This is a genomic window from Bradyrhizobium sp. CCGUVB1N3 (assembly GCF_024199925.1).
In the GTDB taxonomy this organism is placed as follows: Bacteria; Pseudomonadota; Alphaproteobacteria; order Rhizobiales; family Xanthobacteraceae; genus Bradyrhizobium.
The window spans coordinates 8,938,193-8,995,623 of record NZ_JANADR010000001.1; the positions used below are offsets into that span (position 1 = coordinate 8,938,193).

Here is a 57,431-nt window from a genome sequence, read left to right on the forward strand (position 1 = left end):
CCTATTCCTTCCACACCGCACTCCCTGGCGATGACCACGTTGCCGACGTACGGCGTGCTGGCAGCGTTGGCCTGGTGGGCGGAGCGGTACAGGCCTGTGACTTCGCTTTCCTGACCATCTCGACCAAGCGGCGAATGTAAGAGCTCTCGTAGGCCGACCAGGGATCGGATGAGATAATCGCAAGTACTGTTGGCGTGCGGAAAGGTGGCGTTCCCCCGCTACTACGACACCTTGAGATGAAGGAGACGCGGTCCAGCGTCAGGTCAACCTAGCTGCTGCTGATTCGGATAACTCCATAGGACGGAAGTTCAAAGCTTCCCACCTTGCGGACGAAGGTGCCGCCGCTGTCGAGCCAGGCTGGATCGCGCACGGCCGCCTCAAAGCTTCTTTCGTCGAGAACATCCAATCTAGCAGGGCCATCGAAGCCCTTGACCTTCACGCGCTGAGTTTCGCTCGAAAGATTGGCTAGCCAAAGCACTTCGCCGGCCTTGTTGCGATGGGCGAGAGCGGCAAGCTTAGCAGACGAATCCGTACCGATGCGTCTTGCGCCGCTCGCAGCAGCGAGACCTGCAATCACATGGTAGACGGGAAAGAGCCTGGCGTCGCTGCCGTCGAACCACGGCTGGGTGTGGGCCATTTTACGATAGATCATCCCTTGCGAGCCAGTGACAGAGCCAAGGGTTATCGCATCGACACCAGCTCTAGCCACCGCGGCGAGATAGCCGAGATTCCATGCCGCGGCGAAAAGTGCGCGCTGGCGCGGATCCATATCGGAGAGACAGACCCGCCTGTTGTCGGAGTTCGGCGCAACCGCTGCGCCATAGGGGTTGTCACGACAGGGAATACTGGTCGGCCCGAGATGATATGGCACTTTGCCGATCATGGCCCGCGCTGAAGTGAAAATCCACGGAAGCGTCTCAAGTGTCTCCATGACCGAGATGTCGTCGGGCGCATGGACAATGGGGCAGCTGGTGTGCGTGATGAAGTCAAACACGCCGTGGGGGACGGGCTTGCGGTTCAATTCGGTGAAATAGGAGAGCATTCCACCGCCAAGCATGGCATCGGGGAAGGAGGCTCGCGCGGCCGTCGCCATGTCCTCGTAGGTGGGCCCCCAGGGCCTCGGTGTGTTGGGCTGAAACGATTTGAGATCGTGCATCTGGGTGACAACAACGGACGCAGGTGTGAGCCCCGCGGCATTCACCGCGCTCGCGATCTCGGCCACTTCCTTATCGGCCGGCTCCCTGGCCGGCAGAATGATCTCGAGTGTGACCGGAGCTCCCGTTTGCCTTGACAGATCGCGGTAACAGGCGGCGGCTTCTTCCTGTCCTCGCTCGCGTCCGTCGATCTGACAAACGAGCGATTGAGGCTTCGCCGCAGCGATCAGGTCCACGGCCTCGAGCGCGGCCGCAGCTTCCCCCATCGGCACACCGAGGCCGATTTGCGGAACACGGCCTTTCGTGCCCGCAAGAGTTACCGTCGTATCGGCGACGGAGGCCCTCGGCCTCGATTTCGGCGGCTTGCCTGAGACGGTGAGTGTGATTGACTGGCTGAAGGTCTTGCCCCTCTCCAGCGTATACGGCCAGGGATCGAGCAGAGAGCACACATAGGTCTTGTAGGAGGCATCCATCCAGTTCCGATGGTCCTCCATCTCGAACTTGTTTCCCTCCATGAGAACGGTCACCGCAACGCCGGACAACGGTTCGTGCTTGAGTGAGCGGATTTCGAAGATGGGCTGACCGGGGCTGATAAGTTTCGGGAATTTGCGCTTCGCTCTCTTCCCATCCGTGTGGACGACTTCAACCGGACGCCCCACCGTTCCCGCGAGTGGATGCAGCACCACAAACCCTGTGCGATTGGTGAGGAAATCAGAAAGGGGCGTTCCTTCGGCCGAGAACTTCAGTGTCCCATTGCTGCTTGCGTCGATTTTGGCGGTATACCGGATCGACTGATCTTGATCCTTGCAAATGGCTTGATAGGTGATCGCAAACCCATTCTTGTTTTGGCGGACTTTCAGGTCTTCGATTGCCGGAGCATAGGTGCCCCAGTCCTTGTCGCGCGCGATATAGGAAATTCCTCGCAAGATCTCTTCACCGTAGTAACGGATGTAGCGTAAGGCGCCGCTGTCGAAGACCGCCGAGATGGGGCCTGCAGTCAATTCGCGACGCTTGCCTTCCGGAGCTTCGGTTCCGAAGAGCTTGATTGCGCGGCTCGGCTTCCTCTGGGCCATGGTGGCTCCCTCAAATGACCTTGTCCGTTTGTGGATCGATCAGAACGGCGCGGTTCATATCAATGTCGATACTGACCTGTTCGCCCGGCGCGGTGACCTCGTGAGCGGCGAATTCCGCGGTGATGCTGATTCCCCCGAGTGGCATGCTAACCTGCACCCGCGATCCCGTCGGTTGGACGAGCTCTATGGTCGATGGCAACTGCACGTGACCTGGCGCGGCGCTCGCGCTGGCTTTGGCAATGTGCTGGGGCCTGAGTCCCAAAATTATGGCTTGGCCGTTTGGCGCCTTGCGCCCGATAGGCAGGGTCAGCCTGGTTCCATCGCGAAGAGTTACCTCTCCGGTTTCGATGGTGGCGGGAAGGAAGTTCATCTTCGGGCTGCCGAGGAAGCCGGCCACGAAACGCGTCGCTGGCCGCTCGTACAAATCGAGCGGCGTGCCGAGCTGTTCAATCCTGCCGTCGCGCAGCAGCGCGATGCGGTCAGCGAGTGTCATCGCCTCGATCTGGTCGTGGGTCACGTAGATGATGGTGCGGCCGAGTTCCTGATGGAGCCGCTTGATTTCAACCCGCATGTCGTCGCGAAGCTGGGCATCGAGATTGCTCAGCGGCTCATCGAATAAAAAGAGCAGCGCGTCGCGCACGATCGCGCGGCCGATCGCGACGCGCTGGCGTTGACCGCCGGAAAGCTCACGTGGAAATCGCTGGAGGAGTTGCGCAATGCCGAGCATGTCGGCGGCACGCTTCACACGTTTGTCGATCTGGGTGGACGCAACTTTCCTCGCCCGCAAGCCAAATGCAATGTTTTCATAGACGTTGAGATAGGGGTAGAGCGCGTAATTCTGGAACACCATCGCGATGTCGCGATCGCGTGGGCGCGCCCACGTCACGTCCTTTCCGCCGATTTCAACTGTTCCGGCGCTCGCCTCCTCGAGCCCTGCGACGGTGCGGAGCAAGGTTGACTTGCCGCACCCCGACGGGCCTACCAGGACGGTGAACTCGCCCGAGGGCACCTCAAGATCGATTCCCTTGACGGCATGGTATGTGCCGTAGTGCTTGTGGAGTCCGGTAATCTTCAGATCCGACACGAGCTAACCCTTGACTGCGCCCATGGATATGCCGCGGACGAGATAGCGCTGAAGCGTTGCGACGGTGATGAACACGGGGATGGTTCCGAGCACCGACATCGCGGCGATCTTGGACCAGAAGTTCGACTGGCCGCCGAAGTAATGCGTGACCTGGACGGTGTAGGTCGTGACCTCGGTGCGCGTGAGGACCAGTGCAAACAGAAAGTCGTTCCAGGAAAAGACGAAGGTGAAGACGGCGGTGGCGAACAGTCCGGAGCGCGCCATCGGAAATACCACCCTCCACAGGACTTCCCAGCGGTTGCAGCCGTCGATGAGGGCGCTCTCTTCGAGCTCTAGCGGAATCTCCTCGATGTAGCCGCGCATCATCCAGATCACATAGGGCAGGCTGAACGCCGTATAAAGGATGATAAGCCCGATGTAGGTATCGACCCAGCCGAGCCAGACGTAGAAGAGGAAGATCGGGAATGCGATGGCCACGGGAGGCATCATGCGCTGCGATATGATCCACACGCCGAGGTTTTCGCCACCTGTCTTGAAACGAGCCAGTGAGTAGGCGGCGACGGTGCCGAAGATCATGGCGAAGAAGGTTGATACCGAAGAAAGTACCAGGCTGTTGCCGACTGTTTTTGCATCGCCATCCTTGAACAGGACCGCATAATTGTTGAACTGGATGCTCTTCGGATACCACACTGGCGGAACAGCGAAGATCTCGCCTGGCGTCTTGAACGAAATGGCAAACAGCCAGTAGATTGGAAAGACGAAGATAACGACGAGGAACGTCGCGATGAGATAGCGTACGACGAGCTTCGTTTCCTTGCGGCGATGAAACGGTGCGCCTTTCATTTTGCCAGCCCCATGCGCCGAATGGCCCAGGTCACGATGACGGTGAGAAGCGCGATGACAAGGAAGGCGATCGCCGCCGTATAGCTCGACTCGAACTGCTTGAAGCCTTGGATGTAGGTATAGACGGAAATGGTCTCGGTCATCGTGCCGGGACCGCCCGCCGTGAGCGCCCAGATGATGTCGAAGATGCGGAAGAGGTCGAGGCCGCGGATCAGAATGGCGATCGACATGACCGGAAATATTGCGGGGAGGACAACATAGCGGAAGCTGCGCCAGAACCGCGCTCCGTCAATCTCAGCGGCCTCGGTCAATGAGCGATCGACGTTGGAAAGGGCGGCGAGCAAGATCAGGAACATGAACGGTGTCCATTGCCAGATCTCACAGAAGATGATGGCGGGATACACGAGCCCGGGATTGACCGTCCACAGGGCCGGCACGGGGTGACCAGCGAACCAGCCAATGATCTGGTTGATCGGACCATAACGGTTATCGAACAGGAGCCGCCATGTGGCGCCGGCGACGATCGGTGAGATGATTGTTGGCAGCACCAGCAACGAAACCAAAAGCTGGCGACCGGGCAAGCGGTCAAGGAACAGGTAGGCCATGGCGAGGCCGAGCAACAGCTCGATGGGCAGGGCTATGACCATGATGAGCACCGTGTGGAGGAGCGACTGCCATAGTCTCGCGTCATGAAAGAGCTGGACGTAGTTCACCAATCCGGCAAAGGATGTGTCGGTCTCCAGCATGGAGACGCGCATGAAGCTCACCACCAGCGAGAAGATCAGTGGGAACAGGCCGACCAGCAAGAGCAGGAAGACGGCCGGCGAGATCAGCCAGTATTTGAAGTTGCGGTCGGGATGGGCGATGGCGGCCATGGCTGAAGTCGGGATGCGTTCCGCTTTGGTCTCGTGCCGTCGCCGACGGCGGGCGGAGCCTCTCCCGCTGGAAGGCGGGAGAGGTGAGAGGCGCGGTTATATTTTCGGATAAGCGCCGGACTCAGCGGCCCAAGCCGCATAGACCATCTTCTGCTTGTCGACGCCGATCTTCTGCGTGATGTCGTTCCACTGGGCTGCTGCCGCATCGAGGATCGTCTTCGGATCGTCACCCGCCCAGAGCTTTGAAATCGCCTGGCGCAAGACCTCCTCATACTTGTCGGTTTGCAGGAGCGACAGATCGAGAAGGCCCGTCTGCGAGGCCTGCTTCAAGGCTGCCAGATAGTCCTTGGCGTTTGGCCACAGGGCGAGATAGCCAGGATCCGCATAGTGCGCGTCGCGGAACGGATCGCGTAGCGTGTAGGGAAGCTGAACGCGCTGGCGGCTCACATCTTCGCTATTGAGCCACTGGATGAACAGATAGGCCGCATCCTTGTTTTTCGAGGTCGACGAAATCGACAAGGCGAAGCCGGCAGCGAGCTCGGGATGTCCTCCTGGTGGTAAGGCATAGCCCACCTTGCCTGCGATGGTTGTCTTCGGGACCCAGTTCAGTGCCTCCTGGTCCGTACCGTAACCCTCGGCCCAGCGCCCATAGGGCGGCCAAGAGATGGTCATGGCCGATTGGCCTTGCAGGAAAGTCGCGAGGTTCTCCACAAAGCCGAACTGCTCCACGCCGGGTGGCATGAAGTTGTTCTCGTTGCGCATGGCGGTGAAGACCTTGACGCCGACATCGGAGTTGATCGCGGCCTTCATGGTGTCGGCGTCGAAGAACTTGCCGCCCTCATTGCGGAAGCGTTCCTCGAACATGTACATCGCGTAAGGAGGCTGCCGGAAGAAGGAGGCGCCGTAGATACCCTTGTCCTTGAGGATGTCCGTAAGACCGGCTCCGACGACATCGAAATCCGCCCAGGTCTTCGGCACCGCCAGGTCCTTGCCTGTCTTCTCCTTGAAGGCCTTCTGTACGGCTGGATCCTCGAAGAGGTCGCGCCGATAGTACATCAGGAAAACGTCACCATCGTCGGGGAAGCCATAGATCTTGCCGCCCACCTTCATCTGGTTGTCGCGGTAGGTCGGTGCGATCGTCTGTAGCTCGGGGGCGTAACCGTATTTCTCGACATAGGGGTCGAGCACTTCGAGCGCGCCGGCCTGGGCAAGATCTGGCATCCAGGCAGGAATCACGTTGAGCGCGTCATAGGCGCCGGCTCCCGACTTGTAGTCCTGCATGATCTTGGTGAACATCTCTGCAGTGGCGACCTCGACCACCTTCACGTCCATTCCGGTCAGCTCTTTCCACTTCGGACCGGAGAAGTGAGTGGGATCGAGCGACTGAAGCCCTGCCTCCCAGACGATCGTGATCGTGCGTCCCTTGTATTGCTGGGCGGCCTTGACGGCGGTATCGGCAGCCGACGCAGCCCATGCCGGCCTTCCCATTGTTGTGGCGAGGCTGGCAACCAGACTGATCTTTCCGAAATCACGTCTATTGATCATTGTGTCCTCCCGTTACGCGATTGGCAGAGCCTTTCAGATGTCCCTCGCTCGTTTGCGGCGAGGAATTCTCAATTGGCAAATTGGCGGCGGTACTCCTCCAGTTTGCGTCGGAAATTCGGTTTCTCGAGTACGGCGCGATTGACGATGCCGCTCGGAATCCGCCCGTGTTGAATGTCGAGCACAGCTCTGACATCGGCTGCACCATTTCCGGCGAAGCACTGATCGGTCCAGCAAAGTGCGTGGGGCGTCACGATGACGTTGTCGAGCGCGAACAGCGGATCGGACGGATCGGTCGGTTCCTGCTCGAACACATCGAGGGCCGCGCCAGCGATCTGTCCTCTCGCCAGAGCGTCTGTGAGCGCCTTTTGGTCAACGATTGGTCCACGCGCAGTATTGATGAAGAAGGCGGTCTGCTTCATCAGAGCGAGGCGGTCGGCGTTCACGAGCTGGCGAGTCTCGGCAGTCAGTGGACAGTTCACCGTAACGATGTCGGCTCGGGCGAACACGTCGTCGAGACCGACAAGTTCGACTCCCAGCGCGGCCGCCAGCTTGGTGTCCGCAAATGGATCATGGGCGACGAATCTCATGTCGAACGGCTTGGCGAGCCGGAACAGCTCAGCGCCGATATTGCCGATACCGATCGAACCCAGCACCTTGCCGACCAGGCCAAAGCCCATATGCTCGCCGCGGGCCGCAAAGCCTTCTGGACCTTGTCGGGTGAGCTTATCCTTCACCATCAGCTTTCCGGCGAGTGCCAGAATGAAGGTCATGATCGACACGGCGACAGGACGGCGCACGCCGTCCGGCGTGATCGCCAACGCGATGTCCGCGGCGGTACAGGTCGGCACATCCACCGTGTCATAACCGACGCCAAAGCGCGCGATAATACTGAGCCTGCTGCTTTTCGGTGCGCTTTCGGGCGCAAAACGATGAGCCAGCAGGATCAGTGCGTCGAAGTCTTCAAGATCGCTGCTGCACAGAGGGTTGGCGTTGTCCAAATAGGCCATTTCCACGCCGGGGGCATCCAGCAGAGGCTTCAGATCGAAATCGGGGTAGACGGCCGAGCCGTCGGCCTTCCTGAAATCGCCTGACAGGGCAACACGGAATGGCGCGCTCATGTCATGCATCCCTTCCGCAAGGTGGTGATTGCAGCCGTCAGCGCATCTCGAAGCACCCACACGTCACCCGAATAGCAGCAAAAATCGAAGCCCTGCTTGTAGAGCGCCATGCCGACCTCAGTGGTCGGTACAAGGCGGCCCAGCGCCTTCTTGTGCTTCTTGGCGGCGGCAATGGTCTGCTCGACCGCCTTCAGAAATTTCGGATGGTCGAACTGGCCGGGGATGCCGAGCGAAACTGACAAGTCAAAATGGCCGACCCACAGGCAGTCGACGCCATCGACGGCGGCAATCCCGTCGGCATTTTCGGCGCCTTCAGCAGTCTCGATCTGGCAGAACAGCGTTGTCCGCTCGTTGGCGGCCGCAAGCTTCTCGGGCACCGGGCCCTGCCGATAGGCATCATGCGCAATACTCAAGGCAACGCCACGTCGCCCGTCCGGATAATATTTCATGCAATTGACGACAGCCTCCGCTTCTGCGGCAGTGCTAACCATCGGGATCATGATCCCTTCCGCCCCCGCGTCGCAGGCGCGCGCGATGTGATGGTATTCCTTTGAAGGTACGCGGACGATGGCCGGTAATCCTGCGGCTTCAAAATAGCGTAGAGCACTTTTGACGGTTTCGAAGCCGAAGCCCGAATGCTCCAGGTCGAAAAGCGCGAAATCGCAATCCGCTTGTTTGAGGATATGGCCGATTCCCGGAGTGGCAAACTCGACGATGAAATGACCGAGCTTGGCCTCTGGCGTGCGGGTCATTTGCTTGAGTCCGGCACGAGCCATTGTTCATCCTCCCGTTTGGCGTCTGTTGCTCGATCTCTTGAAGTTGAGATCAAACCCAGTCAACGTTCTCGTTCATGTGCCTTCCGGACCTTCCAGTAGAGCTTGCCAACCTGATCGAGGTGCGAGCGCATGCGGGCATCGGCAAGTTCCGGATCGTGTGCCTTGATCGCTTCGAAGATCGCCACATGCGCGTCGAAGGCGACCCGGTTCTGCCCGGGATAGCTGAGCGTCACACGTCTCTGGTCGAGGAGCCAATCGATGATGGCTCGGTGCATGACCACATAGATGGGATTCTTGGGGATCGTAGCGATCGCGTAGTGAAATGTTATATCCGAGTCCTCAAAGCGTTGGACGTCGCCAATGGACTTGTAGTTGGCGTCAAGCGCATCGCTCAGGTAGCGGATATCCTTTGCTGTGGCATTGCGTGCGGCATCACGTGCCAGGCCGGTCTCAAAGAGGGCACGCGCATCTTGGAAATGACGGATGCCGTTGTCATCGGAGAGCAGATATTTGGCACTGCTCGACAGCGACGTCATAACGACTTCAGCATTCGGGGCTGTGACTCGCGCCCGCGAACCCGCCCGGAGATCAACAAGCCCCGCGCGCTGCAGATGAAACAGTGCCTCGCGGATCGCTGTCCGGCCAACGCCAAACTCCGCCATGAGCTGACGTTCTGATGGCAGCTCGGCACCAGCCACCAATTCCCGATCGCGTATCCTCTGCTCGAGGATATCGACAACCTGCTCAAAGAGACGCGATCGTTTGAGCTGAGGGACATTGGTAGACCTAGTATACCAGGTTAGGCTAGGTCCTGCTGATGCCCCTGTCAATAAGTGCCATGATTGACGAGACGCGAGGTGGTCTTGGCTGACGTCCATCTACGGCAGATTATAGTTGAGAGGGTCTCTTTTGCCCTGCTCTCCGGGACCGACACGACTATAGGCGGAATAAAAATCGAAGGAGGACACGCTCTTGCGGTGGCTCAAGGAAACCTTTCATGTCGACAAGCCCATCATCGCCATGTGCCACTTGCAGGCGCTGCCGGGCGATCCCGGCTACGATATGGTCGGCGGCATGAGTAAAGTCGTCGAAATGGCTCTTGCCGATCTCGACCATCTTCAGAACGGCGGGGTCGATGCAGTCATGTTTTCCAACGAATTCAGCTTGCCCTACCTGACCAAGGTGCACCCCGAAACCACCGTGGCCATGGCACGCATCATCGGTGAACTCATGCGCTTCATCAAGGTGCCGTTTGGCGTCAACGTCTTGTGGGATCCCATTGCTTCGATCGATCTTGCCGCCGCCACCGGAGCAAGCTTCATTCGCGAGATCATGAGCGGGGTCTACGCCAGCGATTTCGGGCTCTGGAATACCAATGTCGGTGAAACGGCGCGACACAAGGCAAGGCTCGTCCCGAAGCTCAGGCTTCTGTTCAACATCGTGCCCGAAGCGGCCGCCTATCTGGGCGATCGCTCGATTGCGGATATCGCCCGCTCGACGGCGTTCAACAACCGGCCTGACGCAATCTGCGTATCGGGCCTCACTGCTGGTGCCGAAACAGACACCCACGTGCTTTCAACGGTCAAGAAGGCCGTGCCGGGCACGGCCGTGCTTTGTAATACGGGTTGCCGGATCGACAACATCGAACGCCAGCTCGCTGTTTCGGACGGGGCAGTCGTGGGATCGACATTCAAGGTCGACGGCGTCTTCGAAAATCCGGTCGATCCGGCGCGTGTCAAGGCCTTCATGGAAAAGGTCAAGGCGATCCGCTCTGCCGCGCGCGCGGACGTTTAGGAAACGCTCAGCCCGATCTGGCAGTTCACGGCGCCGGCTCGATCCAGATTTGATGAATAGCAAAGGTCCTTTGCCGGACCGGATTGGACCAAAGTGACGATTGACCAACGCAGCCTCACACGTATCGAGAGATGGACCAAGGAGCTCTGCCTGATACCCGGCCTTTCAGGCTATGAAGATCCGGTGAGCGACTACATCCGGGCCGTCTTTTCCGACGCCCGCGTCGAACGTCACAGCGATGCGTTCGGGAATTTGACCCTCACGGTGAAGGGGATCGACCCCGCAGCTCCATCGGTGATGGTCTTCGCCCATACCGATCAGCTTGGCCTCTTGGTACGGCGCATTGATGCGAACGGCTTCATTCGGGTGGAGCGGCTCGGGGGCGTGCCCGAACGTGTGCTGCCGGGCCTGCGCATGGTGATCATCAACAAGCGGGGCGAGCAGATTCCGTGCGTCGTCGGCATCAAGGCACACCACGCTACGCCGCAAGACGAAAAGAGCCAGGTGCTCGGCTATGACAAGCTCTTCCTCGATCTTGGCGCCGGATCGGCGGAAGAGGTGCGCGCCCTCGGCATCGAAATCGGTGCGCCCGTCGCCTACTGTCCAGCTTTCGAACGGCTGGCGGGCACGCGTGTGTCCGGCACGGCGATCGACGACCGCGCCGGCTGCGCTGCGCTGATGGACCTTGTGCAGCGAGTTTTGGATGAACCCATTCCCGCTACGCTGCACGCGGTCTTTTCGGTGCAGGAGGAGTTCAACCTGCGCGGCGCCATGCTTGCGGCCGAGCATCTGAGGCCGGATGCCGCCATTTCGATCGACATCATGGTCGCCTCCGATACGCCTGATCTCACGGAGCGCGGCGAGCTGCAGCTTGGCGGCGGCCCGGCGCTTGGCCTCTACAGCTTCCACGGACGCGGCACGCTCAATGGCACGCTTGCCCATCCCGCACTCCTCAATCATCTTGTCGAGACCGCCGGCCGTGTCGGCATGCCCATCCAGCGCAGCGCTCATACTGGCTGCCTCACGGATTCCTCCTACGTTCAGCTCGTGGGCGGGGGAATTCCCTCCATCGATATCGGCTATCCGACACGCTACACGCATGCGCCGATCGAAACCTGCGATCTGGCCGATCTTGAGCAGATAGCGGCGCTCCTTGCCTTGGCCCTGTGCGATATGAAAGCGGGTTTCTCCTTCGAACGGAGGAGATATCCATGCGCTACCTCCTAGGCATCGACATAGGGAGGTATTCCAGCAAAGGCGTCCTGCTCGATGAGTCCGGCGCCATTCGGGCAACGGCGCAGCGCAAGCACGACATGCGCGTGCCGGGGCCAGGACTTGCCGAACATGATGCCCTGCAGGATTGGTGGGAGGGCTTTCGCACGCTGAGCCAGCGGCTGATCCTGGACAGTGGGATCAACCCGGCCGCGATAGCTGCGGTCGGGTGCAGCGGAATTGGCCCCTGTGCTCTGCCTGTGACGGAAGCGGGCAAGCCTCTACGCCCGGCCATCCTATATGGCGTGGATACACGCGCCGAAGTCGAAATCGAAGAGCTCAACGCCGAGCTCGGCGCACCGGCCGTGCTGGCCCGAACCGGCAATCCGCTGACGACACAATCCGTCGGCCCGAAGGTGCGATGGCTTGCCAAGCACGAGCCTGACACTTTCCGCAAAACTGCGCGGATCGTCGGCTGCCCTACCTTTATCGTTCACCGATTGACGGGACGATGGGTCGTCGATCACTACGGCGCGTCGTGTTACACGCCATTTTATGACCTTGCCGCCAAGGACTGGCATCGCGAGACGGTCGAACGGATTTGCCCAGTCGACTGGCTGCCTGAGATAGCCTGGACAACGGAGATTATAGGCTATGTGAGCACTGAGGCCGGGGGCGAAACCGGGCTTGCCGCGGGCACGCCCGTGATTGCAGGCACCATCGACGCGGCGAGCGAAGCGATCAGTGTCGGCGTGCAACGGCCGGGCGACTTGATGATCATGTATGGCACGACGGCCTTCTTCATCCAGGTCAATGCCGATCTCGTCGTCGATTCCCGTTTCTGGGCAGCGCCGTTTCTGTTCGAGAACACCTGGAGCGTGATGGGTGGGCTTGCGACCGGAGGCGGTCTCACCCACTGGTTTCGCAAGGAAATGACCGGACTTCCCGATGAGGATTCATCCTTCCAGACGCTGATGGAGGAGGCGCTCACAAGCCCGCCTGGCGCAAACGGCATTTTGATGCTGCCCTATTTCAGTGGTGAGCGAACGCCAATCAACGATCCGCAAGCCAAGGGACTGATCTTCGGGCTGACGCTCGCGCACCGGCGCGGCGATATCTATCGTGCGTTGATCGAAGGGATCGGACACGCGATCCGGCATAATCTCGATGGCTTTGCTGAAATTCAGCCGGCTCGAAGCATTTATGCGGCTGGAGGCGGCGTACAGAACCCTCTCTGGACACAATGCGTCAGCGACATCGCAGGCGTATGTCAGAATGTGCGCCAGCACACGGTGGGAGCTGCGCTCGGATCTGCCTTTCTTGCCGGAATAGGCTGCAACATCTTCGCGCCCGAGGATATCGACCGCATCAACCCGATCGTGTCTCGAATCGCGCCGAATGAGGCCGACCGAAATCGCTACGAGGCCGATCACGTTGCTTTCAAAGTGCTCTACGCCAACAACAAAGCCACGATGCGACGGTCCAGGGCAAGCTAGTTCGATGGGCGTTCATGGACGCGCAACCAGCAATTGATGCACGTTTGCCCCACCTGCCATCAGGGGATACGACGGCTCGAAATGCTCACGCAGTTCCCGCTTCCTGACGAGCGCGCGCGCACCGGCAAATGCATCCATCAGGCTTTCGGCCCGACGGAGCGCGACGTTGAAGAAGGCGTCACCGAAATAAGTCCACTTCGCCTTGTCCTCGCAGCCGAACGACGGATGATCGGCGTCGGCCGCTGTGATGACCAGGACATCGGGAGTCGCGAGACGAGGGATGAATACTCCCGAGTAACAGGCCGAGATGATCACCACCTTGTGGCGCACGCCGGTCTTTGCGAGCATCTCGGCAAGACGGGACGGTGTGAGCGTTTGCTCAAGTCGTCCTGCCTTGATTGCTAGGCCGTCTGGCGAGCCATGCGAGGTAAGAATCACGAACAAAACGTCATTCTCGGCGTCCAGGCGGCTCGCTACATCTTGCAACGATCTGGTCAGACCTTCTGTAGTAGCGCTGCCGCCCTTCTTCGAATTGTACTGCACTTCGATCGCGCCAGTTTCGAAACGACCGGCGACGACCCGTGCTGCACCGGTCGCCTCGCTTTTAAACACACCTTGATCGCCGAAAAGGCCAAAGGATACCACGCCGAGCTTGTGAGCACCCTCGACGGCGTGCACGCTGGAAACCGACAGCGGCGAGGCGGCCGCCGTGAAGGTGTTTGCCGACCAGTTCACCAAGGCCGGCGGCACTTGGGTCGACAGCGCGGTCGCCGGCGCTGCAAATGCACGAAACGCCGCGATCAGCCGCACCGTCGCCGGCAATCCGCCGGCCGCCATGCAGCTCAACACCGGCAAGCAGTTCGACGAGTTGGTGGAAGGCGGCCTGCTCGCCGACGTCGACGCGATCGCAACCGAAGGCAACTGGAAAGGCGTGATGCCCGCCGCGATCATTGCCGCGGCGACCCGCAACGGCAAGATGTATGCGGTGCCGATCAACATCCACGGTCAGAATTGGCTCTGGTACAACAAGGCTGTGCTCGCCTCCGTCGGAGCCGCCGAGCCGAAGACCTGGAATGACGCTCTCGCCATTCTCGACAAGCTCAAGGCCGAGGGCAAGGTGATCCCGCTGGCCTTCTCGGGCCAGAAGAACTGGGAGCAAAACCTGTTCAACTCGGTCATGATCGGCGTCGGCGGCGCACAGATGTGGACCGGCATTCTCGGCAAGCGCGACGCGTCGCTGGCGCGGAGCGCCGAGTTCAAAGCGGTCGCCGTCACCTACAAGAAGCTCAAGGACTATGTCGATGCCGGCGCGCCCGGCCGCAACTGGAATGACGCGACCAACCTCGTCATCCAGGGCAAGGCCGGAATGCAGATCATGGGCGACTGGGCCAAGGGCGAATTCGTCGCGGCGGGTAAGGTCGCCGACAAGGACTATGGCTGCACGGTGCTGTCCAATGGTAGCGGCGGTTACGTGATGGGCGGCGACGTGTTCGTATTCCCGAAGGCGAAGGACCCATCCACCACCAAGGCTCAGATGACCTTGGCGAGACTGATGCTGACGCCCGAGACCCAGATCCAGTTCGCGCTGAAGAAGGGCTCGATCCCGGTGCGTAGCGATGTCGATACGTCCGCGCTCGACGCTTGCGCCCAAAAGGGCATGCGCTATGTCGCAGACAAGGCCCAGCAAATGCCGTCCGGCGACATGCTGGCGCCGCCGGCGATGACCGGCGCGCTTCAGGATGCCATCTCGCAATATTGGAACACCAATATGAGCGCCGATGAATTCTCCGCCAAGGTCGCTGCGGTGCTGAAGTCCCAGGAGTGATGCATCACAAAAGGCGGCTGACGAACTGTCGGCCGCCTTTCCTTCCCGTGGACCTCTCTTCAATCCGGCGATGCGATGCGTCTTTCGCTGAACTCCCGACTTTCCGTGATCTCCGCGCTCTTACCGGCGCTGCTGGTGATGCTCGTCGTCTATGTCGGCGCCACCAGTTGGACGGTGTGGATGTCGCTGACCAATTCACGGATGCTGCCGAACAACAATTTCGTCGGGCTCCGGCAGTATGAGATGCTGCTCGGCAACGACCGCTGGATCACCTCGGTCCACAACATCATTATCTACGGTGTGCTGTTTGTCTCGCTTGCGCTTCTGATCGGCTTCCTGCTGGCGGTTGCGATCGATCAGCGGGTGCGCGCCGAGGACACGATCCGCTCGATCTATCTCTATCCCTATTCGATGTCCTTCGTCGTCACAGGCCTGGTCTGGCAATGGCTGCTCAACCCGACGCTCGGCATTCAGCATGTGCTGCGCAGCTGGGGCTTCGAAGGCGCGACGTTCGACTGGATTGTTCGGCCGGAGACCGCAATCTATTGCCTGGTCATTGCCGGCGTCTGGCAGGCTTCGGGGCTGGTGATGGCGATCATGCTCGCTGGCCTGCGCGGCGTCGACGACGAAATCTGGAAGGCGGCGCGGGTCGACGGCCTGCCGAAGTGGCGGGTCTATGTGTCGATCATCATTCCGATGATGGGTGCGAGCTTTGCGACCGCCGCGGTGCTGCTGTCGACGGGCGTGGTGCGCCTCTACGACCTCTCGGTAGCGATGACCAATGGCGGGCCAGGCATTGCCTCGGAGGTGCCTGCCAAATTCGTCATGGACCATCTGTTCGAACGCGCCAATATCGGGCTTGCGACTGCGGCGGCCACCACCATGCTGATTACGGTGATCGCGGTGGTCGCGCCCTATCTCTACTGGCGCGCGCGCAAGGGAGAGATGCGATGACCGCAGTGGCGCAGCCTTTGCCCGCCGCGCGGCGGGGCAAGCGCATGACCCCGGCGCGCTGGGGCCTCTATGCCTTCATCTTCATTACCGCGCTCTACTTCCTGCTGCCGCTCTATGTGATGGTCGTCACCTCGCTGAAGCCGATGGCAGAGATTCGGCAGGGTAATCTGCTGGCCTTGCCGGCAGCTCCCAGCATCGACGCATGGGTCAAGGCCTGGACCTCGGCCTGCACCGGTCTGACCTGCCAGGGTATCAAGATCGGCTTTCTCAACTCGCTGCGCATCCTGGTGCCGTCGGTCGTCATCTCCATCCTGGTCGGCTCGCTTACCGGTTATGCGCTGTCGCTATGGCGGGTGCGCGGCGCCAACATCCTGTTCGGCGCGATGATGGTGGTCGCGTTCATTCCCTATCAGGTGTTCATCTATCCGTTGGTTCGCCTGTTCTCCTTCGCCGGGCTCGGGCAGTCGCTCCTGACCATCGTGATCATCCACACGATCTTCGGCTTTCCCACGATGACGCTGCTGTTCCGCAATTATTTCGCATCGCTGCCGGTCGAGTTGTTCAAGGCCGCCCGCGTCGACGGCGCCGGCTTCTACCAGATCTATGCGCAGATCATGATGCCGATGGCCACCCCCATGATCGTGGTCGCGGTGATCTTGCAGACCACCGGCATCTGGAACGACTTCATCCTAGGGCTCGTCTTCGCCGGCCGCGACAATCTGCCGATGACCGTGCAGCTCAATAACATCGTCAATTCGACGCAAGGTGAGCGCGCCTACAATGTCGACATGGCGGCCACGCTGTTGACCGCGTTGTTGCCGCTTGCCGTCTATTTCGGCTCCGGCCGCTGGTTCGTCCGCGGCATCGCCGCCGGCGCAGTGAAAGGCTGACGCAGCATGCAGAAATCGAACGTCGACATCAGGAGCCTGCAGATCGGCTTTGGCGGCCTGAAGGTGCTGGAGAACCTCGATCTCCACGTCGATGCGTCCGAGTTCCTCGTGCTGCTTGGGCCGTCTGGCTGCGGCAAGTCGACATTGCTCAACGCGATTGCCGGGCTGATCGACGTCAAAGGCGGCGAAATCCATATCGGCGGCCGAGATGTCACATGGGCAGAACCGAAGGATCGCGGTATCGCGATGGTGTTCCAGAGCTACGCGCTCTATCCGCGCATGAGCGTGCGCCGAAACATGTCGTTCGGGCTGAAGGTCGCGGGCACGCCGCGGGACGAGATCGAGCGCCGCGTCGGCGAGGCCGCGCAGATGCTGCGGCTCACCAGTCTCCTCGACCGCCGTCCCAGCGAGCTCTCCGGCGGCCAGCGTCAGCGTGTCGCGATCGGACGGGCGCTGGTGCGCCATGCCGGGGTCTATCTGTTTGACGAACCGCTCTCCAATCTGGATGCTCAGCTGCGCGCCGAGCTCAGGGTCGAGATCAAGCGGCTGCATGCACGGCTCGGTGCCACGATGATCTACGTGACGCACGACCAGATCGAGGCGCTGACGCTCGCGGACCGCATCGCAGTCATGCAGGGCGGCGTGATCCAGCAGCTCGACACGCCAAAGAAAATCTATCGCGAACCGGTCAACCGCTTCGTCGCTTCCTTCGTCGGCTCGCCCGCGATGAACTTCATTTCTGGTCGGCTCGCGCGCGGCAGCGAGCTCGGCTTCATCGCCGGTGTAAACCGGCTTGCCCTGAACGGCTACGTCTTCCGCGGCCAGCCGACCGACGCGCCCGTTGTTCTCGGCATCCGGCCCGAGCATGTCGAGTTGACCGCGTCGGACGATCCATCCTCCGTGTCCGCGCGCGTCGAGATGGTCGAGCCGATGGGCGCCGACACGCTGATCTGGTGTCGTCTCGCCGACGGCACTGCCTTCTCCTTCCGCCATGATGCGGACGCGCAGGTGCGTGTGGGGGACACGCTCACCGTCCGCTTCCCCGCCGACGCCCTGTCGCTGTTCGATGAGGCGAGCGGACAGCGCCTGTAGTCTTCACCCAGCCGAAAGCGAGACATGACCAAACCAATCGGCCGATTTTCCATCCAGCTCTATTCCGCCCGCTCCATTACCCCGCTTGAGGCGCAATTCGCGCTGCTGTCCGAGCTCGGCTACACGATGGTCGAGCCTTGGGGCGCGCTGTTCAATGATCCCGAGACGCTGAAGCGGCTGCTCGACGTCCACGGCATGACCGCGCCGAGCGCTCATGTCGGCCTCGACCCGTTGCGCGAGGATGCGGTCGGTACGGCGGGGATGTGCAAGGGACTCGGCATCGAGACCATCTTCGCGCCGGCCCCGCCATTGGGTGAGCGCGAAGGCGGCGAAAAGGAATGGCGCGGCATCGGGCGCGAGCTCGCTGAGATCGGAAAGGCGGTGACTGGCGAAGGACTCAAATTCGGCTGGCACAACCATCATTGGGAATACGGCCGCACCGGGAGCGGCAAGACCTATCTCGAATGCCTGTTCGAGGAGGCCCCCGATCTCGTCTGGGAAGCCGATCTCGCCTGGATCGTGCGAGGTGGCGGCGATCCGGTCGCCGAGATCAAGAAGCATGCTCGGCGCCTGGTCGCCTGCCACATCAAGGATCTCGCGCCATCTGGACAATGCGCTGATGAGGATGGCTGGGCAGATCCTGGCCACGGCATCATGAATTGGCCGGCGCTGCGCGCGGCGATGAAGGAGGCAGGGGTCTCCCTGTTCGTCGCTGAACACGATAAGCCGAACGACGTCGCCCGCTTCGCGCGCCGGGCGCGCGAGACCGTGTCGTCATGGACGTGATGGGGAGCGATCATGAGTAAGCTCGGTGTCGGCATCGTCGGATGCGGCAACATCTCGACGATCTACATGCACAACATGCCGAAGTTCCGCGATCTCAAGCTGATCGCCTGCGCGGACCTGCGGCCTGAGGCCGCGCAAGCCCAGGCGGCGCAGTTCGGCATCGAGGCGTTGTCGATCGAAGCGCTGCTGGCGCGTCCCGATATCCAGATCGTCGTCAATCTCACTACGCCGAATGCGCATTACGGCGTGAGCCACGCGGCGTTTAACGCTGGCAAGCACGTGTTCGGCGAAAAGCCGATCACGGTGGAGGCCGATGACGCCGCGACCTTGGTCGCGGAGGCTGCTCGTCGCGGCCTGAAGCTCGGCTGCGCGCCGGATACTTTCCTTGGCGGCGGCGGACGGATGGCGCGCGAGTTCGTCGATACGGGGCGGATCGGCAAAGTGCTCTACGGCACCTGCTTTCTGATGTCGCATGGCATGGAGCACTGGCACCCCGATCCAACCTTCTTCTTCAAGCCAGGCGGCGGGCCGATCCTCGACATGGGGCCCTATTACCTTGCGGCCCTCATCAACCTGTTGGGTCCCGTTGCGCTAGTGCAGGGGCGTGCGAGCGCCGGCTTCGCCACGCGGCTCGTCACCTCGAAGGGACCGATGAACGGCAAGACCGTCGCGGTTGAAACCCCGACGACGGTGATGTCGCTGCTGCATTTCGAGTCGGGCGCCGACATCATTTTTGCGATGAGCTGGGACGTCTGGAAACACGGACATCCGCCGATCGAGCTTTACGGCACCGAGGGCTCGCTGCGCGTGCCGGACCCCAACTTTTTCGGCGGCGCGGTGCAATACACCGAAAAGGGGGGCGACTGGATCTCAGTCACAGCCGACGACCGGCCGTTCGGTAAGCCCAACTGGCGCTCGCCGAATTGGGCCGATCACATGCCGAACCAGGCCAACTATCGTTGCCTGGGCGTCGCCGAACTCGCAAGTGCGGTACTGCGCGGCACGCCACACCGCTCCTCCGGTGCGCTGGCGAGCCATTCGCTGGAGGTGAAGCACGCGATCCTCAAGGCCAGCGTCGAAGGTGGAGAGATCGCGGTGCGCTCGCGCGTCGCGCGACCGGCGCCGCTGTCCGATGTCGATGCGATGGCGTTGTGGGCCGGGGAGGCGTTCTGACGCGGGATAGTCCACCGTTGTGATCGGCCGGTCTCGGCATTGGGATGAAAAGCCCGCTCCGTCTCCTGGAACCAGCAAGGGGAGGCGAGTTTTGATGGGGTATCGAGCTCAGCGGGCGGATGCTGCTGGAGCGTCCAGGTAGAAGGAAGCATTCGATGAAGATGATCAAGGGACCGGCGATATTCCTCGCTCAGTTCGCTGCCGACGCGGCGCCGTTCAACTCCCTCGACTCGATCTGCGGATGGGCGGCCTCGCTCGGCTACGAGGGGGTTCAGATTCCGAGCTGGGATGGGCGGCTCTTCGACTTGAAGAAGGCCTCGGAGTCGCAGGACTACGCCGACGAAGTGAAGGGAATCGCGGCCCGCCACGGGCTGGCGATCACCGAGCTCTCGACCCATCTCCAGGGCCAGCTCGTTGCCGTTCACCCGGCCTATGACGCGGCATTCGACGGCTTCGCCGTGCCGGAGGTGCGCGGCAACGCCAAGGCGCGCACGGAGTGGGCCGTCGACCAGGTCAAGCGTGCGATCCTGGCGTCCAGGCGACTCGGGATCACTGCACAAGCGACCTTCTCCGGCGCACTTGCCTGGCCCTATGTCTATCCCTGGCCGCAGCGTCCGGCCGGCCTCATCGAGACCGCCTTCGACGAGCTCGCCAGGCGCTGGCGGCCGATCCTCGATTATGCCGACGAGCAGGGTGTTGATCTCGCCTATGAGATCCATCCTGGCGAGGACCTTCACGACGGCGTCTCCTACGAGATGTTTCTTGAGCGGGTGAACGGCCACAAGCGCGCGAACCTGCTCTACGACCCGTCGCACTTCGTGCTGCAGCAGCTCGACTATCTCGACTACATCGACATCTATCACGAGCGCATCAAGGCCTTCCACGTCAAGGACGCCGAGTTCAACCCGACGGGCCGCCAGGGCGTCTATGGTGGGTTCCAGAGCTGGGTCGACCGTGCCGGCCGCTTCCGATCGCTCGGCGATGGCCAAGTCGATTTCGGCGCCATCTTCTCGAAGCTCACGCAATACGATTACGACAGCTGGGCGGTGCTCGAGTGGGAATGTGCGCTGAAACATCCGGAGCAAGGCGCGCGCGAGGGGGCCGAGTTCATCAAAAGCCATATCATCCGGGTCACAGAGAAAGCCTTCGACGATTTCGCAGGCTCCGGCACCGACGACGCAGCGAACCGCAAGATGCTTGGCATCTCCTGAGCGAGGAGAAGAAATGACTATCGAAGCAAGCAACGAAGCCGGCGATCGCGGTCGTATCCGGCTCGGCATGGTCGGCGGCGGCCAGGGGGCCTTCATCGGCGCCGTCCACCGCATCGCCGCTCGCATCGACGACCAGTTCGAACTTGTGGCCGGCGCGCTCGCGTCGGATCCGGTCCGAGCCAAAGTATCAGCGAAGGAACTCGGCATCGCCGACGACCGTGCCTATGGCTCCTTCGAGGAGATGGCGAAGGCGGAAGCCGCGCGAGCGGACGGCATCGAGGCGGTCTCGATCGTGACGCCCAACCACATGCACAGTCCGGTCGCGAAAATCTTCCTGGAAGCCGGAATTCATGTGATCTGCGACAAGCCGCTGACGACAACCGTTGCCGAGGCCGAGGAACTGGTGGCGATGGTCAGGAAGACGGGCAGGGTCTTCGTGGTGACGCACAATTACACAGGCTATCCCATGGTTCGACAGGCTCGGGCCATGGTCGCAAACGGCGATCTCGGCGAAATCCGTCTCGTCCAGGCGGAGTATCTGCAGGATTGGTTGACGGAGCGACTAGAGGCCGGTGGCCAGAAGCAGGCGGCGTGGCGCACGGACCCCGCCCGGTCAGGCGCCGGCGGGTGCATCGGCGACATCGGGACCCACGCCTACAATCTCGCCTGCTTCGTCACCGGACTCGAGCTCGACGAATTGCTCGCACAACTGTCGACCTTCGTCGAGGGGCGGCGTCTCGATGACGATGTCCAGATCCTGCTCAAGTGGAAAGGCGGCGCCAAGGGCATGCTGTGGGCGAGTCAGGTCGCCGTCGGCAACGAGAACGGCCTCACGTTGCGCGTCTACGGCAGCAAAGGCGGCCTCGAATGGGCGCAGGAGAATCCGAACCATCTCTGGTTCACGCCATATGGTGGCCCCAAGCAACTCCTGACCCGCGGCGGCGCCGGCGCCTTGGGCGAGGCGGCCCGCGTCACCCGCGTCCCCTCCGGTCACCCCGAGGGCTATCTGGAAGGTTTCGCAACAATCTATGCTGAGGCAGCGCGCGCCATCCGCGCGGCAAGGGTCGGTGAAAAGCCGGATACTAATGTGATCTTCCCAACCGTTGAGGATGGCTTAGCAGGCGTGAAGTTCATCGACGCTGCCGTGAAGTCCTCGGCATGCAAAGGTACCTGGGTTCGAATGACGTAACTGCCGCCGTGACATGGCTTCTAGATGCATACGAGGCATGGCAAAGGCGCCCCGAACATAGGGACAACCTGATTCGAGCGGCCATTTGTTGGCGCCATATCTGCGCACCTGATCTGGTTGGGACGATGCTTCGCGCAGGCAAAGGATAAGCACATCCAACGCTGCCGCGCTCTCGCAGTCTGACTTGAGCGCGGCAAGCCGACGGGACGCAGGCGTTCCGTCGCCATAAGAATTCACTATGGCGGCAGACCGCAGTCGTGCTTCCCCCGCTGAGGCGCGTAAATCTATTTTTTGCCGTCAGGCGCCGCCCAAATTCTAAGAAGACCACAGAAGTGGCGGAATTGGCGGACGCGCATCTGCAGCAGCAATGGAGCGGGGAAATGACGATCGAGTTGAGCCGGCGGGGATTTTGTATTGGAACGGCGCTGATTGGACTTCAGACCGTCTCCTCCAGCGCCTTCGCCCGAAGCGAGGATGGGACCGTCAAGCTCGGCCTCGTCGCGCCGATGAGTGGACCGAATGCCCGCTACGGCTCCTTCTCGCTGCGCGGCGCGCAAATGGCGGCGAAGGAAATCAACGGTGCCGGCGGTGTCGGCGGGCGCAAGATCAACATCATGGCCGGTGACAGCCAGGGGACGCCGGTCGAGGGCGTCTCGGCGACGCGGCGGCTGATCGACCAGGACCAGGTCGATTTCATCATCGGCGATGTCTCGAGCTCTGTGACGCTCGCGATGCAGCCGGTAGCCGAAGATGCCGGCGTGCTCCTGCTCAATGCGGCCTCGTCCAACCCGAAGATCACCTACAAGGCGGGCGTAGGCGGCTTCAAATGGACCTATCGCAACTATCCGACCGACGAGAACCGGGCCTTGATCGTGCTGCAATACGCGGCGGAGAAGAAAGGCTTCACCAAATACGCAGTGCTCTCGGTCGATACCGATTATGGGCGCGCGGCCATTGAGTTTACCAAGAAGTACCTGCCTCGTTTCAAGAGCCAGATCCTGACGGAAGACTATTACAAAGAGGGCGAGGTCGATTTCCGCAGCGTGCTTTCCAAGATCCGCGATTCCGGCGCCCAGGCCATCATCATGTACGGCAACGCCGATAGCACACCCATCGTCGGACGCCAGATGATGGAAGTCGGGATCGCCGGCAAGATTCCGCTGATCGGGAACGCGGAGTTCAATACGGCAAGCACCATCAAGGCAGCGCCGAAAGCGCTCGAAGGGGCCATCGAGGCGGCGGCATGGCTGCCGGCCTATGACTCCGAGAAGAGCAAGGCCTTCGTCGAAAAATTCACCACCGAGTTCCGCGAGGCGCCCAACAACCACGCCTATGTGCACTGGGAGACCGTGCACCTGCTGGCCAAGGCGATCGAGCAGGCCCAGAGCATCGATCGCGAGAAGGTCCGCACCGCGCTCTCCAAGATCCACTATGCGAGCGCGGTCGGCGATGTGACCTTCGACGATCACAATCAGGCCCGCTTGCCGATGATCCTGCTTGAGATCGAGAATGGCAAGCCGGCCATCAAGGGAGCCTATTCGGCCGAGATCGACTATCCGAAATAGGGCAGCGGAACGGTATCAACCATGTTCTACACGATCATCGAGCAGGTCGTTAACGGCATCGTATCCGGATCGGTCTATGCGATCGTTGCCGTCGGCATGACGATGATCTTCGGCGTCCTGCGCGCCATCAATTTCGCCCATGGCGAATACTACATGCTCGGCACCTTCGGGGCCTGGTTCGCGATCGACTATTTCGATCTGCCCTATCCGGTGGCGATCGTGATCGGCGTGGTGGCAACGGCGGTGATCGCGGTGGTCGTCGGCAACTTCGTGATGCAGCGGATCGTCGGAGCGCCGGCCGAGGCCGGCGTGCTCGCAACCCTCGGCGTCGCGCTGATCCTGCAGAACACCGTCATCCTGGTGTTTGGTGGCAGCTACAAATTCTTCTCCGGCGGCTATATCGAGCCGGTGACGCTGTTCGGCTTCACGTTGGCCGAGCAACGCATCCTGATCATCATCGTCGGCCTGATCGTGTTCATAGGCCTCGAGCTGATGGTCACCTACAGCCGGATGGGAAAGGCGATGCGCGCGGTCTCGCAGAACATCGAATGCTGCGCGGTGGTCGGCATCGACGTCCGTCACGTTGCGCTCTGGACCTTTATCCTCGGCGCCGGTCTTGCGGCGCTCTCGGGCGTGCTGACCGCGCCCGTGAATGTCAGTGTCTACGGCGGGATGGGCGAGCTCATTACCTTCAAGACGCTGCCGATCATCATCATGGGTGGGCTCGGCAACGTTCGTGGCACCTTCGTTGCGGCGATGATCCTCGGCATAGCGGAGAGCCTGGTCGCCACCTATGTCGGGCTGCAGTTCCGCGACACCGTCGGCTTTGCGACCCTGATGCTGGTGCTGATGTGGCGTCCGCACGGGCTGTTCTCCGCGCAGGCGCGCTTCTGATCGCTGGGATGTGACATTTGACCGAGATCGTCCGAGACCAGACCATGACGTCAGCCGAAAGCCCGGCCGTGAGGAGGGGACCGGATCTTCGCGTTCCGTTCGGCCTTGCGCTTGCGGTGTTGGCCTGCGTCGCGCCGCTGTTTCTCGGCAACTACCCGCTGCACGCGATCATCGTCGCGCTGATCTTCCTTCTGCCGGCCCACGGTCTCAATCTGCTGCTCGGATACACCGGCCTGCTGTCGCTGGCGCAGGCGGCGTTCTTCGGCATCGGCGCCTATGCCTCGGCGCTGCTGGCGGTGCATTTCGGTACGCCGTTCTATCTGAATTTCCTCGCCGCCGGCCTCGTCACCGGCGCGGTCGCGCTGCCGCTCGGGATTCCCGCACTTCGGCTGCGGTCGACGTCGTTTGTGATGTGCACGCTCGGCTTCGTGATCATCGGGCAGGCGATTGTGAAAAACTGGATCAGCTTGACGCGCGGCGACATGGGGCTGGCGGCGATACCAAAACCTTACTTCGCGCTGGGGCCGGCCTCGTTTACGGTCTCCGGCACCGTCGGCTTCTACTATTTGGTGCTCGCCATCGCCGCACTGGCGACGCTGGCCGTCTATCTGATCGTTCGCTCGCCGGCCGGCCGCAACATGATCGCCATCCGCGAGAACGAGACGCTCGCTGAATCCGTGGGCATCCCGACCTGGCACTACAAGCTGGTCGTCTTCATGATCAGCGCCGTCTTTGCCGGGCTCGGCGGTAGTCTTTATGCACACTACCTGACCGTGGTCAGCCCGCTGACCTTCCAGATGTACTACTCGACGACGATGCTGATCATCGTGCTCGGCGGCGGGGCGGGGACCATCTCGGGCGTGATCTTCGGCAGCCTGCTGTTCGTGGGTCTCACCGAAGCCCTGCGCGTTGCGCCGGAGCTGCGCATGATCGCCTACGGCTTCTTCCTGCTCGCCCTCGTGTTCTACTTCCCGAACGGGTTCGCGCCGCTGATCGGCCGCTTCTGGTCATTCCTCGAGAGGCGCAAATGAGCGGGCTGCCGATCCTCGACATCTCTGGTCTGTGCAAGTCCTACGGCGCGGTGCGCGCGGTCGACGGTGTCGACCTGCATGTCGATCGCGGCGAGATCTGCGGGCTGATCGGACCGAACGGATCCGGAAAATCCACCTTCTTCGACTGCGTCACCGGGCTCGCAAAGCCCAACGCTGGGGCGGTGAAGCTCGACGGCCAGGACATCACGGGCTGGTCGCTGAACGATATCGCGCGCGAGGGCCGAATGCTGCGCTCGTTCCAGAAGACGGTGGTGTTCTCAGCGCTCGACATCGAGGAGAACCTCGTCATCGCCGGCCAGATGTTCACCTTTCCCGGGATCTGGTCGACCTTCGGTATCGGCACCGCCGCGCGCAACCGCGTCGCGGCCTTACGAGAACGCGCACGCGAGCTCATCAAGATCGCCGGCCTCTGGGACGTACGCTTCCAGCCCGCGGGCAAGCTCTCCGGCGGCCAGCAAAAACTGATCCAGTTTGCCTCGATGCTGATGCCGGAACCAAAGCTTATTTTGCTCGACGAGCCCATGGCCGGCATCAATCCAAAACTGATCGAGCGTGTGGTCGAGAGCATTCGTCTCGCCAACACCTCCTTCGGCGTTAGCTTCCTGATCATCGAGCACAACATCGACGTGGTGACCAGCCTGTGCAAGCGCGTGGTGGTGCTCGACCAGGGCCGCAAGCTCGCGGAAGGCGCGCCCGACGAGATCGTCCAGAACCAGGCGGTGCGGGAGGCCTATCTCGGTGGCTGAACCCTCTCTCTCGATCAAAGGCCTGCGCGCAGGCTACGGCTCTCTCGACATCCTCAACGGCGTCGATCTCGACGTGCCGCAGGGCCAGTTCGTCGCGTTGATGGGACCGAACGGCGCAGGCAAGTCGACGCTGCTCAAGACGCTCTACGGCATGACCACCGTCAAGGGCGGCAGCATCAACTGGCAGGGCAAGGACATCTCGGCTTTCAAGTCGCGCGCGATCCTGGCCGAGGGCATCTCCTGGGTGCCGCAGGGTCGCTGCAACTTTCCGGTCATGACGGTCGACGAGAATCTGCAGATGGCCGCCTATACGCTGCGCGACAGCAATGTGAAGGTGGAGCGCGACTATGTCTATGACCTCTTCCCGATCCTGAAGACGCGCCGCAATACGTTGGCGGGCAACATGTCGGGCGGCGAACAGCAGTTGCTCGAGGTCGCGATGGCCGTGCTGCAGCGGCCAAAAATCCTGCTGGTCGACGAACCGTCGGTCGGCCTGTCACCGACCGCAATCGGCATCGTGTTCGACGAGCTCCTGCGTATCAACGCGGCAGGCCAGACCATACTGCTCGTCGAGCAGAACACCAAGAAGGCGATGGCGGTGGCGCAGCGCGCCGTCATCCTGCGGCTCGGCAAGGTGATCTGGGATGGCCGGCCCGCCGACATCACCCATGACGAACTCGGCGAACTCTTCCTCACCGGCCGCATGCGCGGCGAGACCGACGTCGAACACTGACTCGATCTGCAACTCAAAGGACGACCACTGTGACGATCTTCGTGCCGGCCGCGCGCGTCTCGCGCATCAAGATATCTCCGACCACGGCGGCGTCCGCGCGGGTGCGCGAGCTCAAGGCCGCCGGCCGCGACATCGTCGACATGGCGATCGGCGAGCCTGATTTCGACACGCCGGATCAGATCAAGGCGGCGGCGCATGAGGCGATCGACCGCGGTGAGACGAAATATACTGCCGTCAACGGCACGGTCACCCTGCGCAAGGCCGTGATCGCTGACTACAAGCGTCGCCTCGGATTGGAATATAGCGACAACGAGATCTGCGTCGGCGGCGGCGCCAAGCAGATTCTGTTTCTGGCGCTGATGGCAAGTGTGGAGGAGGGCGCCGAAGTCATCATTCCCGCGCCCTATTGGGTCTCCTATCCCGACATGGTTATCGCCAACGACGGCAAGCCGGTCATTGTTCGCTGCTCCGAGAACCAGGGATTCAAGCTGACGGCGGAGGCGCTGGAGGCCGCGATCACACCGCGGACGCGCTGGCTGATCCTCAATGCGCCCTCGAACCCGACCGGTGCAGCCTATTCACGCAGTGATCTCGAGGCGCTTGGCGCCGTGCTGCTGCGCCATCCCAACGTCCTCATCCTCTCCGACGACATCTACGACCAGATCTGGTATCGCGACGAGCCCGCGACGACGCTTGCGGCCGCGGTACCCACACTCAAGGATCGCGTCCTTCTCGCCAACGGCGTGTCCAAGACCTACGCCATGACCGGGTGGCGGATCGGTTATGCCGCCGGCCCCGCGCCGCTGATCGCGGCCATCAACAAGCTGCAATCGCAGATATCGTCCTGTCCGTCGTCGATCAGTCAGGCGGCGGCCGCCCATGCGCTGGCCAGCGACCAGTCGTTCGTTCGCGACAGCGTCAGGCTCTACAAGGAGCGCCGCGACTACGCCTGCGCGCGGTTGAACGCGATACCGGGGCTGTCGTGCCTGGTGCCGGACGGCGCCTTCTACCTCTATCCCGGTTGTGCCGGCGTGATCGGCAAGACCACCCCGGACGGAAAGGTCATCGGGAACGATCTCGACTTCGTGCTCTATCTGCTCGACGGCGTCGGCGTGGCCGCCGTGCAGGGTGCAGCCTACGGACTTTCGCCCTATTTCCGCCTGTCGATTGCGACCTCGATGGATGCGATCAAACAAGCCTGCGACCGCATCGAGAAGGCCTGCAGGGCGCTTCGCTGAGAGCTGTGACGCCGCAGGTGAAAATCGGCGGTGCTCTGGTAGAATCTCATTGAAATCAATAGGCTAGATAAAGGATAGTGCTGCCAAGTCGAGTTTTCAGGACCAGCGTTCGACACAGATGAGCGTCGATTTCAGGAAGCTGAAGAGCTTCGTTAAGGTCGTCGATGCCGGCAGCGTTTCGCGCGCCGCCGGCCTGTTGCGCACGGCGCAGCCCGCGCTCTCACAGCAGATCGCGGCGCTCGAAAGTCACTTCAAGCACAAGCTGCTCCTGCGCAGCAATCACGGGATCGTCCCGACCGAAGCCGGTCTCATTCTTTATCGTCATGCCCAGTTGCTGCTGAAGCAGATCGAGCAGGCGCAGATCGACATCGATCAATCGACCAAGGCGCTGGCCGGGCGGGTGTCGATCGGGCTTGCGACCTATTCGGCGTCGAGCACGCTGTCGCTGCCGATCCTGAAAGAAATGTCGACGCTGCACCCGCAGATCATCGTCCATATCAATGACAGTTTCGGTCATGTGCTGAGCGAGCTGATCATGACCGGCAAGATGGATATGGCCATGATCTACGGCTCCGGTCCGATCAAGGGCGTCAAGCTGCAGCCGCTGTTCCGCGAAGAGCTCTATCTCGTCTCCCGCGCGGGGCCGGCGGCGAAGAAGCCGACGGACGAGCCGCTGCCGCTGTCAGCGCTGGCCGATGTCAAGCTGTTGCTGCCGAGCCAGGGCCATTTCCTGCGTCGGCTGATCGACGAGTCGCTGGCGCGGGCACGGGTGACGCCGAACGTCGCTTCCGAGATCGAATCCGTCTCTGCGCTCGGCGCCGCCGTGACCGAGGGATTGGGCTCGACCATCCTGCCGGCTTCTGTCGCCGCCAGCGCGTCGAGCTTTGCGGGCGTGGAGGTGCGGCGGCTGGTTCGCCCCGCGATCGAAGCTACCGTCTCGTTGTGCGTATCCGACCATCTGCCGCTGTCGGAGCCCGCGCTTGCCACGCGCTCGGTGTTGCTGACCGTTGTCGAGAAGCTGATGCGCAGCCATCCGCAGGGCATTCGGGCGGTCTAAGCCACACGCCAGCAATTCAAAGCTGAGCACCGTCTTGCTCGACGGCTGCATCGTACCGGTTTCGTCAGGCCATAAACAAAACCTATGGCGGCAGACCGGAGTTGTGGTGGTCGGCCGCAACCGCATTTCCTACCGTCGAAGACGTCGTGGATTTGATCGCGCGATCAGCAGGCGATTTCGACGCACCAGCGTCGTCGTGAAGGCGACGCTTCGAGGAAACAGATGGCCAAGCTCGCATTCGATACCGGGGGAACCTTCACCGATTTCGCGCTGCTCGACGACAACGGCGAACTGCATCTCCACAAAGTTCTGAGCACACCCGCTAACCCAGCCGAGGCCGTGGTTCGCGGCGTTTCCGAACTGCTCGCGGAATTCGGCGACGTCGTCGATCTCGACAAGCTTCAGGTGCTCGGCGCGACCACCGTCGTCACCAATGCTGTGCTGGAGCGCAAGGGGGTCAAGACTGGCTTCATCTCGACCGCCGGCTTCCAGGACATGCTGCGCATCCGTAACGAAGGACGTTACGATCTCTACGATCTGAATTTGAAATATCCCGACCCTCTGGTGACGCGCGCGAACAGCTTTGGCGCCGTCGAGCGCATGTCGGCCGACGGCGAAGTCGTCACGGCGCTGGAGGAGAACACCGTCCGAGAGATCGCCGGCCGGTTGCGCGAGGAAGGCATCAAGTCCGTCGCGGTTTGCCTGCTGCACGCCTACAAATATCCGACCCATGAGCAACGCATCGCGGCGCTGCTGCGCGAAGAGGACCCCGATATTTTCGTCTCGTTGTCGTCTGAGGTCTGTCCGGAGGTTCGCGAGTTCGACCGTGCCTCGACCACCGTCGTCAACGCCTATACACGACCGCAGATGTCGGGCCACGTCGCCCATCTCGAACGCGAATTTGCCGCCAGGGGCATCCATCGCCAGGTACTCTGGATGACCTCGTCGGGCGGCCTCGTGCCAAGCAGCCGTGCCGCGGAGTTGCCGGTGCGCCTGATTGAGTCGGGGCCGGCCGCAGGTGCTGTCGCCGCCGCCGAATTCGGTCGCATCGCCGGCGAGGGCAGCGTGCTGTCCTTCGACATGGGCGGCACCACCGCAAAGCTGTGCCTGATCCCGAACGGTGAGCCGACGGTCGGTACCGACCTCGAAGTCGCGCACTATCAACGTTTCCGCAAGGGTTCGGGCTTTCCCTTGAAAATCCAGTCGATCCGGATGATCGAGATCGGCGCTGGCGGCGGCTCGATCGCGGCGAAGAATCCGCTGGGCTTGCTTGACGTCGGCCCGCGTTCGGCGGGCGCGTTGCCGGGGCCGGCCGCCTATCAGCGCGGCGGCACCGAGCCGACCGTGACGGACGCCGACATCCTGCTCGGCTATATGGGGACCGAATCCTTCGTCGGCGGCTCGTTCAAGGTGTCGAAGGATGCGGCGCTGGCCGCGATGACTAAGCTTGCTGCCTCGCTGGACGTGAGCGTGCCGCGCTGCGCTTTCGGCATCCACGATCTCGTCAACGAGTCCATGAGCAAGGCGGCAGCCGTGCATGCGACCGACCTTGGCGTCGATCCGCGCAGCCTGCCGATGGTCGCCTTTGGCGGTGCCGGTCCCGTGCATGCCTATGGTATCGCCCGCAAGCTCGGCATCAAGCGCATCATTTGCCCGACAGGCGCCGGCGTCACCTCGGCGATCGGGCTCTTGATCGCGCCGGTCGCGGTCGATCTGTCCGCGAGTTTCCCGATGCAGGTCGACAATTGGGATTTCACCGCGATGGATCGCCTGCTGGGCGATCTCGCGAGCCAGGGGGCTGAGGTCGTCCGCGCAGCCGGCGTTGCGCCGGAGACCATCACCAACAGCTACACGGTCGACATGCGTCACGTCGGTCAGGGTCACGAGATCACGGTCGCCCTACCGGATCGCAGCCTGCCGCCAAAGCAGTTTCATGAGGAGTTGCTCGGGAATTTTTACAAGCTCTATCGTGAATTGTTCGGCCGCACGGTCGCGGGCTCGTCTGTTGAGGTGATCACCTGGCGCCTGCGTTCCAGCGGCGAGAAGGATCAGGTAACCCGCCCGCACACGCGCCATGCCGCCGCGGCGCGGAAGGGCACCCGCCCGGTCTATTTCAGCGAAGCGGGCGGCTTCGTCGAAACGCCGGTCTACGATCACTACAAACTGACGGTCGGCGAGGCGATCGAGGGACCGGCAATCGTCGAACAGCGGGAATCGACCGCAGTCGTCGGACCGAGCGGCACGGCTCACGTCGACATCAATGGCAATCTTGTGATCAACATCGCCTAAGGACCACGTTCCCATGTCCGTGAACGCTGCCGATTTCAACGATCCGATCAACCTGCAGGTGATGTGGAATCGATTGATCTTCATCGCCGATCAGGCCGACATCGTGCTCGGCCGCACCGCGTTCTCGCCGATCGTGCGCGAGAACCACGATTATGTGACCGTGCTGCTCGACAGCCGCGGTCGCGCGCTGGCGCAATGCACCTGGTCGATCCCGGTGTTCATCACCTCACTGCCGGTGGCCGCGCAGAAATACTTCCTGCCGAAGTTTCCGGCCGAAACGTTGCAAGAGGGCGACGTGCTCGCCACCAATGATCCGGAGATCGGGACCGGTCATCTGCCCGACGTGACCATGATCACGCCGATCTTCAAGAACGGCAAGGTCGTGGCCTATGCCGGCTCGATCGCGCATCTGCCCGATATCGGCGGCGCTCCTTTGCACTCCGAAGCCAGCGATATTTTCGAGGAGGGCATCCGCTTTCCGATCGTGAAGCTGCACAAGGCCGGCGTTCCCAACCAGGACGTCCTCGATATCATCGCCGCCTCCGTTCGTCTGCCGACCGAGGTGATGGGCGATCTCGAATCCATGATTGCGGCCAACAACGTCATGGGCCGCGAACTGGTTAAGTTCCTCGACGAGTATGATCTCGACAGCATCGACGAACTGGCCGACGCGATCCACACACGCTCCGAAGCACAGACACGTCGCGCAATCCAGCAATGGCCGAACGGGACCTACAGCGCTGAGGTCCTGCTCGACGGCTACGACACCGACGTGACGCTCAAGGCCGCCGTGATCGTCCGCGACGAGTCCATTCACGTCGACTACACCGGAACATCAGAGCAGATCCTTCACTCGATCAATTGCCGCACCAACTATCGCTACGCCCATTCGGTCTACGCGCTGAAATGTTTGCTCGACCCGGACACGCCCAACAACGAAGGCTGCATCACGCCGATCACGGACGAGGCGCCGCTGGGCTCGATCCTCAATCCGGAGCAATGGACGGCGGGTAATTCGCGTAACCTGATCGGGCATGTGATTCCGTCGTTGATCTTCAAGGCGCTGGAAGGCGTAGTGCCGGACAAGGTGATGGGCGACAGCGGCGGGGCGCCGATCTGGGCCGCCAATTGTGTGGGACGGCGTGACGATGGATCGCAATATGGCTCGGTGCAGAATTTTCACGGCGGGCAGGGCGCACGCGCCGAGTTCGACGGTCTGGACACGCTGAGCTTCCCCTCCAATTGCCGGGTTACGGCGATCGAGATGTTCGAGATCGCAGTTCCCGCGCTCACCGAATGCAAGGAGTTGATTGCCGACTCCGGCGGCGCCGGCAAGAGCCGGGGCGGCCTCGGCCAGCGCGTCGTGCTGCGCAATCTCGGGCGCAACCCGATGAACATCTATCTGGCATCCGAACGCGTGCGCCATCCCTGTTTCGGCGTCGTAGGCGGCAAGTCGGGCAGCGCCGGCAAGGTTTACCGCAACGGCGAACCGCAATTTCCCAAGGGCAAGGTGGTGTTGAAGACGGGCGACCGTCTCGAGGTGGAGACGCCGGGCGGCGGCGGCTGGGGACGTACATCCGAGCGCGCCGCGACTTCGATCGAGCTCGACCTTGCCGAAGGCTTGATCACGCCCGCGGCGGCGAGGCAGATTTACGGCTATCAGCGCTCCAGCGTGGCGGCGACCGCCGCCGAATAGGGGAAACATGGGTCTGCTCGATGGAAAGATCGCGCTCGTCACCGGGGCCGGAACGGGGATCGGGCGCGAGACTGCGATCCTGCTCGCCAGGGAAGGCGCAACGGTCGTCCTGACCGGGCGGCGGATCGACCCGCTGTGGGATGTCGTGGCCGTGATCGAGAAGGCCGGCGGCAAGGCCGTCGCCCACGTGCTTGATGTAGCGTCGCGCGAGTCGATCCTGGAGACGGTTGCCTGGGCCAAGCGCAATCTCGGGGCGATCGACATCCTCGTCAACAATGCCGGCAGCGCGAGCCGGGTGCTCAACGCCCGCTTCATCAGCGAAGCCGAGTGGAACGCCACGGTGAATGTCAATCTCACCGCGGTGTTCAACCTGACCCAGGCCGTGCTCGAGGACATGATCGCCAGGAAGGAGGGCACGGTGATCACCGTCTCGTCGCTCGCGGTCGTCAATCCGAGCCTGCTCGGCGGCGCCGCCTACGGTGCGGCCAAGGCCGGCGTGAAGAATTTCATGACCTTCCTGCACAATACTTACCGCAACCAGGGTATCCGCGCGACGACCATCCTGCCCGGCGAAACCGACACCCCGATCATGGACAATCGCGCGCGGCCGCCGCTGGACGATGAACGCGCGGTGATGCTCAACCCCCACGACGTCGCCCGCGCGGTGCTGCTCTGCGCCAGCCTGCAGAAGGGTGCCATGATTCCCGAGTTGCACATCTGCCCGACCTTCATGCGAGATACGTCCGCCGATATCGAAGCGGCTCGTTGGGTCGGCGCGCCGGAAGGCCTGAAGGACAAGAACAGCTAGAGAAGAGGATCTCCCATGAACGGAGCCAAATTGCGCGAGCGCCTTGCCAAGGGCGAGGCGATCGCGATGCTCACGCCGCACCACGCCTCGTCTGGACTGGCGGCCCGCCTGGTGGAACTCGGAGCCGATGCGATCTTCGTCGATTGCGAGCACGGCACCTGGAGTTTTGAAGATGTTCGCGTGACGGCTCAGGCCATCCGCGGCGCAGGCGGCGCGGCCATCGTTCGCCCGCATTCACATGAACGACCGATCCTGATCCGCTATCTTAATGCCGGCGCGGATGGGCTGATGGTGCCGATGGTCGATACCGCCGAGCAGGCCCGCGCGATCGTTGATGCCGTGCGCTATGCGTGCCCCGCCGACCATCAGAAACGGCTCGTCATTGCCATGATCGAGACGCCCAAGGCGATCGATGATATCGATGAACTTCTCGCAGTGGAGGGGATCGACGTATTCTTCATCGGCCCGGGCGACCTGTCTCAGAACATGGGTTATCCGCCGGCCCCGCCGTTCGGGCAATCGCGTCCGCAGGCGGTCATCGAGCGGGTGGCGTTCGCGGTGGGCCGGATTCGTGCAGCCGGCAAGGTCGCCGGAACGCTGGTGACCTCGGACGAGTTGCCGCTCTGGCTGGAGCACGGCGTCAAATATTTCTACGTCCATTCGGATCCGTTCCTGCGCGTCGGTCTGGCTGGCATCAAGAAAGTGCTTGGGCGGTAAAATCCAGCAGCGCACGCGGATGTAGCAAGATCATCAATATCGCCCGGGCGGGTAAGAACTCGCTTGGACGTTGCCAGAGATCCATACGCGCAACATAGACACGCGGCGCATACTCACATTGCAGAACGAGTATTAACCCAAGGAAATTTCCCGAGCCAGATATCGAGAATAGCTCTTATACTCGCTGTGCGGGTGGCCTGTGCACTCTCGCTCTCGTGTGCGTGACGTTTGCACCACGAACGACTGCGATTTCGCACGCCAGCTTATTCCGCGGTGTTCGGATCGGCGATGTCCCCGGCAATCGCCAGGACATCCGGATCAGACGGCTCTCTGATCGAGCGCGAATTCGCAACGACACGAAAATTGCGATCGCGATATGCCCTGACCAAGGCCTCGCCGATACCCTGCGACGCGCCGGTGATGATAGCGACTTTCTGCTCTGCATCCATGATGGCCTCCATGTTTCGGTTGGAGCGGCGCGCGCCGCTGCGGTGGTCGCTTGACTACTGCGCGGTCCAGCCGCCATCGACGGAGATTGCTGTGCCCGTGATCTGGTCTGCCGCAGGCGAACAGAGGAAAGCCACGGTGCCGCCAAGCTGCGAGGGGGAGACAAAATCCAGAGACGGTTGCTTCTCGGCCAAAAGCTCCTTGGCCGCTTCCCTCTGATCTATGCCCCTTTGCGCGGCGATGTCGCTGATCTGCTTTTCGACCAAAGGGGTTCTCACCCAGCCCGGGCAGACCGCGTTGCAAGTGACGCCGCTGCCGGCCGTCTCCAGACCAACCACTTTGGTCAGGCCCACCAGCCCGTGTTTGGCCGCAACGTAGGCGGCCTTATGTGACGACGCGACGAGGCCGTGCGTGGAAGCGATGTTGACGATCCGTCCCCAACGTTGCCTCCTCATCTGAGGCACTGCCGCGGCAATGCCGTGGAACGCAGCGGACAGATTGATGTCGAGGATTGCATTCCATTTGGCGGCAGGAAAGTCCTCCACCGGGGCGGTGAACTGGATGCCGGCATTGTTCACCAGGATGTCAATGCGTCCGAATCTCTCGACTATCGCGGCGATCAATCCGCGCACGGCATCGGCTTTTGACATGTCGGCGCCGTCGTAGACGACGCGCACGCCGTGCTCACGTTCGATACCAGTGCGGATCGCCTCAATCTCGCGAGCGTCGCCCAAGCCGTTCAACACCAGACCGGCGCCGAGCTTGGCTAGCTCTTTCGCGATGCCCAGTCCGATGCCGCTGGTCGATCCGGTGACGATTGCTACTTTTCCCTTCAGCATGGGGCTTCCCTTCGATGTTTGAGACAAAACAGAAAGACGGTCAGTGGGCGCCGCCGGCGTCGAGGCGGTCGGGTTTGGTCAGCATGAGCGCTGCGGCCAGGGCGACGATCTGCGACACGCCGAGCAGATAGAAGGTGTCGCTGAAGCCGAGGATCAAGGCCTGCTTCTGGATGACCCTGCCAATCGCAACATAGGCGTGATGGACGGCGTCGGAGCGGTCGATCACCCCGTGGCTCATGAAATACTGCATGAGCTGATCGAGCCGGGTGCGGGTGGCCTGCTCGAACAGCGTGACCTGCTGCGACAGAACGTTGGAGTGATACTGCTCGCGCTTGGTCAGCAGTGTTTGTAGCGCGGCGATGCCGATCGCGCCGCCGAGATTGCGCATCATGTTGAACAAAGCTGACGCCGACCCTGCATTCTCCGCTTCCATTCCCGCGGTCGCAACGCTTGATAGCGGCGCGAAGACGAGGGCTTGGCCAAACGCGCGGATGACGTTCGGCCAGAAAAGCTGATCGGCCGCATAGTCGTTGGTCATGTGGATGTTCAGAAAATTGGAACCGCCAAACAGCACAAAGCCGACCCCGATCACGAGGCGCGGATCGAATCGCTTCATCAGGCGAGGGACCAGCGGGATCAGCACGAGCTGCGGCAGGCCAGTCCAGGCCAGCACCATGCCGATCTGCTCGGAGTTGTAGCCCTGGATGCGCGACAGATAGACCGGCAAGACGTAGACCGAGCCATACAGCGATACGCCGAGCAAGAAGTTTGCAAGCACGCCGAAGCCGAAATTGCGGCGAAACAGGATCCGCAAGTTGAGCAGGGGCTTCTTGGTGGTTAGCTCGATTGCGAGGAACAGCGTCAGCGCGATTGCCGCGATCACGGCTAGGCGAACGATGAGGGGCGAGCCGAACCAGTCGTCCTTGTTGCCTTCCTCAAGAACTGTCTGAAGAGCGGCGAGCCCGACCGCCATGGTGATGATGCCGGCCCAGTCGCCTTCAGCGAGCAGCGACAGCTTCATGGGCGTCGCTTCCAGCGAGAAGAACAGCATGGCGATCATGATCGCGCCGGGCACGACGTTGACATAGAAGATGTATTCCCAGCCGAAGTTTTGGGTGAGATAGCCACCGATGGTCGGACCGATCGCCGGTGCGAATGTCGCGGAGATGGCGAACATCGCCAGCCCGATCGGCTGCTTCGCCTTCGGTAAGAGCGTGATGATGAGCGTGAACGCCATCGGGATCAGAACGCCGCCGGTAAAACCCTGTATTGCGCGGAGCACGATCATCTGGGGTAGGTCTTGCGCGAGCGCGCACGCCGCCGAGAACACCAGGAAGAGGAACGCATTGGTGAGAAGATAGATGCGGACCGAGAACACCTGGGCAAGCCAGCCGCTCAAGGGGATCACCACGATCTCGGCGATCAGGTAGGAGGTCGAGATCCAGCCGCCGTCATCGATGCCGGCACCGATACCGCCCTGAATGTCGGCAAGCGAGGCATTGACGATCTGGATGTTGAGCACCGCCATGAAGGCGCCCAGCGTGGCCCCGATCACCGCGAGCCAGGTTCTTGAGGAGACAGCGGCAGCAGCGGCCGACAGCGGAGCTTCGCTGGCAGGAGAGGCATTGATGGCTGTTTGCAGTGTGGTCATGGCTGTCTCCTGGCGTGCAAGAGAGGACGCGTTGTTCAACTTCGGGGCTTGCCTCTACGCGTCGCGAGCTGCTTTTCGGCGGCGCGCTCGGCGACGACAGTCGACTTGGTATTGATGGTCGGCACCGCCGACATGCCTGGGCGCAGGAGACCATTCAGGCTCTGGTCGTCGAGCACGACCTTCACCGGCACGCGCTGTACGATCTTGGTGAAGTTGCCCGTGGCGTTGTCGGGCGGCAGCAGCGCAAATTCCAGGCCGCTCGCCGGCGACAGGCTGTCGACATGGCCCTTCAGCCTGGTCGAATGGAAGCTGTCGACCCGCAGTTCGACCGGCTGGCCATTGCGCACATGCGTGAGCTGTGTCTCCTTGAAATTGGCGACCACATAGACTTGATCGAGCGGCACCACCGCCATCAGTTGCGTTCCGGCCTGCACATACTGGCCGACGCGGAGTGTCCGCGCCCCAACCGTGCCGTCGACCGGCGCCGTGATCTGGGTGTACGAGAGGTTCAGAGCGGCTTGCTGTTCGACCGCGCGTGCGTGATCGAGTTGCGCGATTGCTTGCGAGCGTTGCGATGAGAGCACCTCGACCTTCTTGTTGGCGGCGAGCAGTCCCGCCTTGCCCTGCTGAAGCTGTGCCGTCTGCGAACGCAGCGCTGCGTCGGTCTGCTGGGCCCGTTGGATCGTCCCCGAGCCCGATTTCATGAGGTCGTCGTAGCGGGCGCGCTCCTGCTGCGCGAACTTCAGAGTGGCTTCGGTTGCCTCGACCTCGGCCGCCTGCTGCTGAATGAGCGGCTGCTGCAATTCGATCTGCGTGTCCAGGTTCTTGACCGCGGCCTGGGAAGCCACAACGTCGGCGTTGGCCTGGTTCAACGCGGTCTTGAAGTCGCGGTCGTCGATCCGTGCCAAAATCTGACCAGCCTTCACCGGCTCGTTGTCGGCGACGAGCACTTCGGCGATGTAGCCGGAAACTTTCGGGGCGATGATCGTGGAATCGGCTTTGACATAGGCGTCATCGGTCATTTCCAGGTAGCGGCCGGTCGTGACATAGTAGTGGCCGAAGGCGGCAGCTCCGGCGACGCCGAGGGCCGCGGCGAATGCGAGCGCTGCCCGACGGATCGCCCGACGCGACGGAGAGAGAGAGGTTTTGGCGTTCTGTTCAGGGGCATAAGACAAAGTCGACATTGCATTCTCCGAACCTGCGGGGGCGTTAGGTCTCAATCGCGGCGGTGGACGTCATGCGTGACGATGCCGAGCTCGGGAGCTGGCGGGTCCAGGCGACGTGGGTCGGCTAGCGTGCGGCGGATATCGTCCAGTCCGCTCTGCCAGTGCGCGCGCATCGCGCTCAGCCCGAACTCGTAGTCCTTTGACTGGCCCTCGTAGATCTTGGACTGGTAGATGAGATGGATGATGTTGTAGGCGCGATGACGGGCCATATCTGCGATGGCGCGGATTTCCGGATCCTGCCTTGCCCTTTCCGGCAACTCCTGGATCGCCCGCTGCAACGCCTGACGCATCTTCTGCATGCGCAGCGCCTGGTCGGTGATGGCGCGCGTGCGGCTCGAATATTGGATGTCCTTCTGGCGGCTCGACACCTCCATCATGTCGTGGGGAACGCGACCCCGGGCAGACCAGAGATCGACCTGAAATGTCAGCGTGTCACGCGGCTCGCTTGACAGCACGCGTGAGAGGGGGGTGTTCCAGACGACGCCGCCATCCCAATAATGCTCGCCTTCGATCTCGACGGCGGCGAAGCCCGGTGGCAACGCGCCGGAAGCCATGAAATGCTTCGGTCCCAGCTTATGTTCGGTCGTGTCAAAGTAGGTCAGGTTACCGGTGCGGACGTTGACTGCGCCGACGCTGACGCGCACCTCGCCCGCGTTTAGCCGATCGAAATCGACGAGCTTCTCCAGCGTCCGCTGCAACGGCGCGGTGTCGTAGAAGCTGGTCGCTGCATCGCCCGAAAAGGGCGACCAAAACGGCGACGGGAATCGGGGCTTGAAGAAGCCGGGCTGACCCTGGAATAGGGCCCTCATTGCCGCCATCGCATTGTGCAACGAGCGCATGTCGAACGCGAATGGCAGGGCGTCGGCCAACCCTTCGCCGGCGGGCCATCCCGCCGGACACGCACAGATGGTCTCCCAGAACTCGCGCAGCCGCTCGACCCGCTGGTCTTCCGGCGATCCGGCAATGATCGCCGCATTGAGCGCGCCGATCGAAATGCCGGCCAACCAGTTCGGCCGGATACCGGCTTCGTGCAGGCCCTCATACACTCCGGCTTGATAGGCTCCCAGAGCTCCGCCGCCCTGCAGCACCAGGGCGACGATGTCATATGGCAGCGGCGTGGACGCCTGCGGCACGGAACTGATTTGCTCGCGCATCACCTTCAGCATTTCAAACTCCCGATATTGCGGCTGATCCGATCAGCCTGCGTCGCTTCGATAAGGATCTCGGACCTGGTTTCGCGTCGTTGTGGGGTCACGCCCGGCGACAGGTAGTCGTGGACCACGGTGCCGAGTCCGAGCGTCAGGTCGGCTACGACGTGTTTGGCCGACAGCACTTGAAGGACCGGAAGTTCGGCGACGGGGGCGAGGGCGTGCGAATACAAGTCCAGCGCTGCCGGCCCGGTCCACGCGCCTTTCACGGTGATGTCTTCGAGGTGGTAGCGGACCAGCTCGCAGATGCGTACCGAGCCGTCGACATGTGGGATGATCTTGAGAAGGAAATTGGGCGCGGTGAGCTTCCTGGCCTCGGCTTCGGTGTCGAGGGCGCGGTGCTTGTAACCCATGGTGCCGGTCGCGATGCGAACCGAGCCATAGTTCAAGGTGCCGACCAGTGTATCGATCTCGACCGCGAGCTTCGGTTGCGCCAGCTTCTTGGGAAAGCCCCACAGCTCACGCCCGCCGGCGATGGGCGGATGATCATTGAGGAACATCTGATGGGTGAAGCTGCCGGCCAGACCTTGATAGGATACCGGGATGACCTGGCCACTTTCGGTGTAGTCGCCAAACCCCGTTGAATCCGGCATGCGGATGAACTCGTAATTCACCACCGGTTCGGTCAGCTCGAGCGGTGCCGGTACGATCCGGCGCAGCGCCTCGGGATCTGTCCGGTACTGGATGATGAAGTACTCGCGGTTGACGAAGCGGTAGGGGCCGGGTGGAAAAGCCGGGTTCGTCAACGGCATGGCGAACGCTGTGGTGCGCACGGTCTCGGGTTTCATCATGGTGAGCTCCAGTTTGGTCGATGGCGCGGGAGCCGCGCTTCTGCGTGGGAAGCGCGGCCGTATCGCGTGAGGCCTTCAGACTTCGGTGACGTGCTCCGGATCGGCCGACGCCAGCGCGGCAGCACGCTCGGCCCGCGGCGGGTAGATCCACACCGTGTTGATCTCGTGCTTGGTCTTCTTTGCAACCTCGCCGACGATCTCGACTTTCCGTTCCCAGCCCCGCGTGAAGAGCGCGCCGGCTTCGCCGAGGTCGAGGCACGTGACGTAGGCTTTCTGGTGATACGGCCTGGTCGGGACGCCCAAGAGCTCTGCGGCGGCATTGTTGCCCGCGAAGGCGCCCATCCTGGTGGCGTGCTGGCAGGACATCAACGCAAAGTTGCCGACATCGTCGCACGCTGCCTTTGCGGCATCGCCGGTGGCAAAGACGCCAGGCACCGACGTCACACGCAGATCCTGATCAACCAGCAGCCGGCCGAAATTGTCGCGCTCGGCGGGGATCTGCTGGGTCAATGGCGCGGCGCGAATACCTGCCGCCCAGACGACGGTTTCCGTTTCGATGCGTTCGCCATTTGAAAGCGTGACACCGGTTTCATCAAGCGAGGTGACACCGGCGCCGACCCGGGTCTCTACGCCGAGCTTGCGCAGGGCATCCTCGATGACGGGACGAGGGCCAGCGCCCATATCGGGAGCGATCGCACCGTTGCGTTCGACAATGATCACACGCGGCTTGGCATCCTTGCCGAGGATCGTACGAAGCCGCGCAGGCATCTCCGTCGCCGTTTCGATGCCGGTGAAGCCGCCGCCAGCAACGACGACGGTGTCGCGTCCGTTTCTTGCCGGCCGATCCGCCAGGCCGTGCAGATGCCGGTCGAGGGCAATCGCGTCGTCGAGCTGGTCGACGCTGAAGGCGTGTTCAGCAAGGCCGGGAATGTTCGGGCGGAAAAGCCGGCTGCCGGTGGCTACGACCAGGCGGTCATAGGAGAGCGTCTTTCGCGTGCCCTTGGCGGTAGCGACCTGCAGCATGCGGGACTTGGTATCGACCGTTTCGGCGCTGCCTTGCATGTAGACAACGTCGATGGACTTGAGGACATCCAATAGGGGCGCCGTCAGGGTTTCCGGCTTCGGCTCATAAAGCCGTGGGCGAACCACCAGTGTCGGCTCCGGCGCAACCAGCGCGATCTCGAGTTCGTCGGGCGAAGCGCCCTGGATGTCGCGGAGGCGTGCGGCGGAAAGTGCGGCGTACATGCCGGCAAAGCCGGCGCCTATGATGACTATTCGCATGTGATCTTCTCCTGTGGTTGATCTTCGGGCATAGGCGCGTCGCCGCCGCCGCTCCTGTTGCGGTTTCGTGTGGTCGACGACGCGAAGACGTGAAGCGAAAACGTTAGGTCTTAGGGGGAGGGGCAGCTCGGCGTCGATGCCGCCCGGAGCGGCCAGCCGCGGCGAAAGAAAACCGGCTCGGCGGCATTCGGGCTGCCCCAGTCAGCGTAGGGAAGCCGGGCGCCATCGTTGGTCATGATGGACATCGTCGGGTTAGTCCTCTGCAGGGACTGCGGCGGAATTTCCACCTCCTCGCCGGTTGCAGAGGTGAAGCGAACTGCCAACGAAAGTCCGTACACGATTGTCGTTGCGACGAGTCTCCGTTGCGGCGGGATTGCAAAGAGCTTGACGAAGGTCTTCGGGGTCATCGTTTGTCTCCGTCTTTGGAGCGTGGGCACCCTGATCATCTACCGGACCGGAGCTGCGGCCGCGCCAGCGCGATTGCGGCATCTGCAGAGCGATTGCTGCTACCGTAGGCGCCGTCTCCAATCGCTCGGGGTTTCGCCGGTCAGTTTCTTGAACGCCGCGGTGAATGCAGTTTGGGAAGCGTAGCCAAGCTGTGCGGCCACCGACGCGATCGACGCATCGGTATCGCGCAGCATGTTCATGGCTTGATCGAGCCGCTGCTGGCGCAGCCAGGCATGGGGTGAAAGCCCGGTACTTTCCTTGAAGGCGCGGCAGAAGTGGAAGCGCGAGAGCCCGGCGTCCGATGCGAGCGCAGCGAGCGACACGTCGGTATCGCTGTCCGAGCGCAGGCGTTCGACCGCGCGTCGCAAGGCATGGGGAGACAGCCCGCCCATGATCGGCTCGAACGTCGTTGGCACGCCGGTGTGCTCAGCCAGGATACGCGTGGCCAGGAGATCCGTCAGTTGCTGCCTGAACAGGAGATCCAGGGTCGCATTTCCCTCCAGCACATCCGCCGCACTCATCAGCAGCCCGGATACGACGGGGTCGGGATGACCGGTTCGTTCCAGAAGATCGCCGGGAGCGGGCGCGTTGGCTTCGCGGGCGATGCGTTCGAGCGCCGTATGCGGAAGATAAAGTTGGATGACATCGACAAAACCGGGAATATCCCATCTGGCGCTTGAACCGGCCGGAATGATCGTCACAACTCCGGAACGCGCCGTTCCAATCGCAACCGATTTCCCGGTGCGCCGCTCCAGGCGCTGAACGCCTGTCGGGTAAGTCATGATGACGTGGTCGGTCATGGGCTCGACCACGTCATGCAGAGCCCCATGCTTCCAATGCGCGATGGCGCCGTTGGAAGGGTCCGAAGCCAATTGGAGCGGTGCGGTCTTGAGGACGCGCGCCATCTCCACGTCGGCACGGCGCCGGTCGGCGACCGGCGAGTCGCTGTGGCGCGCATTGGGTGCGACGAGCAGAGCCTCCAAAGGATCGTGCAGGATCGGCTTGTTCATCGAGCTGTCCTCGCGTTCTGAAGGAACTTCGTTGACCGCAGGGAGACTTTGCTAACGCACGCGTCGCCGCCAATCGCTCGGCGTTTCCCCGGTCAATCGCCTGAACGCCGCGGCGAAGGCCGTCTGAGAGGCGTAGCCAAGCTCCACCGCCACCGACACGATCGATGCGTCAGTGTTGCGCAGCATGTTCATGGCCTGCTCCAGCCGGTGTTGCCGCAACCAGGCAAGAGGTGAGAGCCCAGTGCTCTCTTTGAAAGCGCGGCAGAAGTGGAAGCGCGATAGGCCGGCATCCGAAGCCAGGGCATCGAGGGAGACGTCCGCATCGCTGTCCGAACGCAAGCGTTCGATGGCACGGAGCAGGACCTTCGGCGAAAGCCCACCCATGGTCGGTTGGAACGTCGTTGGCGAACTGGTGTGCGCAGCCAGGAGACGCGTGGCCAAGAGGTTAGTCAGCTGATGCCTGAACAGCGCATCCAGTGCCCGATTGCCCTCCAGCACACCGGCCGCACTCAAGAGCAATCGGGATGTAATGGGGTCGGGATGCGCCGTTCGCTCCAGCAGATCGGTCGGTGTGCCGGTCTCGGCTTCCTCGGCAACGCGCTTCAGCGTTGCATGGGGAAGATAAAGCTGCACGACGTCAACAGGTTTCGGAATGTCCCATCGCGAGCTTGATCCTTCCGGAATGATGATCACGACCCCGGGACGAAACGTTCCACTTGCAACCGATCTTCCTGACCGCCGCTCCATGTGCTGCGTCACGCCGTTGTAAGCCATGATGACGTGGTGGCTCATGGGTTCGACGACGTCGTGCAATGGTTCATGCTTCCAGTGGGCGATCCCGGCACCGGAGGCGTCCAATGCCATGCGAAATGGCGTGGTGTGGAGCACACGCGCCATCTCTGCGTCGGCGGCACGCCGGTCGGAGACCGGCAAGTCGTTCTGGTGCGCGCTGGGCCTAACCGGCGGAGCCGTGGATGGATCGTGCGAGATCGGCTTGCTCATGACGGTGTACTCGCGTGGGGGGCTGGCACTCGCGTTGCTAGGCGTGACTTGCTGGCTGGCGAAGCCGATGCTTCGCGTGGTCCGTATCGATTGCCCGAGCGCCGCGAGCTCTCGGTGCGCGTTCTAGGCGCGGAGAACTACGGGTTCTTTCCTAAATCGGCGGTGCTTTGCCTGATTCTGCTTAAAGCCTCTGCGAGCGCTGGACACGGCTGGCGGCGTGGCCAACGCGACGAGGGACGGAAGCGCCACTGGCGTTCACAAACGCACGATGGAACCGCGCTGTGATTTGGACAAACCACGCCGAAAACGCGCAATTGCATTGAAATCGCTGTGAGAATTTTTCTGTCGCGAATTGATCGAGCCGCTGCTAACACAGCTACCCGTTCCACGAGGAAGTCTGGACGGTAGCTGCCCACCTCCGATAATGTGCCGCGATCTTGCGGGCGCGACGATGGCCCGCCCCATCCAACTCCACTGATAAGACTGACCTCATATGACACAAGCGGGCGTCTACGGAGAGAGGCTCGGGCGGCCCTTGTACTTGAAGGATGCGCCCTCGCTGATCACGCGCTCCTTGCGCAGCGCCGAGCTCGCGGTCACCGAAACCCGGAATGATGACCCCGTGCGCGATCTTTCGGGCTCGTTTCCCTCCGTGGATGCCTATCTTGTCAGCCTCAAGTTTCGCGATTACCCGGACTGCGAATGCTGGGAAGACGGGCGGTGCATCATCAAGACGGATGTCCGCGCCGGCGCAACGTATCTTTATGACCTGAAGCGCGATCCACGCTACGTAATTGACAAGCCGTTCCACTCCGTCTTTTTCTATCTGCCGCGCTCGGCGCTCGACGACATGGCCAAACAGAGCGGCGCTCCACGCGTTGATGAACTTGACTATCAGCCCGGCATTGGACACGACGACGCGGTCGTCCGTCATGTCGGGGCGTCGCTGTTGGAGGGGCTGCGTCGGCCGGCCGAGGCCAACCAGCTTTTCATCGATCACATGATGCTTGCGTTCACCGCGCATGTTGCCCAGGCCTATGGTGGGCTGAGGCGAGTCGGCGAACTGGCTCGCGGCGGTCTTGCGCCGTGGCAGGTGAAGCGAGCCTGCGAAAGGCTCGAGTCTGACCTCGGCGGGACTTTTTCACTGCAACAAATCGCGGCCGAGTTTGACCTCTCGGTCAGCCATTTTTCACGCGCGTTTCGAATCTCCACCGGACTGCCGCCGCATCAATGGCTGCTCAATCAGCGAGTGAAAGCGGCCAAGCAGTTGATGACTGTCCGCGATCTGCCCCTGGCCGAAATCGCAATTTCGGTCGGGTTTGCCAATCAAAGCCACTTCACGCGGGTATTCTCGGCCGCGGTCGGTGTTAGCCCAGGCGTGTGGCGCCGCGAAGCGAATGGTGCAACGGGAAACGAAACCTAAGGGACCACGCCCATGGCACAGGCGAGCACCTTCGGACTGAGGGTCAGGCAGCAGTTGCGCCTGAGGGATGCGCCGCCCTCGCTGATCACGCGCTCAATGCGTGGCGTCGATCTCGCGGTCACCGAAACCCAGGACGATAACCCCGTGCCGGGCCTTTCCGGCTCGGTGGCCGATGAGGCCTATCTGGTCAGCCTGAAGCTTCACAATTACCCGGACTGCGAACTCTGGGATCACGGCAAGTGCGTCACGAAGGCGGACGTCCGAGCCGGTACAACGTATCTGTACGATCTCAGGAGCGATCCGGGTTTTGTCATCAACAAGCCGTTTCATTCCCTCCAGTTTTATCTTCCACGTTCAGCGCTCGACGTCATCGCCAAAGAATCCCGCACACCGCGTGTTGGCGACCTCGCCTGTCAGTTCGGCTTCGGCCATGACGACAAGGTCATGCGTCATATCGGGGCATCGCTGTTGGAAGGGCTGAGTCGGCCGGCCGAAGCCAACCAGCTTTTCATCGATCACATGATGCTGGCGTTCACCGCGCACATCGCCCAGGCCTATGGCGGACTGCAGCGCATCACCGTATCGAGCCGCGGCGGTCTCGCGGCGTGGCAAGTGAAGCGCGCCTGCGAAAAACTGGAATCCGATCTCGGCGGGCAGCTTTCGTTGCGGCAGATCGCGGCCGAGTTCGGCCTCTCAGTCAGCCATTTTTCGCGTGCATTTCGGGTTTCGACCGGTTTGCCGCCGCACCAGTGGCTGCTTCATCAGCGCGTGAAGGCGGCCAAGCAGTTGATGACGGTGCGCGAGCTGCCGCTGGCCGAGATTGCACTATCGGCCGGATTCGCCAATCAAAGCCACTTTACGCGGGTGTTCTCGACCGTCGTCGGCGTCAGCCCAGGCGTGTGGCGCCGCGAAACACTAGGCGCGTCGGAAGACGAGACGTAGTCCGGGGTAGTCAAGGGGACTCGCCTGATCAACGACGCCTCGCAAACGAGATCGCGTAGGCGGCGCTGCGCGCCGCGAAGATCTCGTCAGGCGGATGACCGATGCCTTCGGCGAGATTTGCGGGATCGAAGAAGAAGGCGTCGCACGCTTCGTTCGGCTCGATGGCGGTGATAACGATTGTTCCCAACCGCAGCGCCTCTCGTCTGTCTTCGTCTGGCCAACGGATGGTCACGTCCATGGTGGGATCCCCGGGACGATCGAGCAGCGCCATCACGCTGAAGCGGGCATCGCCTGCGGCGATCCGATGTTCGAGATCTTCGTGCAGGAAATCCACAGACTTCGCCTTAGCCTCGTCCTCCGTCAGCGTGATGTCTCCGCCGACGGGCGTGACCTTGAACTTGATGAACCGAGTCTCCCCCATCGAATTCGTCGCGGGAAAGGCGTGCACGCCCCAGTAGGTTGTTCCCGCAAAGCTCGCCGGCAGCGGACCCGCGGCGATGTAATTAGCCTGGTGCAGCGTTTCGGGATTGGCGGCGGAGAATGCGTTGATTTTCTCCAGATCCGGCTTGCCGTCCGCTCCCGGAATGCCCGCGTTGAGGAACGCCAGCATCTGGTCGAGCGTCCTTGCATGATACACCGGAGCGCTCTGCGTGAGAATGTCGGACTGATTATCTACGTTTCCGAGCCTGAAGCTGAAGCCGCGCAACGCGAGCTTGTCAGTATCCGCCACTCCGGGATTGGCGCCGCCGACTGAGAAGCGCGCCAGCACCCGTGATGGTCTTGTGAAGCTCTTGGATTTCGTTATCTCCTCCGCCCGATCCGACGGGATATAGGCGCCATGGACGCACTGGCCCTTGGCAAAGCTCGCGCGCACCTTTGGCGAATCGCCGGCTATCGCTTTTAGGGCGTCGACGATCGATGCGGGCGTGGCAGTGCCGCTCGGCACATAGCGGGATCTTGGGTTTGACACTGCAACGGTCTAGCGAACCTTGTGCTCCGCTGCCCCAGAGCGATTGCGGCACTTGCAGAGCAATTGCTGCGATTGGCGCGTCGCTTTGATGCAGTTGGGAAAATTCTCTCGTGAAATCAATGGCAGTAGCATGTCGCTTGAACCAGCGGGTTCCAGGTTCGAGCTCTGGTGCGCCCAGGCCGCTGCCGTCGCAAGTCAATCACGACGTTGCCCTCGGGCTGTGCGCAGCAGATCAGCACATTGCCCTCTGCCTTTGGATCGACGGGCGCCCAACGGCTGCCACTGACCCAAGCTCCGTAACGGGGAGGAGGAGCGCGCGGCAACGATCCTCATTCGCCGATCTGATCGATCGGCTTGAAATGGTCGCCCTCGACCGTATTGACGAAGATCACGGCGGACTTGTTGTCGCCCTTCTCGGTCCATTGCACCGGCCTCGCATAGGCGATGCCCTGGAAAGTCAGCTTGCGAAGCGCCGCCACGACGTCAGCACGCGTCGGCACACCTTCCTTCGCCTTGGCGGCATCAGCGATCGCAACCATCAGCACGCGCGCCGAATCGTAGGAGCTTGCCGCATAGTTGTTGATCGGCCCGTACTTCGCCGTGTAATTCGCGCCGAACTCGGCGCTGCCGGGAACGGTCCCGATCGCGGGCGCGGCGGAGAGAATGCGAACACCTTCCGCTTTCGTAGCGGCGCCTTCGGATGCCTGAATGAATGCCTTGGTGTCCCAGCAGCCGTCCCCGCAGGTGAACAGTTGCGTCAATCCTTCTGCACGCATCTCTTTCAGGATCAGCGCTCCTTCGCGTATGCCGGCAAAGAACACCACGTCAAAATCCTTTGGCCACGACTTGACGAAATCGGCAAAATCCTTCTCGCCCACCTTCACCGATTTGCGCGCCACAACAGTGCCGCCGCTGCCAAAACCGGCGACGAACTGATCGGCCAGTCCGACGCCATAGGGCGTGCCGTCGTCGACCACGAGCGCGCGCTTCTTGCCCATCTTCTCGATGAGATAGTGCGCCAGACCCGGCCCCTTCCTGTCGTCGCGGTTGGTCAGTCGGAAGATGGTGGCAAAGCCGCTCTCCGTCACTTTCGGGTTCGACGCCATCGGCGTGATCACCGCAAGCGAGCAGTCGGCGTAGATCTGCCCCGTCGCGACGGCAACGCCGCTGTTGACGTGGCCGACCACGCCGAGAATGGACGGATCATCGCAAAAGCCCTTGGCCACCGCCTTTCCGGCTTCGGGGTCGGCCTTGTCGTCGACCGCTATGGCCAAAACCTTGGCGCCGGTGATGCCGCCGGCCGCGTTGCGCTCATCGACGGCGAGGTCGACGGCCTGTTTCATCTCGATGCCGAAACCGGCCGAGGTCGTCGTGAGCGGCCCGCCAATGCCGATCTTGACTTCCTTGCCGCCCAACTGCGCGGCGGCGGGGGCCGCGACCGCCAGGGCAAGAACGGACACAAGCAAGGGGAGAGCGCCGCGACAACCGGTCATGGTAACCTCCAAATTACGTTTTGCAGGTCACAGGCTGTCACGCCCCCCGCTACCAGTCAACAATCGATAGAAGGTTACGGCTTCCCCTTGCGCCGCCGCGCGAAAACGCCTGAGATAGGCGGCTTTGTCGCGCCGCGGATCAGCACGCGGGCTCCTACATGCAGTTTGATGGTTACACATGAGCGCCCACAGCCGGACCAGAACCGTCCTCCCGCCCTCACGCGCCGGCAGCCTCGATCTGGTCGGCGGGGAACTGGCATGGGATTTCACCAACACGTCGTCGGCGCGTGGCTTGCCGGCCCACCAGGAGCATTTGAGGGATTTCGACACGCTGATGCAGTGGGTCGAACACGCCCGCGTCATGCCGCCCTCCGACTGCGCCTACATACGCTCCACGCTGTCGGGCCATCCGCGCCGGGCGCACCGCGCCTTCGAACGCGCGATCGAGATGCGCGAGCTGATCTGGACGATCGGCACCGCGCTTGCCGAGCAGCGGCCGGTCTCGGCCAGGCTGCTCGACCTGCTCTCAGCCGCGCACGCCGCGAATTTACGCCACGCCGAGATGCGGATGCGTCTCGGCAGCTACATCTGGGTGTTTGATCCGCGTCGCGACATCGAAGCGGCGATCCTGGGTCCGATCACGCTGTCGGCCCTGACATTGCTCATGGAAAAGGACCTCTTGCGCACCAGGCGCTGCGCAGGCCAGGAATGCGGCTGGCTATTCTTCGATACAACCAAGAACAACGGCCGCCGCTGGTGCGAAATGCGCGTCTGCGGCAATCGTGCCAAGGTGCGGGCCGCCCGCGACAGGCAGAGACGCGCGCGAAAGGGGTGATCGAGCGCAGCACTGTCCGCTTCGTCATGGCCGGTCCAGGCCATCCACGTCTTTGACAGACCACATTCATTCTTTGAACAGAACGTCATGGTCGCGCGCAAAAGTCGCCAGCAGTGGCAGAGCGGCGCCGCCGATTGCGCGCGCATCGCGACCAACCGAGCCTTCCACCACCACGGCGTCGGTGAGTCCCTGCCGGTCCATGTGTGCCCATTGCAAGTTGGTTCTCTCGACAAGGCGGCGCCGCACGTCGGCCGGAAAAGCACCGTCGATGACGATGGCTTCAAAGTCGATGACCGCCAGCAACGCAGCGATCGCCTGCGCCAGCGCCTCGGCGGCTTCGGCAATCCAGGCCTCGAGCGGCTCCTCGAAGCTCGACCAATCATCAGGCGAGAGCCAGATCTCGGTGCCGCGCAGACCGGCGGCGATCAGTCGACGCTCCAGGCGATAGATGGAGGCGGTGCGGATCAACTGTTGGAGGCTGGTCTCGCCGCTCTCTTCCCGTCGCATGATCGGCAACGAGCCGAGCGCTCCGGCGTTGCCGCTACGACCCGGAAACAGACTGCCGTTCAGAACGATGCCGCCGCCGACGAATGTGCCGACATAAAAATAGGCGAAGTCGCGGTAGGTTGCTCCCGCGCCGAAGGTGAGTTCGGCCGCACATGCCGACGTTGCGTCGTTGTGGACGCGGATCGGCCATGTGCCGAAGCGGCGCGAGAGTTCGGTGGCCACGTTGAAGTCGCGCCACCTGCCGAGCACGCCGGGCGGCGTTTGCAGATCCGCCTCCCAATTCCACAATTCAAACGGCATCGCGACGCCGATGCCGCTGATCCTGCCTTGCAGATTCTCCGGCACTGCGGCGAGAAGGTTTGGCATCTCGCGTTCCGCAAAGGCCATGATGTCCTCAGGCAAGGGGAAGGCGTAGATCGTGCGGCGCCTGGCGCGGATGCCGGCGATGAAGTCCATCAACACCAGATCGGAGCTGCGCCGGCCGATCATCAGACCGAGCCCGAAAGCGCCGTCTGGATTGAGCGAGTAGGGGACGGACGGCTGGCCAATGCGACCCCGCTGCGGCTCGCCGGCGAGCAGCAGTCCGTCTGCTTCCAGCCGGTTGATGATGACCGTCGTGGTCTGTGTCGACAGGCCGGTCAGGCGCGCGATCTCGACCTTGGCGAGGCTGCGATGGCGCCGGATGAGGGAGAGGATCAGGCGCTCGTTGTAAAGTCTCACCCCAGTCTGGGTGGTGCCGCGGCTTCCGCCCATCAGCGTCACCGGCGGGTTGGCCCCGGCGCCCGGCGCTGTTTCATCCATCCTTGGCTCCCAAACCCTTGAGCTGTCTAACTTTCACGGCAGCCTAACGGGCACAATGAACGGAGAGAAGTTAGGCGTCAATTAATAAATCGGAATGATTTATTTATTGACTCGGAGGTTTTGATGCTCCTAGGATCACCAAACACGCGGGTCGAACCGCTTACCAAACAAACGTCCCACGGGAGGGGATCAATGCGTCAGTCATTCGGGCTATTCACCGCACTCGTGCTTGCTCTTGGCGCTACCGGCGCTTCGGCGGCCGACAAGCCGATCGTTGGGCTCATCACCAAGACCAACACCAATCCGTTCTTTGTGAAGATGAAGGCGGGTGCCGACGAAGCCGCCAAGGCCAATGACGTCGAGCTGCGCTCCTTCGCCGGCAAGGTCGATGGCGACAATGAGAGCCAGGTGGCGGCCATCGAGAATCTGATCGCCGCCGGTGCCAAAGGCATCCTGATCACGCCGAACGACTCCCGCGCCATCGTGCCGGCCGTCGAGAAGGCGCGCGCGGCGGGCATTCTGGTCATTGCCCTCGATACGCCGCTCGATCCGCCGAATGCGGCCGATGCAACCTTTGCCACCGACAATTTCCTGGCGGGTCAGTTGATCGGCCAGTGGGCCGCGAAGACGCTCGGTGCCAAGGCGGCATCCGCGAAGATCGCGCTTCTGGACCTCAACGTGAACCAGATCTCGGTCGACGTCGCTCGGGATCAGGGCTTCCTGAAAGGCTTTGGCATCGATCTCGGCAACCCCGCCAAGATCGGCGACGAGAAGGATGCGCGCATTGTCGGGCATGATGTGACCCTTGGCAGCGAGGAAGGTGGCCGCAAGGCCATGGAAAACCTGCTGCAAAAGGACCCCGGCATCTCGCTCGTCTACACCATCAACGAGCCTGCCGCAGCGGGCGCCTACGAGGCCTTGCGTTCCGTCGGCCGCGACAAGGACGTGGTGATTGTTTCCGTCGACGGCGGTTGCCCGGGTGTGCGCAACGTAAAGGATGGCGTGATCGGTGCCACGTCGATGCAGTTCCCGCTGCTGATGGCGGCGAAAGGCGTCGAGGCGGTGAAAGCGTTCGCCACCGGTGGTGGAAAGCCAAAGGCTTCGCCCGGACTCGATTTCTTCAACACTGGTGTCGAGCTCGTCACCGACAAGCCGGTAGGGGATCTGCCGTCGATTGACGGCGCTGCCGCCTTGAAGAAATGCTGGGGCTGATCGCCTCCCCGACCTTTGACCTCTGGCAAGGAGAGGCGCCCGGAATCCGGGCGCCGGATAACAGCGGAGACTTTCGCCCTCAGCGTCGCGATGGGCGGGTCTTACGCATGCAACGAGGAAAACGGCCATGACCGATATCGGCGACAGCCGACCCGCTGCCCAGGCCTTCGAGCTTCTCGCCGACAAGAGCGACGCGCGCGTGGCTGAATTCGAGGTGCGTACAAGATCGCCGCTGCAGAAGCTTCAACACTTTCTGCATGCCAATCCGACCGCGGTGCCGGCGATCGTGCTCCTGCTCGGCGTTGCGGCGTTCGGGCTCATCGTCGGCCCGCGGTTTCTGTCGATGTTCAATCTGTCGCTGATCATCCAGCAGGTCACGATCATTGGCGTAATCGGCGTGGCCCAGACCTTGATCGTAATCACCGCCGGCATCGATCTGTCGGTTGGCGCCATCATGGTGCTGTGCTCCGTGATCATGGGCAAGCTTGCGGTCACCATGGGCCTCGCCGCTCCACTGGCGCTCGTGATCGGCATTGCCGTTGGCGCAGGCTGCGGGGCCCTCAATGGCACGCTTGTCACACGCGTGAAGCTGCCGCCCTTCATCGTGACGCTCGGGACCTGGTCGATCTTTTTCGCTCTCAATCTCTGGTACTCGGCCTCGGAAACCATCCGTTCGCAGGAAGTGGCGAAAGCAGCTCCGTTGCTGCAGATGCTCGGAAAACCGGTGGACGTTCTGGGGGCCCGCTTTACCTATGGTTCCTTCTTCATGCTGGGGCTCATTGCCCTGATCTGGTTCGTGCTCAATCGCACGGCCTTCGGCCGCCATCTCTATGCGGTTGGCGACGATCCCGATGCCGCGCGGCTCGCGGGCATCAGGACCGACCGCATCCTGTTCTCCGTCTATGTGATTGCCGGCATGATTTGCTCGCTCGGCGCCTGGGCTCTGATCGGGCGCATCGGCTCGATCAGCCCGCAGGCTGGCCAGACGGCCAATCTCGACAGCATCACGGCGGTGGTGGTCGGTGGCGCCAGCCTTTTCGGCGGGCGCGGATCGATCATCGGCACGCTGATCGGCGCCCTGATCGTGGGCGTGTTTCGAAACGGGCTCGCGCTGTCCGATGTGGACGTGCTCTGGCAGGAATTCGCCGTCGGCTGGTTGATCATCATCGCCGTGGCGCTTGATCAGTGGATCCGCAAGGTGTCGGCATGAGCATGGCTGCGAACGTTCAGAACTCCGAGCCGCTCGTGCAGGCGCGCGGCCTCATCAAGCGCTATGGCCGCGTGACGGCGCTCGATCATGCCGACTTCGATCTCTATCCGGGCGAAATCCTGGCCGTGATCGGAGACAACGGCGCAGGAAAATCCTCACTCATCCGCGCGCTTTCGGGCGCGCTCGTTCCTGATGCCGGCGAGATCAGGCTCGATGGCAGGCCGGTTGTACTCCGCTCGCCGCTCGACGCGCAGGCCGCCGGCATCGAGACCGTTTATCAAACGCTCGCGCTGTCGCCGAGCCTTTCGATCGCCGACAACATGTTTCTCGGCCGGGAATTGCGCCGGCCGGGTCCGCTCGGCTCGATCTGCCGCATGCTTGACCGCAAGGCCATGCAGCGCATCGCCCGCCAGAAGCTCACCGAGCTTGGTCTCATGACCGTGCAGAGCATCAACCAGCGTGTCGAGACGTTGTCGGGTGGTCAACGCCAGGGCGTGGCGGTCGCAAGAGCCGCGGCTTTCGGCTCGCGTGTGGTGATCATGGACGAACCAACCGCGGCGCTCGGCGTCAAGGAATCGCGTCGTGTGCTGGAATTGATCCTCGACGTGCGAAGGAGGGGCGTTTCAGTGGTCCTGATCAGCCACAACATGCCGCACGTGTTCGAGATTGCCGATCGCATCCACATCCATCGGCTTGGCCGGCGACTGACGGTGATAGATCCCAAGTCCTATACGATGTCGGACGCGGTGGCTTTCATGACAGGCGCACGAGTACCTGCCGAGGTCGCGGCCTAAAGGACGCGAGCGCTACGATCCACCATTTTGGGACGCTTATCGGTTGCGGCGCTTATTGTCCGATGCGAGAGGCGACTTCTGCTTTTGTCGGCAAATCCGCACCTTGTCGGGAGCAAGTGATCGCGGCCGCTGTCACGGCGAAATCAATTGCGCGAGCCAGCTCCGGCGCGGTCAAATCCGCGATACGTTCTTTGCTCAGTTTGCCTGAGTTATTGAGATAGCTCAAAATCGCGGCGTGGAAGGTGTCCCCAGCGCCGACGGTATCGATGACGCTGATCGGCTTTCCCGGCACCGAGAATTTTCCGCCACGTTTCAGATAGCCGGTCGCGCCATTGCCGCCGTGCGTGACGAGAACAATCGAAGGACCCGATGCAAACCAGCCGGCGACGACCTCGTCGATGTCAGCGTCCTCGCCGTAAGCGACGGCGATATCTTCCTCGCTTGCCTTGACGATATCTGCGATCGACAGGAAGGCGCCGAAGCGCCTCTTCCAATCCTCGAGGTTGGGTGTGACGGTCGGGCGCAAATTAGGGTCGACCGATATCACGCGATGGGCAGCTTCGCGCCGAGCGAGTGCGAGATAGGCATCGGCAACGGGCGCCACGGCGAGCGTGTAGGATCCAAACGTGAGCGCGCAAACGTCGGCCGGTAGTGACCCCGGTAGCGTGTCGATGCCGACGTCCCGGTCCGCCTTGCCTTCGCCGTGGAACGAATAGTTCGGCTGTCCCGAGGAATCGGTCGTAACGATTGAAATCGTCGTCAGGCGATCCGAGTTGATGACGTAATCGAGAACGACCCGCTCCGATTCCAGCCTTCGTCGCAGGGCCACGCCAAAACGGTCGGAGGAAATCCCGCCGCAAAACGCTGCTCTTTCCTCAAGCCGCGCGAGGCCAATGGCCACATTCAGCGGGGAACCACCCAAGGTGACCCGCGCAGTGAGGCCGGAATCCGGCCCTTCATCGACGAACAAGTCCGCCAGGGCTTCACCGCACACGAGGATCATCGGCGACAATTTCCATTGGCTGACCTGAGCAAGAGACCGATTCCCCTCCGCACTAGGTATCTCCTTTGAAGAGTACATTCTGGTCGAGGAGAAAACGGGCGAAGAAGGGTAGGCTCGCGGCGCCCATCGTACGGGCGCTGGCTCCAATCGCCCCTTCGCCAATCTCGAACGGTGCAAGCCCTTGCAGGTCGGAGGCGCCTTTTTTCTCGCGCACAAGAGTGACGAGCCGCTGCCGGATGTGGGCTGGAAAGCCACCGTCGATAACGACCTGGCTGAAGTCGAGCACCGATGCCGATGCGACAATCGCTTGTGCGAGGCTATCCGATGCTTCTTCGAGCCACTCATCGAGAATCGGGCCGAGGCTTTCCCAGTCCTGCGATCTGAAGAAGGCGATGGGGTCCAGATTGGCGGCGATGAGACGTTTTTCCAGGCTGTGCAGCGACGCCGAATGAATCAGCTGCCGCCTTTCGGCAATTCCCGTGCTTGTGTTCTTGACGAGCACCGGCATTGAGCCGAGCGCGCCGGCGTTTCCCTGACGTCCCGCATAGAGCTCGCCATTGATAACGACGCCGCCGCCGGCAAAATAACCAACGAAGATATAGAGGAAATCCTCATATTCGCGGCCACTGCCGAAAGTCAGCTCGGCGCCGCAGGCGGCTGTTGCGTCATTCGAGATCGAGACGGGCAGGCCGCTGAGAGACTCGAGCTCGGCCTGCAGATTGCAGTTGCGCCAGGCTTCGAGCGAAGCATGGGGTGCGCCGACTTCGCTGCGCCAATTCCACAATTCGAAAGGGACCGCAACGCCAAGACCGACGATCCTTTGCTTCTGCTCGCCGCTTAATTTTCCGGTGAGCTCGATCAGACTGGCGGCGGTGAACGCCAGGAGATCGCCGACATCCGGGTAGGCGAAGGAACAATGGATCTGATCGCGAACCGATCCGGCGAAGTCCATCAGCATGAGGCTCGCGGTGCGCCGGCCGATATGCAGGCCGAGCGCATAGGCGCCGTCGGGGTTGAGCTTCAAGGGAACGGAGGGCTGCCCGACGCGACCGCGATTGGGCTCCATGCGAAGCAGCAATCCGTCGGATTCCAGCGCCCTGACGATGACGGAGGCGGTCTGGGCCGAAAGGCCGGTCAACCTTGCGATCTCGGCCTTCGGTAAACTGGAAAACCGGCGGACGAGGGAAAGAACAAGCCGCTCGTTGTAAGCGCGAACGCCAACCAGATTTGTGCCGCGAGATCTCTCCCCGGCCAGCGGGGCCACGGCTCCTTCAGGGGTCATCGGGTCAGTCGAAGACATGCGCAAATTCTCGAATTCGGCTCTGAGGGAGACGCAAATGTCTCTTCTGGGGCCTGCCCCGGCGCTTAACACGGGGCAAGGGGTGCGTCAATTAATAAACCAAAATGATTTATTTATTGACAAAGCGGCGGGAGGATGGGAAGGTCGGCCCACG

Annotated in this window: 52 protein-coding genes and 1 pseudogene (1 of these 53 cut by a window edge); 29 read left to right on the forward strand and 24 right to left on the reverse strand. The window is 62.1% G+C overall.

All coding sequences use genetic code 11. From position 1 onward, the window contains the following. Positions 1-114, forward strand: the 3' end of a protein-coding gene (locus NLM33_RS42230; protein WP_254104308.1) for a hypothetical protein. The gene continues 552 nt to the left of window position 1, outside the view; only the last 114 of its 666 coding nucleotides appear in the window; the start codon falls outside the window, past its left edge; its stop codon occupies positions 112-114. A 154-nt stretch (positions 115-268) separates the two neighbouring features. Here the strand turns inward: NLM33_RS42230 and NLM33_RS42235 are convergent, their stop codons facing one another. From NLM33_RS42235 to NLM33_RS42270, 8 genes are all read right to left on the reverse strand, one after another. After that, on the reverse strand, positions 269-2,227 hold the full coding sequence (locus NLM33_RS42235; RefSeq protein ID WP_254104309.1) for a hypothetical protein: 1,959 nt from the start codon (positions 2,225-2,227) through the stop codon (positions 269-271). A 10-nt stretch (positions 2,228-2,237) separates the two neighbouring features. Continuing rightward, positions 2,238-3,311, reverse strand: coding sequence for an ABC transporter ATP-binding protein (locus NLM33_RS42240; protein ID WP_254104310.1), 1,074 nt, complete (start codon positions 3,309-3,311; stop codon positions 2,238-2,240). A gap of 3 nt (positions 3,312-3,314) precedes the next feature. Further along, positions 3,315-4,154 carry a carbohydrate ABC transporter permease gene (locus tag NLM33_RS42245; RefSeq protein ID WP_254104311.1) on the reverse strand — a complete coding sequence of 280 codons (840 nt, stop codon included), beginning with the start codon at positions 4,152-4,154 and terminating at the stop codon, positions 3,315-3,317. Continuing rightward, the gene (locus NLM33_RS42250) at positions 4,151-5,029 is read right to left on the reverse strand and encodes a carbohydrate ABC transporter permease (RefSeq protein WP_254104312.1); all 879 of its coding nucleotides are present in this window, start codon (positions 5,027-5,029) and stop codon (positions 4,151-4,153) included. The genes NLM33_RS42245 and NLM33_RS42250 overlap by 4 nt, the downstream gene beginning before the upstream one ends. A 96-nt stretch (positions 5,030-5,125) precedes the next feature. After that, on the reverse strand, positions 5,126-6,574 hold the full coding sequence (locus NLM33_RS42255; RefSeq protein ID WP_254104313.1) for an extracellular solute-binding protein: 1,449 nt from the start codon (positions 6,572-6,574) through the stop codon (positions 5,126-5,128). Between the two features lie 68 nt (positions 6,575-6,642). Beyond that, entirely contained in the window at positions 6,643-7,692 is a 1,050-nt protein-coding gene (locus tag NLM33_RS42260) for an NAD(P)-dependent oxidoreductase (protein ID WP_254104314.1), read from the reverse strand. After that, positions 7,689-8,468, reverse strand: coding sequence for an HpcH/HpaI aldolase/citrate lyase family protein (locus NLM33_RS42265; protein WP_254104315.1), 780 nt, complete (start codon positions 8,466-8,468; stop codon positions 7,689-7,691). The genes NLM33_RS42260 and NLM33_RS42265 overlap by 4 nt, the downstream gene beginning before the upstream one ends. Before the next feature lie 59 nt (positions 8,469-8,527). Next, positions 8,528-9,346 (reverse strand): FCD domain-containing protein, encoded by an 819-nt coding sequence (locus NLM33_RS42270; RefSeq protein ID WP_256570592.1) that lies wholly within the window; start codon positions 9,344-9,346, stop codon positions 8,528-8,530. Positions 9,347-9,440: 94 nt separating this feature from the next. On the opposite strand from NLM33_RS42270, the gene NLM33_RS42275 reads away from it, so the two are divergent. From NLM33_RS42275 to NLM33_RS42285, 3 genes are all read left to right on the forward strand, one after another. Next, entirely contained in the window at positions 9,441-10,262 is an 822-nt protein-coding gene (locus NLM33_RS42275; RefSeq protein WP_254104316.1) for a BtpA/SgcQ family protein, read from the forward strand. A gap of 93 nt (positions 10,263-10,355) precedes the next feature. Further along, a complete protein-coding gene (locus NLM33_RS42280) occupies positions 10,356-11,489 on the forward strand; it encodes a M42 family metallopeptidase (RefSeq protein WP_254104317.1) in 1,134 nt (377 codons plus the stop codon). Further along, a complete protein-coding gene (locus NLM33_RS42285; protein ID WP_254104318.1) occupies positions 11,474-12,970 on the forward strand; it encodes an FGGY-family carbohydrate kinase in 1,497 nt (498 codons plus the stop codon). The genes NLM33_RS42280 and NLM33_RS42285 overlap by 16 nt, the downstream gene beginning before the upstream one ends. 12 nt (positions 12,971-12,982) lie before the next feature. On the opposite strand, the gene NLM33_RS42290 is transcribed toward NLM33_RS42285, so the two are convergent. Next, entirely contained in the window at positions 12,983-13,705 is a 723-nt protein-coding gene (locus NLM33_RS42290) for a C13 family peptidase (RefSeq protein ID WP_254106143.1), read from the reverse strand. Here NLM33_RS42290 and NLM33_RS42295 point away from each other — a divergent pair. The 19 genes from NLM33_RS42295 (at position 13,680) to NLM33_RS42385 (ending at position 34,885) form a co-directional block, all read left to right on the forward strand. Continuing rightward, positions 13,680-14,795: an ABC transporter substrate-binding protein gene (locus NLM33_RS42295; protein WP_254104319.1), complete on the forward strand. Its 1,116-nt coding sequence runs from the start codon at positions 13,680-13,682 to the stop codon at positions 14,793-14,795. The genes NLM33_RS42290 and NLM33_RS42295 overlap by 26 nt on opposite strands. 75 nt (positions 14,796-14,870) lie before the next feature. Then, positions 14,871-15,749, forward strand: a complete 879-nt coding sequence (locus NLM33_RS42300; protein ID WP_254104320.1) for a carbohydrate ABC transporter permease — start codon at positions 14,871-14,873, stop codon at positions 15,747-15,749. Positions 15,750-15,754: 5 nt separating this feature from the next. Further along, the gene (locus NLM33_RS42305; protein ID WP_254106144.1) at positions 15,755-16,639 is read left to right on the forward strand and encodes a carbohydrate ABC transporter permease; all 885 of its coding nucleotides are present in this window, start codon (positions 15,755-15,757) and stop codon (positions 16,637-16,639) included. Between the two features lie 6 nt (positions 16,640-16,645). Next, the gene (locus NLM33_RS42310) at positions 16,646-17,731 is read left to right on the forward strand and encodes an ABC transporter ATP-binding protein (protein WP_254104321.1); all 1,086 of its coding nucleotides are present in this window, start codon (positions 16,646-16,648) and stop codon (positions 17,729-17,731) included. 24 nt (positions 17,732-17,755) lie between these two features. Continuing rightward, positions 17,756-18,517, forward strand: coding sequence for a sugar phosphate isomerase/epimerase (locus NLM33_RS42315; protein WP_254104322.1), 762 nt, complete (start codon positions 17,756-17,758; stop codon positions 18,515-18,517). Between the two features lie 12 nt (positions 18,518-18,529). Continuing rightward, the gene (locus NLM33_RS42320; protein ID WP_254104323.1) at positions 18,530-19,690 is read left to right on the forward strand and encodes a Gfo/Idh/MocA family protein; all 1,161 of its coding nucleotides are present in this window, start codon (positions 18,530-18,532) and stop codon (positions 19,688-19,690) included. 155 nt (positions 19,691-19,845) lie between these two features. Then, positions 19,846-20,901, forward strand: a complete 1,056-nt coding sequence (locus NLM33_RS42325; RefSeq protein WP_254104324.1) for a sugar phosphate isomerase/epimerase — start codon at positions 19,846-19,848, stop codon at positions 20,899-20,901. Positions 20,902-20,914: 13 nt separating this feature from the next. After that, on the forward strand, positions 20,915-22,090 hold the full coding sequence (locus tag NLM33_RS42330; RefSeq protein WP_254104325.1) for a Gfo/Idh/MocA family protein: 1,176 nt from the start codon (positions 20,915-20,917) through the stop codon (positions 22,088-22,090). A gap of 380 nt (positions 22,091-22,470) precedes the next feature. Next, entirely contained in the window at positions 22,471-23,655 is a 1,185-nt protein-coding gene (locus NLM33_RS42335) for an ABC transporter substrate-binding protein (protein WP_254104326.1), read from the forward strand. A 21-nt stretch (positions 23,656-23,676) separates the two neighbouring features. Then, positions 23,677-24,549, forward strand: a complete 873-nt coding sequence (locus NLM33_RS42340; protein ID WP_254104327.1) for a branched-chain amino acid ABC transporter permease — start codon at positions 23,677-23,679, stop codon at positions 24,547-24,549. 44 nt (positions 24,550-24,593) lie between these two features. Next, positions 24,594-25,580 carry a branched-chain amino acid ABC transporter permease gene (locus NLM33_RS42345; protein WP_254106145.1) on the forward strand — a complete coding sequence of 329 codons (987 nt, stop codon included), beginning with the start codon at positions 24,594-24,596 and terminating at the stop codon, positions 25,578-25,580. Continuing rightward, positions 25,577-26,347: an ABC transporter ATP-binding protein gene (locus NLM33_RS42350; RefSeq protein WP_254104328.1), complete on the forward strand. Its 771-nt coding sequence runs from the start codon at positions 25,577-25,579 to the stop codon at positions 26,345-26,347. The genes NLM33_RS42345 and NLM33_RS42350 overlap by 4 nt, the downstream gene beginning before the upstream one ends. Continuing rightward, positions 26,340-27,080 carry an ABC transporter ATP-binding protein gene (locus NLM33_RS42355; RefSeq protein ID WP_254104329.1) on the forward strand — a complete coding sequence of 247 codons (741 nt, stop codon included), beginning with the start codon at positions 26,340-26,342 and terminating at the stop codon, positions 27,078-27,080. The genes NLM33_RS42350 and NLM33_RS42355 overlap by 8 nt, the downstream gene beginning before the upstream one ends. A gap of 29 nt (positions 27,081-27,109) precedes the next feature. After that, a complete protein-coding gene (locus tag NLM33_RS42360) occupies positions 27,110-28,318 on the forward strand; it encodes an aspartate transaminase (protein ID WP_254104330.1) in 1,209 nt (402 codons plus the stop codon). Between the two features lie 118 nt (positions 28,319-28,436). Continuing rightward, positions 28,437-29,375, forward strand: coding sequence for a nitrogen assimilation transcriptional regulator NAC (gene nac / locus NLM33_RS42365; protein WP_254104331.1), 939 nt, complete (start codon positions 28,437-28,439; stop codon positions 29,373-29,375). 222 nt (positions 29,376-29,597) lie between these two features. Beyond that, positions 29,598-31,664: a hydantoinase/oxoprolinase family protein gene (locus NLM33_RS42370; protein ID WP_254104332.1), complete on the forward strand. Its 2,067-nt coding sequence runs from the start codon at positions 29,598-29,600 to the stop codon at positions 31,662-31,664. A 13-nt stretch (positions 31,665-31,677) separates the two neighbouring features. Next, positions 31,678-33,360 (forward strand): hydantoinase B/oxoprolinase family protein, encoded by a 1,683-nt coding sequence (locus tag NLM33_RS42375; protein WP_254104333.1) that lies wholly within the window; start codon positions 31,678-31,680, stop codon positions 33,358-33,360. A 7-nt stretch (positions 33,361-33,367) separates the two neighbouring features. Beyond that, the gene (locus NLM33_RS42380) at positions 33,368-34,168 is read left to right on the forward strand and encodes an SDR family NAD(P)-dependent oxidoreductase (protein WP_254104334.1); all 801 of its coding nucleotides are present in this window, start codon (positions 33,368-33,370) and stop codon (positions 34,166-34,168) included. Between the two features lie 15 nt (positions 34,169-34,183). Next, positions 34,184-34,885: an HpcH/HpaI aldolase/citrate lyase family protein gene (locus tag NLM33_RS42385; RefSeq protein ID WP_254104335.1), complete on the forward strand. Its 702-nt coding sequence runs from the start codon at positions 34,184-34,186 to the stop codon at positions 34,883-34,885. A 266-nt stretch (positions 34,886-35,151) separates the two neighbouring features. On the opposite strand, the pseudogene NLM33_RS42390 reads toward NLM33_RS42385, so the two are convergent. From NLM33_RS42390 to NLM33_RS42435, 10 genes and pseudogenes are all read right to left on the reverse strand, one after another. Then, a pseudogene (locus tag NLM33_RS42390) lies at positions 35,152-35,334 on the reverse strand (SDR family NAD(P)-dependent oxidoreductase); the annotation flags it as partial. 54 nt (positions 35,335-35,388) lie between these two features. Continuing rightward, positions 35,389-36,171: a 3-hydroxybutyrate dehydrogenase gene (locus tag NLM33_RS42395; protein WP_254104336.1), complete on the reverse strand. Its 783-nt coding sequence runs from the start codon at positions 36,169-36,171 to the stop codon at positions 35,389-35,391. Between the two features lie 40 nt (positions 36,172-36,211). Beyond that, positions 36,212-37,822, reverse strand: a complete 1,611-nt coding sequence (locus NLM33_RS42400; protein WP_254104337.1) for an MDR family MFS transporter — start codon at positions 37,820-37,822, stop codon at positions 36,212-36,214. A gap of 35 nt (positions 37,823-37,857) precedes the next feature. Continuing rightward, complete coding sequence (locus NLM33_RS42405; RefSeq protein WP_254104338.1) at positions 37,858-39,006, reverse strand: HlyD family secretion protein; 1,149 nt, start codon at positions 39,004-39,006, stop codon at positions 37,858-37,860. A 32-nt stretch (positions 39,007-39,038) separates the two neighbouring features. Beyond that, on the reverse strand, positions 39,039-40,214 hold the full coding sequence (locus NLM33_RS42410; RefSeq protein WP_254104339.1) for a patatin-like phospholipase family protein: 1,176 nt from the start codon (positions 40,212-40,214) through the stop codon (positions 39,039-39,041). After that, positions 40,208-41,044 carry an acetoacetate decarboxylase gene (locus tag NLM33_RS42415; protein ID WP_254106146.1) on the reverse strand — a complete coding sequence of 279 codons (837 nt, stop codon included), beginning with the start codon at positions 41,042-41,044 and terminating at the stop codon, positions 40,208-40,210. Before NLM33_RS42415 ends, NLM33_RS42410 begins: the two co-directional genes overlap by 7 nt. A gap of 78 nt (positions 41,045-41,122) precedes the next feature. Beyond that, positions 41,123-42,328, reverse strand: coding sequence for an NAD(P)/FAD-dependent oxidoreductase (locus NLM33_RS42420; protein ID WP_254104340.1), 1,206 nt, complete (start codon positions 42,326-42,328; stop codon positions 41,123-41,125). A gap of 110 nt (positions 42,329-42,438) precedes the next feature. Next, the gene (locus NLM33_RS42425; protein WP_254104341.1) at positions 42,439-42,735 is read right to left on the reverse strand and encodes a hypothetical protein; all 297 of its coding nucleotides are present in this window, start codon (positions 42,733-42,735) and stop codon (positions 42,439-42,441) included. 99 nt (positions 42,736-42,834) lie between these two features. Continuing rightward, the gene (locus NLM33_RS42430; protein ID WP_254104342.1) at positions 42,835-43,785 is read right to left on the reverse strand and encodes an AraC family transcriptional regulator; all 951 of its coding nucleotides are present in this window, start codon (positions 43,783-43,785) and stop codon (positions 42,835-42,837) included. Positions 43,786-43,836: 51 nt separating this feature from the next. Then, on the reverse strand, positions 43,837-44,787 hold the full coding sequence (locus NLM33_RS42435) for an AraC family transcriptional regulator (protein WP_254104343.1): 951 nt from the start codon (positions 44,785-44,787) through the stop codon (positions 43,837-43,839). A gap of 493 nt (positions 44,788-45,280) precedes the next feature. On the opposite strand from NLM33_RS42435, the gene NLM33_RS42440 reads away from it, so the two are divergent. Together NLM33_RS42440 and NLM33_RS42445 are read left to right on the forward strand one after the other, a co-directional pair. Further along, a complete protein-coding gene (locus tag NLM33_RS42440; RefSeq protein WP_254104344.1) occupies positions 45,281-46,210 on the forward strand; it encodes an AraC family transcriptional regulator in 930 nt (309 codons plus the stop codon). A gap of 12 nt (positions 46,211-46,222) precedes the next feature. Beyond that, positions 46,223-47,152, forward strand: coding sequence for a helix-turn-helix domain-containing protein (locus NLM33_RS42445; protein ID WP_254104345.1), 930 nt, complete (start codon positions 46,223-46,225; stop codon positions 47,150-47,152). A 28-nt stretch (positions 47,153-47,180) separates the two neighbouring features. Here the strand turns inward: NLM33_RS42445 and NLM33_RS42450 are convergent, their stop codons facing one another. Together NLM33_RS42450 and NLM33_RS42455 are read right to left on the reverse strand one after the other, a co-directional pair. Beyond that, complete coding sequence (locus NLM33_RS42450) at positions 47,181-48,098, reverse strand: catalase family peroxidase (protein ID WP_371930070.1); 918 nt, start codon at positions 48,096-48,098, stop codon at positions 47,181-47,183. A 353-nt stretch (positions 48,099-48,451) separates the two neighbouring features. Beyond that, positions 48,452-49,615, reverse strand: coding sequence for a branched-chain amino acid ABC transporter substrate-binding protein (locus tag NLM33_RS42455; protein ID WP_254104347.1), 1,164 nt, complete (start codon positions 49,613-49,615; stop codon positions 48,452-48,454). 178 nt (positions 49,616-49,793) lie between these two features. On the opposite strand from NLM33_RS42455, the gene NLM33_RS42460 reads away from it, so the two are divergent. After that, positions 49,794-50,450 (forward strand): CGNR zinc finger domain-containing protein, encoded by a 657-nt coding sequence (locus NLM33_RS42460; protein WP_254104348.1) that lies wholly within the window; start codon positions 49,794-49,796, stop codon positions 50,448-50,450. A gap of 66 nt (positions 50,451-50,516) precedes the next feature. On the opposite strand, the gene NLM33_RS42465 is transcribed toward NLM33_RS42460, so the two are convergent. Continuing rightward, complete coding sequence (locus NLM33_RS42465) at positions 50,517-51,758, reverse strand: ROK family transcriptional regulator (protein ID WP_254104349.1); 1,242 nt, start codon at positions 51,756-51,758, stop codon at positions 50,517-50,519. 192 nt (positions 51,759-51,950) lie between these two features. Here NLM33_RS42465 and NLM33_RS42470 point away from each other — a divergent pair, with 192 nt between their 5' ends. The 3 genes from NLM33_RS42470 to NLM33_RS42480 all read left to right on the forward strand — a co-directional run bounded on the left by NLM33_RS42470 (position 51,951) and on the right by NLM33_RS42480 (position 54,974). Beyond that, positions 51,951-52,970 carry a sugar ABC transporter substrate-binding protein gene (locus tag NLM33_RS42470; RefSeq protein ID WP_254104350.1) on the forward strand — a complete coding sequence of 340 codons (1,020 nt, stop codon included), beginning with the start codon at positions 51,951-51,953 and terminating at the stop codon, positions 52,968-52,970. A 127-nt stretch (positions 52,971-53,097) separates the two neighbouring features. Further along, on the forward strand, positions 53,098-54,180 hold the full coding sequence (locus NLM33_RS42475; RefSeq protein WP_254104351.1) for an ABC transporter permease: 1,083 nt from the start codon (positions 53,098-53,100) through the stop codon (positions 54,178-54,180). Continuing rightward, positions 54,177-54,974, forward strand: a complete 798-nt coding sequence (locus NLM33_RS42480; RefSeq protein ID WP_254104352.1) for an ATP-binding cassette domain-containing protein — start codon at positions 54,177-54,179, stop codon at positions 54,972-54,974. The genes NLM33_RS42475 and NLM33_RS42480 overlap by 4 nt, the downstream gene beginning before the upstream one ends. Positions 54,975-55,026: 52 nt before the next feature. Here NLM33_RS42480 and NLM33_RS42485 read toward each other — a convergent pair whose 3' ends face one another. Both NLM33_RS42485 and NLM33_RS42490 read right to left on the reverse strand, forming a co-directional pair. Then, positions 55,027-56,124 carry a carbohydrate kinase gene (locus tag NLM33_RS42485; protein ID WP_254104353.1) on the reverse strand — a complete coding sequence of 366 codons (1,098 nt, stop codon included), beginning with the start codon at positions 56,122-56,124 and terminating at the stop codon, positions 55,027-55,029. Then, positions 56,030-57,277 (reverse strand): ROK family transcriptional regulator, encoded by a 1,248-nt coding sequence (locus NLM33_RS42490; protein WP_254104354.1) that lies wholly within the window; start codon positions 57,275-57,277, stop codon positions 56,030-56,032. The genes NLM33_RS42485 and NLM33_RS42490 overlap by 95 nt, the downstream gene beginning before the upstream one ends. Between the last annotated feature and the right edge of the window lie 154 nt (positions 57,278-57,431).

Bases quoted from the DNA above. Each gene is read 5' to 3' on its own strand.
- NLM33_RS42335 (WP_254104326.1), top strand. From the start codon at position 22,471: ATGACGATCGAGTTGAGCCGGCGGGGATTTTGTATTGGAACGGCGCTG.
- NLM33_RS42315 (WP_254104322.1), top strand. From the start codon at position 17,756: ATGACCAAACCAATCGGCCGATTTTCCATCCAGCTCTATTCCGCCCGC.
- NLM33_RS42245 (WP_254104311.1), bottom strand. From the start codon at position 4,154: ATGAAAGGCGCACCGTTTCATCGCCGCAAGGAAACGAAGCTCGTCGTA.
- NLM33_RS42285 (WP_254104318.1), top strand. From the start codon at position 11,474: ATGCGCTACCTCCTAGGCATCGACATAGGGAGGTATTCCAGCAAAGGC.
- NLM33_RS42385 (WP_254104335.1), top strand. From the start codon at position 34,184: ATGAACGGAGCCAAATTGCGCGAGCGCCTTGCCAAGGGCGAGGCGATC.
- NLM33_RS42405 (WP_254104338.1), bottom strand. From the start codon at position 39,006: ATGTCGACTTTGTCTTATGCCCCTGAACAGAACGCCAAAACCTCTCTC.
- NLM33_RS42325 (WP_254104324.1), top strand. From the start codon at position 19,846: ATGAAGATGATCAAGGGACCGGCGATATTCCTCGCTCAGTTCGCTGCC.
- NLM33_RS42475 (WP_254104351.1), top strand. From the start codon at position 53,098: ATGACCGATATCGGCGACAGCCGACCCGCTGCCCAGGCCTTCGAGCTT.
- NLM33_RS42370 (WP_254104332.1), top strand. From the start codon at position 29,598: ATGGCCAAGCTCGCATTCGATACCGGGGGAACCTTCACCGATTTCGCG.
- NLM33_RS42265 (WP_254104315.1), bottom strand. From the start codon at position 8,468: ATGGCTCGTGCCGGACTCAAGCAAATGACCCGCACGCCAGAGGCCAAG.
- NLM33_RS42250 (WP_254104312.1), bottom strand. From the start codon at position 5,029: ATGGCCGCCATCGCCCATCCCGACCGCAACTTCAAATACTGGCTGATC.
- NLM33_RS42480 (WP_254104352.1), top strand. From the start codon at position 54,177: ATGAGCATGGCTGCGAACGTTCAGAACTCCGAGCCGCTCGTGCAGGCG.
- NLM33_RS42465 (WP_254104349.1), bottom strand. From the start codon at position 51,758: ATGGATGAAACAGCGCCGGGCGCCGGGGCCAACCCGCCGGTGACGCTG.
- NLM33_RS42330 (WP_254104325.1), top strand. From the start codon at position 20,915: ATGACTATCGAAGCAAGCAACGAAGCCGGCGATCGCGGTCGTATCCGG.
- NLM33_RS42415 (WP_254106146.1), bottom strand. From the start codon at position 41,044: ATGAAACCCGAGACCGTGCGCACCACAGCGTTCGCCATGCCGTTGACG.
- NLM33_RS42340 (WP_254104327.1), top strand. From the start codon at position 23,677: ATGTTCTACACGATCATCGAGCAGGTCGTTAACGGCATCGTATCCGGA.
- NLM33_RS42320 (WP_254104323.1), top strand. From the start codon at position 18,530: ATGAGTAAGCTCGGTGTCGGCATCGTCGGATGCGGCAACATCTCGACG.
- NLM33_RS42435 (WP_254104343.1), bottom strand. From the start codon at position 44,787: ATGAGCAAGCCGATCTCGCACGATCCATCCACGGCTCCGCCGGTTAGG.
- NLM33_RS42420 (WP_254104340.1), bottom strand. From the start codon at position 42,328: ATGCGAATAGTCATCATAGGCGCCGGCTTTGCCGGCATGTACGCCGCA.
- NLM33_RS42455 (WP_254104347.1), bottom strand. From the start codon at position 49,615: ATGACCGGTTGTCGCGGCGCTCTCCCCTTGCTTGTGTCCGTTCTTGCC.
- NLM33_RS42490 (WP_254104354.1), bottom strand. From the start codon at position 57,277: ATGTCTTCGACTGACCCGATGACCCCTGAAGGAGCCGTGGCCCCGCTG.
- NLM33_RS42410 (WP_254104339.1), bottom strand. From the start codon at position 40,214: ATGCTGAAGGTGATGCGCGAGCAAATCAGTTCCGTGCCGCAGGCGTCC.
- NLM33_RS42235 (WP_254104309.1), bottom strand. From the start codon at position 2,227: ATGGCCCAGAGGAAGCCGAGCCGCGCAATCAAGCTCTTCGGAACCGAA.
- NLM33_RS42445 (WP_254104345.1), top strand. From the start codon at position 46,223: ATGGCACAGGCGAGCACCTTCGGACTGAGGGTCAGGCAGCAGTTGCGC.
- NLM33_RS42470 (WP_254104350.1), top strand. From the start codon at position 51,951: ATGCGTCAGTCATTCGGGCTATTCACCGCACTCGTGCTTGCTCTTGGC.
- NLM33_RS42430 (WP_254104342.1), bottom strand. From the start codon at position 43,785: ATGAACAAGCCGATCCTGCACGATCCTTTGGAGGCTCTGCTCGTCGCA.
- NLM33_RS42255 (WP_254104313.1), bottom strand. From the start codon at position 6,574: ATGATCAATAGACGTGATTTCGGAAAGATCAGTCTGGTTGCCAGCCTC.
- NLM33_RS42395 (WP_254104336.1), bottom strand. From the start codon at position 36,171: ATGCTGAAGGGAAAAGTAGCAATCGTCACCGGATCGACCAGCGGCATC.
- NLM33_RS42440 (WP_254104344.1), top strand. From the start codon at position 45,281: ATGACACAAGCGGGCGTCTACGGAGAGAGGCTCGGGCGGCCCTTGTAC.
- NLM33_RS42260 (WP_254104314.1), bottom strand. From the start codon at position 7,692: ATGAGCGCGCCATTCCGTGTTGCCCTGTCAGGCGATTTCAGGAAGGCC.
- NLM33_RS42380 (WP_254104334.1), top strand. From the start codon at position 33,368: ATGGGTCTGCTCGATGGAAAGATCGCGCTCGTCACCGGGGCCGGAACG.
- NLM33_RS42270 (WP_256570592.1), bottom strand. From the start codon at position 9,346: ATGGACGTCAGCCAAGACCACCTCGCGTCTCGTCAATCATGGCACTTA.
- NLM33_RS42310 (WP_254104321.1), top strand. From the start codon at position 16,646: ATGCAGAAATCGAACGTCGACATCAGGAGCCTGCAGATCGGCTTTGGC.
- NLM33_RS42400 (WP_254104337.1), bottom strand. From the start codon at position 37,822: ATGACCACACTGCAAACAGCCATCAATGCCTCTCCTGCCAGCGAAGCT.
- NLM33_RS42460 (WP_254104348.1), top strand. From the start codon at position 49,794: ATGAGCGCCCACAGCCGGACCAGAACCGTCCTCCCGCCCTCACGCGCC.
- NLM33_RS42300 (WP_254104320.1), top strand. From the start codon at position 14,871: ATGCGTCTTTCGCTGAACTCCCGACTTTCCGTGATCTCCGCGCTCTTA.
- NLM33_RS42345 (WP_254106145.1), top strand. From the start codon at position 24,594: ATGACGTCAGCCGAAAGCCCGGCCGTGAGGAGGGGACCGGATCTTCGC.
- NLM33_RS42375 (WP_254104333.1), top strand. From the start codon at position 31,678: ATGTCCGTGAACGCTGCCGATTTCAACGATCCGATCAACCTGCAGGTG.
- nac (WP_254104331.1), top strand. From the start codon at position 28,437: ATGAGCGTCGATTTCAGGAAGCTGAAGAGCTTCGTTAAGGTCGTCGAT.
- NLM33_RS42425 (WP_254104341.1), bottom strand. From the start codon at position 42,735: ATGACCCCGAAGACCTTCGTCAAGCTCTTTGCAATCCCGCCGCAACGG.
- NLM33_RS42350 (WP_254104328.1), top strand. From the start codon at position 25,577: ATGAGCGGGCTGCCGATCCTCGACATCTCTGGTCTGTGCAAGTCCTAC.